General features: G+C 33.0%; 53 protein-coding genes, 1 riboswitch and 1 other annotated feature (1 of these 55 running past the window's edge). Of the genes, 49 read left to right on the top strand and 4 right to left on the bottom strand.

Going from position 1 to position 57,671, the window contains the following annotated elements:
• Window positions 1-245: 245 nt before the first annotated feature.
• The 6 genes from DW006_RS04445 to rsmI all read left to right on the top strand — a co-directional run bounded on the left by DW006_RS04445 (window position 246) and on the right by rsmI (window position 6,546).
• Window positions 246-1,949, top strand: a complete 1,704-nt coding sequence (locus DW006_RS04445; protein WP_158561070.1) for an aminotransferase class I/II-fold pyridoxal phosphate-dependent enzyme — start codon at window positions 246-248, stop codon at window positions 1,947-1,949.
• Between the two features lie 224 nt (window positions 1,950-2,173).
• On the top strand, window positions 2,174-2,758 hold the full coding sequence (locus DW006_RS04450) for a hypothetical protein (RefSeq protein WP_022164748.1): 585 nt from the start codon (window positions 2,174-2,176) through the stop codon (window positions 2,756-2,758).
• Between the two features lie 285 nt (window positions 2,759-3,043).
• Complete coding sequence (locus DW006_RS04455) at window positions 3,044-4,054, top strand: DNA polymerase III subunit delta' C-terminal domain-containing protein (protein WP_117999228.1); 1,011 nt, start codon at window positions 3,044-3,046, stop codon at window positions 4,052-4,054.
• Window positions 4,032-4,925 carry a stage 0 sporulation family protein gene (locus DW006_RS04460; RefSeq protein ID WP_117999229.1) on the top strand — a complete coding sequence of 298 codons (894 nt, stop codon included), beginning with the start codon at window positions 4,032-4,034 and terminating at the stop codon, window positions 4,923-4,925. Before DW006_RS04455 ends, DW006_RS04460 begins: the two co-directional genes overlap by 23 nt.
• Window positions 4,926-4,944: 19 nt before the next feature.
• The gene (locus DW006_RS04465) at window positions 4,945-5,703 is read left to right on the top strand and encodes a tRNA1(Val) (adenine(37)-N6)-methyltransferase (protein ID WP_117999230.1); all 759 of its coding nucleotides are present in this window, start codon (window positions 4,945-4,947) and stop codon (window positions 5,701-5,703) included.
• A 3-nt stretch (window positions 5,704-5,706) separates the two neighbouring features.
• The gene (gene rsmI, locus DW006_RS04470; protein WP_117999231.1) at window positions 5,707-6,546 is read left to right on the top strand and encodes a 16S rRNA (cytidine(1402)-2'-O)-methyltransferase; all 840 of its coding nucleotides are present in this window, start codon (window positions 5,707-5,709) and stop codon (window positions 6,544-6,546) included.
• 301 nt (window positions 6,547-6,847) lie between these two features.
• On the opposite strand, the gene DW006_RS04475 is transcribed toward rsmI, so the two are convergent.
• Window positions 6,848-7,078 carry a hypothetical protein gene (locus tag DW006_RS04475; protein ID WP_022164743.1) on the bottom strand — a complete coding sequence of 77 codons (231 nt, stop codon included), beginning with the start codon at window positions 7,076-7,078 and terminating at the stop codon, window positions 6,848-6,850.
• A gap of 341 nt (window positions 7,079-7,419) precedes the next feature.
• Between DW006_RS04475 and DW006_RS04480 the strand changes: the two genes are divergently transcribed.
• From DW006_RS04480 to pfkB, 11 genes are all read left to right on the top strand, one after another.
• Window positions 7,420-8,022 carry a nucleoside recognition domain-containing protein gene (locus tag DW006_RS04480; RefSeq protein ID WP_117999232.1) on the top strand — a complete coding sequence of 201 codons (603 nt, stop codon included), beginning with the start codon at window positions 7,420-7,422 and terminating at the stop codon, window positions 8,020-8,022.
• Between the two features lie 122 nt (window positions 8,023-8,144).
• A riboswitch (cobalamin riboswitch) is annotated at window positions 8,145-8,325 on the top strand.
• Between the two features lie 138 nt (window positions 8,326-8,463).
• On the top strand, window positions 8,464-9,537 hold the full coding sequence (locus DW006_RS04485; RefSeq protein ID WP_117999233.1) for a DUF4430 domain-containing protein: 1,074 nt from the start codon (window positions 8,464-8,466) through the stop codon (window positions 9,535-9,537).
• Between the two features lie 221 nt (window positions 9,538-9,758).
• Window positions 9,759-11,702 carry a DUF4430 domain-containing protein gene (locus DW006_RS04490; RefSeq protein ID WP_117999234.1) on the top strand — a complete coding sequence of 648 codons (1,944 nt, stop codon included), beginning with the start codon at window positions 9,759-9,761 and terminating at the stop codon, window positions 11,700-11,702.
• Window positions 11,702-12,733, top strand: a complete 1,032-nt coding sequence (locus DW006_RS04495) for an energy-coupling factor transporter transmembrane component T (RefSeq protein ID WP_117999235.1) — start codon at window positions 11,702-11,704, stop codon at window positions 12,731-12,733. Before DW006_RS04490 ends, DW006_RS04495 begins: the two co-directional genes overlap by 1 nt.
• Window positions 12,706-14,394 carry an ABC transporter ATP-binding protein gene (locus tag DW006_RS04500; protein ID WP_117999236.1) on the top strand — a complete coding sequence of 563 codons (1,689 nt, stop codon included), beginning with the start codon at window positions 12,706-12,708 and terminating at the stop codon, window positions 14,392-14,394. The genes DW006_RS04495 and DW006_RS04500 overlap by 28 nt, the downstream gene beginning before the upstream one ends.
• Entirely contained in the window at window positions 14,391-15,011 is a 621-nt protein-coding gene (locus DW006_RS04505) for an ECF transporter S component (protein ID WP_117999237.1), read from the top strand. The genes DW006_RS04500 and DW006_RS04505 overlap by 4 nt, the downstream gene beginning before the upstream one ends.
• Before the next feature lie 112 nt (window positions 15,012-15,123).
• Window positions 15,124-15,858, top strand: coding sequence for an ATP-binding cassette domain-containing protein (locus tag DW006_RS04510; RefSeq protein WP_117999238.1), 735 nt, complete (start codon window positions 15,124-15,126; stop codon window positions 15,856-15,858).
• Window positions 15,828-16,784 carry a SufD family Fe-S cluster assembly protein gene (locus DW006_RS04515; RefSeq protein ID WP_347475056.1) on the top strand — a complete coding sequence of 319 codons (957 nt, stop codon included), beginning with the start codon at window positions 15,828-15,830 and terminating at the stop codon, window positions 16,782-16,784. The genes DW006_RS04510 and DW006_RS04515 overlap by 31 nt, the downstream gene beginning before the upstream one ends.
• Window positions 16,785-17,018: 234 nt before the next feature.
• A complete protein-coding gene (locus DW006_RS04520) occupies window positions 17,019-18,353 on the top strand; it encodes a cation:proton antiporter (RefSeq protein ID WP_117999240.1) in 1,335 nt (444 codons plus the stop codon).
• A 118-nt stretch (window positions 18,354-18,471) separates the two neighbouring features.
• Window positions 18,472-18,996 carry a nucleoside recognition domain-containing protein gene (locus tag DW006_RS04525; RefSeq protein ID WP_117999425.1) on the top strand — a complete coding sequence of 175 codons (525 nt, stop codon included), beginning with the start codon at window positions 18,472-18,474 and terminating at the stop codon, window positions 18,994-18,996.
• A gap of 57 nt (window positions 18,997-19,053) precedes the next feature.
• On the top strand, window positions 19,054-19,965 hold the full coding sequence (gene pfkB / locus DW006_RS04530; protein ID WP_117999241.1) for a 1-phosphofructokinase: 912 nt from the start codon (window positions 19,054-19,056) through the stop codon (window positions 19,963-19,965).
• 221 nt (window positions 19,966-20,186) lie between these two features.
• Here the strand turns inward: pfkB and DW006_RS04535 are convergent, their stop codons facing one another.
• The gene (locus DW006_RS04535) at window positions 20,187-22,007 is read right to left on the bottom strand and encodes a DUF885 domain-containing protein (RefSeq protein WP_117999242.1); all 1,821 of its coding nucleotides are present in this window, start codon (window positions 22,005-22,007) and stop codon (window positions 20,187-20,189) included.
• Between the two features lie 114 nt (window positions 22,008-22,121).
• On the opposite strand from DW006_RS04535, the gene manA reads away from it, so the two are divergent.
• From manA to DW006_RS04595, 12 genes are all read left to right on the top strand, one after another.
• Window positions 22,122-23,048, top strand: coding sequence for a mannose-6-phosphate isomerase, class I (manA, locus tag DW006_RS04540; RefSeq protein ID WP_117999243.1), 927 nt, complete (start codon window positions 22,122-22,124; stop codon window positions 23,046-23,048).
• Window positions 23,049-23,072: 24 nt separating this feature from the next.
• Window positions 23,073-25,034, top strand: a complete 1,962-nt coding sequence (locus DW006_RS04545; RefSeq protein ID WP_117999244.1) for a PTS sugar transporter subunit IIA — start codon at window positions 23,073-23,075, stop codon at window positions 25,032-25,034.
• Between the two features lie 170 nt (window positions 25,035-25,204).
• The gene (locus tag DW006_RS04550; protein WP_022165982.1) at window positions 25,205-25,648 is read left to right on the top strand and encodes a PTS sugar transporter subunit IIA; all 444 of its coding nucleotides are present in this window, start codon (window positions 25,205-25,207) and stop codon (window positions 25,646-25,648) included.
• 40 nt (window positions 25,649-25,688) lie between these two features.
• Window positions 25,689-26,825: a fructose-specific PTS transporter subunit EIIC gene (locus DW006_RS04555; RefSeq protein ID WP_117999245.1), complete on the top strand. Its 1,137-nt coding sequence runs from the start codon at window positions 25,689-25,691 to the stop codon at window positions 26,823-26,825.
• A 104-nt stretch (window positions 26,826-26,929) separates the two neighbouring features.
• Entirely contained in the window at window positions 26,930-27,241 is a 312-nt protein-coding gene (locus tag DW006_RS04560) for a PTS fructose-like transporter subunit IIB (protein ID WP_022165980.1), read from the top strand.
• A 256-nt stretch (window positions 27,242-27,497) separates the two neighbouring features.
• A complete protein-coding gene (locus tag DW006_RS04565; RefSeq protein WP_022165979.1) occupies window positions 27,498-27,761 on the top strand; it encodes an HPr family phosphocarrier protein in 264 nt (87 codons plus the stop codon).
• 11 nt (window positions 27,762-27,772) lie between these two features.
• Window positions 27,773-29,467 (top strand): phosphoenolpyruvate--protein phosphotransferase, encoded by a 1,695-nt coding sequence (ptsP, locus tag DW006_RS04570; RefSeq protein ID WP_117999246.1) that lies wholly within the window; start codon window positions 27,773-27,775, stop codon window positions 29,465-29,467.
• Between the two features lie 261 nt (window positions 29,468-29,728).
• Window positions 29,729-30,562, top strand: coding sequence for an HAD family hydrolase (locus tag DW006_RS04575; protein WP_117999247.1), 834 nt, complete (start codon window positions 29,729-29,731; stop codon window positions 30,560-30,562).
• Window positions 30,563-30,597: 35 nt separating this feature from the next.
• Complete coding sequence (locus DW006_RS04580) at window positions 30,598-31,362, top strand: DeoR/GlpR family DNA-binding transcription regulator (protein WP_117999248.1); 765 nt, start codon at window positions 30,598-30,600, stop codon at window positions 31,360-31,362.
• Window positions 31,363-31,699: 337 nt separating this feature from the next.
• Window positions 31,700-34,054 carry a formate C-acetyltransferase/glycerol dehydratase family glycyl radical enzyme gene (locus DW006_RS04585; RefSeq protein ID WP_117999249.1) on the top strand — a complete coding sequence of 785 codons (2,355 nt, stop codon included), beginning with the start codon at window positions 31,700-31,702 and terminating at the stop codon, window positions 34,052-34,054.
• A 62-nt stretch (window positions 34,055-34,116) separates the two neighbouring features.
• Window positions 34,117-35,028, top strand: a complete 912-nt coding sequence (locus DW006_RS04590; RefSeq protein ID WP_117999250.1) for a glycyl-radical enzyme activating protein — start codon at window positions 34,117-34,119, stop codon at window positions 35,026-35,028.
• 139 nt (window positions 35,029-35,167) lie between these two features.
• Window positions 35,168-35,845 carry a transaldolase family protein gene (locus DW006_RS04595; protein ID WP_022165973.1) on the top strand — a complete coding sequence of 226 codons (678 nt, stop codon included), beginning with the start codon at window positions 35,168-35,170 and terminating at the stop codon, window positions 35,843-35,845.
• A gap of 151 nt (window positions 35,846-35,996) precedes the next feature.
• Here DW006_RS04595 and DW006_RS04600 read toward each other — a convergent pair whose 3' ends face one another.
• A complete protein-coding gene (locus tag DW006_RS04600) occupies window positions 35,997-36,971 on the bottom strand; it encodes a Yip1 family protein (protein ID WP_117999251.1) in 975 nt (324 codons plus the stop codon).
• A 310-nt stretch (window positions 36,972-37,281) separates the two neighbouring features.
• On the opposite strand from DW006_RS04600, the gene DW006_RS04605 reads away from it, so the two are divergent.
• The 16 genes from DW006_RS04605 to DW006_RS04685 all read left to right on the top strand — a co-directional run bounded on the left by DW006_RS04605 (window position 37,282) and on the right by DW006_RS04685 (window position 52,168).
• Window positions 37,282-38,004, top strand: a complete 723-nt coding sequence (locus tag DW006_RS04605; protein ID WP_117999252.1) for a LytTR family DNA-binding domain-containing protein — start codon at window positions 37,282-37,284, stop codon at window positions 38,002-38,004.
• Complete coding sequence (locus tag DW006_RS04610) at window positions 38,004-39,260, top strand: sensor histidine kinase (RefSeq protein ID WP_117999253.1); 1,257 nt, start codon at window positions 38,004-38,006, stop codon at window positions 39,258-39,260. Before DW006_RS04605 ends, DW006_RS04610 begins: the two co-directional genes overlap by 1 nt.
• Window positions 39,261-39,472: 212 nt before the next feature.
• Window positions 39,473-40,693 (top strand): helveticin J family class III bacteriocin, encoded by a 1,221-nt coding sequence (locus DW006_RS04615; RefSeq protein WP_117999254.1) that lies wholly within the window; start codon window positions 39,473-39,475, stop codon window positions 40,691-40,693.
• 49 nt (window positions 40,694-40,742) lie between these two features.
• A complete protein-coding gene (locus DW006_RS04620) occupies window positions 40,743-41,720 on the top strand; it encodes a leucine-rich repeat domain-containing protein (RefSeq protein WP_117999255.1) in 978 nt (325 codons plus the stop codon).
• Between the two features lie 240 nt (window positions 41,721-41,960).
• A complete protein-coding gene (locus DW006_RS04625; RefSeq protein WP_117999256.1) occupies window positions 41,961-42,113 on the top strand; it encodes a cyclic lactone autoinducer peptide in 153 nt (50 codons plus the stop codon).
• Between the two features lie 45 nt (window positions 42,114-42,158).
• The gene (locus DW006_RS04630) at window positions 42,159-42,749 is read left to right on the top strand and encodes an accessory gene regulator B family protein (RefSeq protein WP_117999257.1); all 591 of its coding nucleotides are present in this window, start codon (window positions 42,159-42,161) and stop codon (window positions 42,747-42,749) included.
• Window positions 42,750-42,988: 239 nt separating this feature from the next.
• Window positions 42,989-43,441, top strand: coding sequence for a hypothetical protein (locus DW006_RS04635; RefSeq protein ID WP_117999258.1), 453 nt, complete (start codon window positions 42,989-42,991; stop codon window positions 43,439-43,441).
• A 135-nt stretch (window positions 43,442-43,576) separates the two neighbouring features.
• Window positions 43,577-43,851 (top strand) — a binding site (T-box leader).
• Window positions 43,852-43,936: 85 nt separating this feature from the next.
• Window positions 43,937-45,919: a methionine--tRNA ligase gene (gene metG, locus DW006_RS04645; RefSeq protein WP_117999260.1), complete on the top strand. Its 1,983-nt coding sequence runs from the start codon at window positions 43,937-43,939 to the stop codon at window positions 45,917-45,919.
• Window positions 45,920-45,993: 74 nt separating this feature from the next.
• Window positions 45,994-46,770: a TatD family hydrolase gene (locus tag DW006_RS04650; protein WP_022165963.1), complete on the top strand. Its 777-nt coding sequence runs from the start codon at window positions 45,994-45,996 to the stop codon at window positions 46,768-46,770.
• A gap of 79 nt (window positions 46,771-46,849) precedes the next feature.
• Window positions 46,850-47,725 carry a 16S rRNA (adenine(1518)-N(6)/adenine(1519)-N(6))-dimethyltransferase RsmA gene (gene rsmA, locus DW006_RS04655; protein ID WP_117999261.1) on the top strand — a complete coding sequence of 292 codons (876 nt, stop codon included), beginning with the start codon at window positions 46,850-46,852 and terminating at the stop codon, window positions 47,723-47,725.
• A gap of 320 nt (window positions 47,726-48,045) precedes the next feature.
• Window positions 48,046-48,744 (top strand): N-acetylmuramoyl-L-alanine amidase, encoded by a 699-nt coding sequence (locus tag DW006_RS04660; RefSeq protein ID WP_158561071.1) that lies wholly within the window; start codon window positions 48,046-48,048, stop codon window positions 48,742-48,744.
• 96 nt (window positions 48,745-48,840) lie between these two features.
• A complete protein-coding gene (locus DW006_RS04665; RefSeq protein ID WP_022165960.1) occupies window positions 48,841-49,908 on the top strand; it encodes an L-threonylcarbamoyladenylate synthase in 1,068 nt (355 codons plus the stop codon).
• A gap of 15 nt (window positions 49,909-49,923) precedes the next feature.
• Window positions 49,924-50,376, top strand: coding sequence for a hypothetical protein (locus DW006_RS04670; protein WP_117999263.1), 453 nt, complete (start codon window positions 49,924-49,926; stop codon window positions 50,374-50,376).
• 19 nt (window positions 50,377-50,395) lie between these two features.
• A complete protein-coding gene (gene upp, locus DW006_RS04675; RefSeq protein WP_117999264.1) occupies window positions 50,396-51,025 on the top strand; it encodes a uracil phosphoribosyltransferase in 630 nt (209 codons plus the stop codon).
• A gap of 105 nt (window positions 51,026-51,130) precedes the next feature.
• The gene (locus DW006_RS04680; protein WP_117999265.1) at window positions 51,131-51,619 is read left to right on the top strand and encodes a dCMP deaminase family protein; all 489 of its coding nucleotides are present in this window, start codon (window positions 51,131-51,133) and stop codon (window positions 51,617-51,619) included.
• Window positions 51,620-51,778: 159 nt separating this feature from the next.
• Entirely contained in the window at window positions 51,779-52,168 is a 390-nt protein-coding gene (locus tag DW006_RS04685; protein ID WP_117999266.1) for a hypothetical protein, read from the top strand.
• Between the two features lie 240 nt (window positions 52,169-52,408).
• Here the strand turns inward: DW006_RS04685 and DW006_RS04695 are convergent, their stop codons facing one another.
• On the bottom strand, window positions 52,409-53,083 hold the full coding sequence (locus tag DW006_RS04695) for a hemolysin III family protein (RefSeq protein ID WP_117999268.1): 675 nt from the start codon (window positions 53,081-53,083) through the stop codon (window positions 52,409-52,411).
• A 347-nt stretch (window positions 53,084-53,430) separates the two neighbouring features.
• On the opposite strand from DW006_RS04695, the gene DW006_RS04700 reads away from it, so the two are divergent.
• The 4 genes in view from DW006_RS04700 to DW006_RS04715 are tightly spaced (at most 13 nt apart) and all read left to right on the top strand, a layout consistent with a single transcriptional unit that may run on beyond the window.
• The gene (locus DW006_RS04700) at window positions 53,431-54,438 is read left to right on the top strand and encodes a hypothetical protein (protein ID WP_117999269.1); all 1,008 of its coding nucleotides are present in this window, start codon (window positions 53,431-53,433) and stop codon (window positions 54,436-54,438) included.
• Complete coding sequence (locus DW006_RS04705; RefSeq protein WP_347475063.1) at window positions 54,422-55,621, top strand: CpaF family protein; 1,200 nt, start codon at window positions 54,422-54,424, stop codon at window positions 55,619-55,621. Before DW006_RS04700 ends, DW006_RS04705 begins: the two co-directional genes overlap by 17 nt.
• A 13-nt stretch (window positions 55,622-55,634) precedes the next feature.
• Window positions 55,635-56,363, top strand: a complete 729-nt coding sequence (locus DW006_RS04710) for a hypothetical protein (protein WP_117999270.1) — start codon at window positions 55,635-55,637, stop codon at window positions 56,361-56,363.
• Between the two features lie 5 nt (window positions 56,364-56,368).
• Window positions 56,369-57,671: the 5' portion of an immunoglobulin-like domain-containing protein gene (locus DW006_RS04715; RefSeq protein ID WP_117999271.1), read on the top strand. 131 nt of this gene lie beyond the right edge of the window; only the first 1,303 of its 1,434 coding nucleotides appear in the window; its start codon is at window positions 56,369-56,371; its stop codon lies beyond the right edge, outside the window.

Here is a 57,671-nt window from a genome sequence, read left to right on the forward strand (position 1 = left end):
TTGTTATGTGAAACTGTAGATGTTACCCGGTAATGTCTACAGTTTTTTCTTTTATCATTTTTATTGTTTTAGAAATGTTTAGAAAAATTAGTTTATATGTTTTGGGGATGTTGTTAATGTATTTTTTGCATATTTTACTTTGCTAGTTACTTATTAGCATTTATGTTATAATCAAAGTTATGAGTAAAGAGAGTTTATATAGTAAATTAATTGAATATAGCAAAAATGGAAGATATCCATTGCATATGCCAGGACACAAGCGACAGAGAAAATTATTTGATTTTAATAAAGCGTTTGTCGGTGATGAAGATTCTTTTAATAAGTTAGTTAATAAGCCATTTGATAACTCGGTTAACGAGTTAAATGAAGATAAAGAAATAAGTGTATATGTTAATAACCAATATGATCCCTTTGATATAGACATAACAGAAATAAATGGTTTTGATGATTTGCATCATCCTGAGGGAATAATAAAAGCTGCTATGGAAAATGCTTCAGATTTTTTTGGAACAAGGGCTACATTTTTTCTTGTTAATGGAAGTTCATGTGGAATTTTATCTGCAATTACCGCGGTTACAAATATAGGCGATACTATTATTTTAGGGAGAAACTGTCACAAATCAGCTTATAATGCTGTTCAGCTAAGAAATTTGAATGTTGAATATGTGTATCCTGAAATAGTTGAAGGGTTTAATATAAGTGGTGGTTATAAACCGGAAGAAATTGAACAAAAATTTGTCGAAGCAGAAAAGAAAAATATAAAAGTTAAAGCTGTTGTAATAACAAGTCCAACTTATGAGGGTATAGTTTCTGATATTAAAAAAATTGCAGAAATTGTTCACGGACACAATAGCATTCTTATTGTTGATGAAGCACATGGTGCTCATATGATTTTAAGTGATGAGTTTCCTACTTCGGCTTATAAATTAGGGGCTGATATTGTTATAGAAAGTGCACACAAAACGCTTCCTGCAATGACACAGACAGCCTTTTTACATGTGCAGGGGGACAAAGTTTCAGTAAAAGATGTTCAGAGGATGTTATCGGTTTATCAGTCAAGTAGTCCATCTTATGTACTTATGTCCAGCCTTGACAAATGTATAAGAGAGTTATCAACAAAAGGGCAAAAAGATGCTAACGAAATGTTAATAACTCTAAAGAAATTCCATAATAGAGTTAAAAATTTTAAAGTATTAAAAGTGTTAGATCGTAGTATTATAGGAAAAAACAGTGTGTATGATTTTGATATTTCTAAAATTGTTATTTTTCTTAATATGAAGTTGAGGAGTATAGAAAAAGATAATGTAGAATTAAATATTACAAAACTAAATAATACCGTATCAAGCAATACCGTATTAAGTGATACTGTATTAAACAATACCGTATTAAGTGATACAGTATCAGATAAAGCAGAAATAAATAATGCTAAATTAGATAATGCCAAAACAAACAATACTGAATTAAGTACCGATAAAATAAATGAAACTTATGATGGAAAATATCTTGAGAGCATTTTAAGAGAAAAATATAATTTCGAAATAGAAATGTGTTCCAAAGATTATGTAATCGGTATGACTTCTATATGTGATAATATGGATGAGATATTAAGACTAGCTGATAATTTAGTGGAAATAGATAATTATATAGCTGATAAAATTAAAGATAAAAGTTTGTTAGAGCAAACAAATACTGAAATTTTATTAGAAAAAACGGAGCAGGTAATGACAATATATGAGGCATTATTATGCAAAAAAGAAAAAATAGATGTTTGTAATGCTGTAGGTCGGGTAAGTGCAGGATATGTGTATGTTTATCCGCCTGAGATACCAATTATTGTACCAGGGGATTTAATTACAAATCAAATGTTGAAAAAAATAATGGAATATAAAATGTCTAATTTAAATATAAAGGGAATTGATAATGAAAAAATTATTGTTATCAAAAGATAAATTTTTTATATTTACATTAATTATTAATTTATGTAAATATTTGATTATCTATTATAAATATTTAATTAATCATTATGAATAATTGATTAGTTACTGTAAATGATTAATTACTTATTATGAACATATAGTAGATATTAAAGGTTAGATAATGAATGTCAAAAATTCTATTATTATAATTATTAGGAATGGTATGGATTATAGTATGCCTGTAAGTTGGAGGAGATATGTCAAAAATATTTTTTGTATTGGGAAAAAGTTGTAGTGGAAAAGATACAATTTTTAGATATTTGAAAAATAATAAGGAATTAAATTTAAAAACAATTGTTGGTTACACAACAAGACCAATGAGAGAAGGGGAACAGGAGGGTGTGGAATATCATTTTGTTAGTAGGGAAAAACTTGCTGAATATAGAAAACAGGGAAAAATTATTGAGTGCAGAGATTATGATACTGTGTACGGAGTGTGGAGTTATTTCACATTAGATGACGGTCAAATTAATTTGGGTGCAGATAATTACATTTATATAGGAACTTTGGAGTCTTACAATGCCATGGTTAAGTATTATGGAAAAGATGTGGTGGTACCTATATATGTAGAAGTAGAAAATGGTGAAAGGTTAGAGCGTGCCATAAAAAGAGAGCGCTTGGAGAAAGAGCCAAAATACGCTGAACTTTGTAGAAGATTTCTTGCAGATGAGGAAGATTTTAAGGAAGAAAACATCAAAAATGCCGGTATTGAAAGAAGATACATGAATGATGATTTAGACAGATGTATTGCCGAGATTGTGGAAACAATTAATAAATTATGATATGATAAAAGTTAGGTTTGTGAATAATAAAGTCTTTGTTTGTAAGTTAAAGATTTTAGAGTTTATGTGAAAGAAAGACCGTAATCTGTAAGTTAAAGAATTTTAAAGTTTACGGAAAAAAAGACCGTAATCTGTAAGTTAAAGAATTTTAAAGTTTACGGAAAAAAAGACCGTAATCTGTAAGTTAAAGGATTTTAGAGTTTACAGGAAAAAAAGACTGTAATTTGCAGGTTAAAAGATTAGTAGTTTATAAATTATTAAATTTTGTTGGATATAAAGGATAGTATGGAGTCAGGAAGAATTTTAGGACAAAACCATATAGTAAAACACTTCGAAAATGCCATAAAGATAGGAAAGATTTCTCATGCTTACATTATTAATGGGGAAAAAGGCACAGGTAAGATGCAGCTTGCAGTGGATTTTGCAAAAGCATTGCAATGTGAGGAGTTTAATGGCAAAGCATGTGGGCATTGTAAGTCGTGTAAGCAGACAGATTCCAAGAATCAGCCGGACATAAAGTATGTTACTTATGAGAAATCCGGAATTGGTGTTGACGAAATAAGAGAACAAATTAATGATGATATAGATATTAAGCCATATAGTAGCAGGTACAAAATATATATTGTTGATGAAAGTGAAAAAATGACTGTGCAGGCACAGAATGCATTGCTTAAAACAATAGAGGAGCCGCCGGAATATGCAATAATAATTTTGTTGACTACAAATGCAGACACATTTTTGCCAACAATTTTGTCAAGATGTGTAGTTCTGAATATTAGACCGGTGAAAGAGGAATTAATTAAAAACAAGTTAATGTCGGAATATGGCATTGGTGCTTATGAGGCATCGATGGCAGCAGTTTTTAGTGGAGGTAACCCTGGAAAGGCAGTTGAACTGGCAACATCAGAAGATTTTAAGGATTTGAAAAATCATGTTGTTGGGGCATTGTTGTCGCTGGAAAAAGGTGGCATGGATATAATATCAAATAATGTAAAGGAAGCAGCATCTTTTAAGAAGCAGATTGATGAATATTTCAGTCTAATTAGAATATGGTTCAGAGATGTTTTATTATATAAGGCTTCAAAAAGTGATGATAAACTGGTATTTCAGGATGACTATAAGTTAATAGAAGAAATGTCAGAAAAAATAGATTATTATGGTATAAATATTATTTTACAACAGTTAGATAAGGCTCAGAGTAGAATAAAATCAAATGTTAATTTTGATGTAACAATGGAAGTCTTATTTTTAGCAATAAAAGAAAGGATGAATGATGGTAAAGGTAATAGGAGTTAGATTTAGACAGGCGGGAAAAATTTATAATTTTGATCCGCTGGATTTTAAAATAGAAGTTGGCAATCATGTAATTGTTGAGACAGCAAGAGGTATTGAATACGGAAAAGTTGTACAGAGTGTGCAGGAAAAAAACGAAGAAGACGTTATTATGCCTCTTAAACCTGTCATAAGAGTGGCAACTGAGGAAGATGACAAGATTGCCAAGCAAAATAAAGATAAGGAAAAGAAGGCCTTCTTTATTTGTAAAGAGAAGATTAAAAAACATGGTCTTGAAATGAAATTAATAGATACAGAATATACTTTTGATAATAATAAAGTATTGTTTTATTTTACTGCTGATGGACGAATTGACTTTAGAGAATTGGTTAAGGATTTAGCATCAGTGTTCAAAACAAGAATTGAACTTAGACAGGTTGGTGTAAGAGATGAGACAAAAATGCTTGGTGGTATTGGAATTTGTGGAAGACCACTTTGCTGTAGCACATATTTGTCAGAATTTATTCCGGTGTCAATAAAAATGGCGAAGGAACAGAATTTATCTCTTAATCCTACCAAAATATCAGGAATATGTGGAAGACTGATGTGTTGCCTAAAAAATGAGCAGGAAGCATACGAGTATTTGAATTCTAACTTACCAAATGTAGGTGAAACAGTTAAAACTTTTGATGGTTTAAAAGGAGAAGTTAAGAGTGTTAATGTTTTACGTCAGAAAGTTAAAATTGTTATTGAGCAAAATGACGAAAGAGAAGAACGTGAATATTCTGTTAATGAATTGAAATTTAAGCCAAAGAAAAAGAAATTTGAGTTAGCTTCTGATGAGTTAAAAGAATTAAAAGGTTTAGAAGATATGGAAGCTTCAAAGTTAGATTAGAAAAATCAAAAGGATAATTATGAATTTAGAAAAAGAAAATAATCTGTTTTTAAAAGAAGGGGAAAGGATAGATGACCTGGAGAGAAACGGATATAAAATAATTCAGGACAGAAAGCGCTTTTGTTTTGGCATGGATGCAGTTCTTTTGTCAGGCTTTGCCCAGGTTAAAGAAAACGAAAAAGTTTTGGATATGGGAACAGGCACAGGAATTATCCCAATATTGCTTGAGGCAAAAACTGTGGGTGAAGATTTTTATGCTTTGGAAATCCAGCAGGACAGTGCTGATATGGCAAAGAGAAGTGTAATTCTTAATCATTTAGAAGAAAAAGTACACATTGTTCAGGGTGACATAAAAGAGGCGTCGGTTATATTTAAGCCGGCTTCTTTTGATGTAGTAACATGCAATCCGCCTTATATGACAGAAAATCATGGGATTGAGAATTTTGAAGAGCCTAAGGCAATTGCAAGACATGAAATTAAATGTACTCTTGATGATGTTATAAGAGAGGCTGCCAAGGTTTTAAAACCCGGTGGAAGATTTTATATGGTTCACAGACCAAGACGTTTGGTAGAAATTATGAATCTTATGAGTGTGTACAAAATCGAACCTAAACGACTTAGAATGGTACATCCTTTTAAGGATAAAGACGCAAACATGCTTTTAATTGAAGGACATAGAGGACGCAAGTCCATGATGAAAGTGGAAGCACCACTAATTGTCTACAAAGAACAGGGTGTGTATACAGACGAAATTTTAGAAATATATGGAAAAAGGTAAATTATGGCAGGAAAGTTATTTTTATGTGCGACACCAATAGGAAATCTGGAAGATATTACTTATAGAGTAGTTAGAACACTAAAAGAGGTTGATTTAATTGGTGCAGAGGATACAAGAAACAGTATAAAATTGTTAAATCATTTTGATATAAAAACGCCAATGACAAGTTATCATGAATTTAATAAATATGATAAAGCAAAGGTGTTGGTTCAGGATATGTTACAGGGAAAAAACATTGCATTAATAACTGATGCAGGAACTCCGGGAATATCTGATCCTGGGGAAGAACTTGTAAGACAGTGCTATGAAGCAGGAATAGAAGTAACTTCTCTTCCAGGAGCTGCAGCATGCATAACAGCACTTACCATGTCAGGTCAGAAAACAAGACGTTTTGTTTTTGAGGCATTTTTGCCAAAGGATAAAAAAGAAAAGCAACAGGTACTTGAAAGTTTAAAAAATGAAGTGCGAACTACTATTATTTACGAAGCACCTCATCGTTTAGTTAAAACTTTAAAGGAACTGGAAAAAACAATAGGCAACAGACCGCTGACTATTTGTAGAGAGTTGACAAAGAAATACGAGGAAGCTTTTCAGACAACTATCAGTGAGGCAATTGAATATTATGACAGCAAGGAGCCAAAAGGAGAGTATGTTTTAGTAATTGCAGGAAAGCCAATGGAAGAAATTCAGGCTGAAAAAAGAGAACAGTGGGAATTAATGACTATTGAGGAACACGTTCAATTCTATATGAATCAGGATATGGACAAAAAGACTGCAATGAAAATGGTTGCAAAGGACAGGGGCGTTTCAAAAAGAGACATTTATAATGAGCTTATTAAATAATAAAAATTTATTAAGCGACGAAAGTTTGTGGAGAAGATGGATCTGACTGATTTATATTCCCATTAAAAAGTGCGTAAATTTTAAACTTTTAAAACAGATTAACAAACCTCTATGGGGGCTTTATTTAAGTGCACCTTTTTTCTGAAGACAAAAGAAAAAAGGCGCACTATTATTTTGGGGAAAACAATAAAATATGGTCAAAAAAGGTACTGTGCCCTAACGATTATAAATGGTTAGAGCGACAGCCCCTTTTTTTGGGGGGGGTGTGCGACCTGTTGTCGCTATATGAATTGATTTCTAATTAACAAAGATAATTTTTTAATGATTTTGTGATTTCATCACAATTGTCGTTAGCATGAATGTTAAGTTGTAAAGGTTTTGACAAATCAAAGGCGAATATCCCCATAATTGATTTTGCATCAACATAATTGCGTCCTGATACCAAGTCAAAATCATTTTCATACTTAACAATATCATTAACGAAAGACTTAACTTTCTCGATTGAGTTCAAGTTAACTGTAACTGTTTTCATTGCAAATACCTCCTTTAAAAACTGTCACTACTTGAATGGCACAGTTTCATCCCTCATTCGACATACAATACTAATGCCTAAAACAAATTAAGTCAAGAAAAAGAAAAGGGCAAAAATAACCAAAGTTTATACATTAATATATGAAAAAAATATCGTATTTTTATAGAAAAATCGGAAAGGTTTCCAATAATCTGTAAAAAAATTAGACAAAGTAATTTAATCGTTTTTATAAAATAGCAAAATGTACTATATTTTAGGCAAAAATCACTGTTGAAAAAAAATTCGTTCATATAAGAACAAAATCCTTAATATTATGTGTAAATAGGCAAAAAGAGCGGAAAATGTTAAATTATATTTGGACTTTTATGATTATAGTTGGTGTGGTTTATGGTGTGATAACAGGTAATATTGATAAGGTTGGCAACGGAGCAGTAATGTGGGCTGAGGAAGCTGTGAAAATATCAATAACAATGTTGGGGATAATGAGCATGTGGATGGGCTTTATGAATATAGCTGAGAAATCAGGCTTAGTCAAAAAATGTGAAAAAGCAATTAATCCACTTATAAATTGGTTGTTTCCCAATTTGCCATGTAACCATAGTGCAAGACCACACATAATTACAAATATAATTGCAAATGTTTTAGGTTTGGGCTGGGCGGCAACACCGGCTGGCTTAAAAGCTATGGAAGAATTAGCAAAAAATCCAATACCACAAAAGGGAAAAATAATAGAAAGTCATATTTCCACCAACGAGATGTGTACATTTTTAGTATTAAATATCTCATCATTACAATTAATTCCTGTTAGTATGATAGCATACAGAAGCCAGTATAATTCTCACAACCCAGGAGCTATTGTTGCACCAGCAATTATTGCAACCACAATAAGTACCCTGGCAGGAGTGAGTTTTTGCAAAATTATGTGCAGGAGAGTAAGAAAATAAAATAAATAATATTAGTGTTTGACACTGTAAAGCCATTAGTATAGAATGAGTGTGTCAATAAAATAAAAATAGTTATGGTCTGGATATATTTTAATTAATTACAATTAAAAAAAATTACATAAATTTAATGGTTGTATGTGAATATTAAAATTATTTAGTTTAAGGGAAGTCCGGTGAGAATCCGGCACAGTCTTTCTCTACTGTATAAGGGACGAAATAAGCATTATGTCACGGATGATTTCTGGAAGGCGCTTAGAATAGGATGAACTTGAGTCAGGATACGTCAACATAACCAGCTGGAAATCGTAAGCAAGGCGAGTAGGAGTATATATGGCCCATAAGGGTTTTTTTGTCTTGCTTTTTAAGCAGGACTTTTTCTAATTTTAGAGAAATTTTATACTTGATTTCTGAATAAATTTATATTGACAAAAGGAGGATAAAATGAACAAAGTAACAAAGAAGATTTTAACTTTGTTAATGGCAGTAACATTAGTTGTTGGTATGTTTACTACAACATATGCCAATGAAACAAAGAAAATTAACGTAACATTTGCTATTGAAAGATTTACAATTGGACAGGGCTTTTTAGTTGAACCGGTTACAGTTCAGGTAAACGAAGGGGCAGCAGCTAAGGATGTTTTAGAAGAAGTTGCCAAGGAAAAGAATTTAACAATTAATTTATCATCTTATGGATATTACATTGATTCAATCAGTTATGCAGATACAGGCGTTATTAATATTCCTGAAAGTATTCAGAAGATGCCAAGTATTGATGTTGACTATGGTTATGGAAATCAGCATTATGATGCTCCAACAAATACAAGTACAAATGCGTTATTTACAGATGACCAGAAGTTAGGTTCAGGTTCATATAGTAGTTTAGCAGGTTGGATGTATACAGTTAATAATGTTGCACCTGATGTGGCAATGGATTCACAGCCTGTAAAAGATGGAGATGTTATCAGACTTCAGTTTAGCGTTTATGCAGGTGGAGCTGATTTAGGTTTTGTAAGTTACTATGAAAATATCGAAAGTGCGAAACTTCCAAATAAAGATGCACTTACTAAATTAGTAGCTAATACACCAGACAACCCTCAGGTAGTAGCAAAGGCAGAAGCTATTAAGGTTCTTGCAAATTATGATGCAACTCAGGAAGATGTAGATGCTGCATACACAAACTTAGAAAAAGTGCAGGTAACTACAGCAGAACCTACAACAACACAAAAGACAACTTTAAAAAAAGCAAGTATTAAGTCTTTAAAGAATGTTAAGGGTAAAAAGGTTAAAATTAAAATTAATAAGGTAACAGGTGCAAAAGGTTATCAGATTAAATATGCAACAAATAAAAAATTCAAAAACTGTAAATACAAAAACACAAAGAAAACAACATATACACTTACTAAGCTAAAGAAAAAATCAAAATGCTATGTAAAGGTTAGAGCTTACAAGAAGTCAGGAAACCAGAAAGTATATGGTAAATGGAGTAGTCCAAAATCAGTTAAGATAAAAAAATAGCAGGAAGATTGTCGCAGTAGATTTTTTATAAATTTGCTGCGATAATTTTTAATGTAATAATAAATTCTTTCAGAATTTCTTATTACATTAAAACGTTTCACTAGGAATGCACCCTGGCGCGAAAGGAAAAATGTTGCGCGGCAACACGCACTCGGTGCGAAGAATGCCGCAAGTAACATTCTTTTATAATAGAAATCTCAACAAAGATAAAGGTGTAGAAGATGAGAGAAAAAGTTTTAAGTACAATAAAAAAATTAATATTTATGTTTTTAATAATGTTGTGTGTTGTATCACAATCTACTTCTACACAATGTAAAACAGTATTAAATAAGAAACAAACGGAAAGCTATTTACAGAAAATTTCCAAATATGAAATGTCTACAATTCAAAATCCCCAGTACGGAAGTATAGGTGGCGAATGGTTGATGATTGGATTGGCACGTTTTGAAAAAGTTCCGTCATCTTATGTAGAAATTTATTTAAACAATTTAAAAGAATATGTGAAAAAGTGCGATGGAGTTTTATCAACAAGAAAATACACAGAGTATTCGAGAGTTGTTTTAGCTTTAACTTCATTAGGTATTGATCCTGAAAATTTTGAAGGCTATGACTTATTAAAATCTTTGGCAGAATTTGATAATGTAAACAAGCTTGGAATCAATGGACCAACTTATGCATTAATAGCTTTAGACAGTGGAGATTATGCAATTCCTGAACCGGCAAAAAGTTATGATGGAAAAGTTACAACAAGAGAAAAATTGGTTGGTTTACTTGTAAATGCACAAAACGACGATGGCGGTTGGTCATATATGGGTGGCAAGTCAGATGTTGATGTGACAGCCATGGCAATGCAGGCGTTGGCAAATTATAAGAAACAAAGTAAGGTGGAAAAAGCATTAGAAAAAGGAATTGAATACCTGTCCAAAAAGCAGAATAAAACAGGGGCTTATTCCACATCTAATAGTGAAAACTGTGAAAGTACAGCACAGGTTTTAACAGCAATGTCAATGCTTAATATTAGCGTAAAAGACAGTAGATTTATAAAAAATAGAAATACAGTATTAGACGGTTTGTTGCAATTTTATTCAAATGGTGCCTTTAAGCACACTAAGGATACTTTTGTAAATCAAATGGCAACAGAACAGGGCATGTATGGACTTGTTGCGTACTACAGGAATTTAGCTGACGACAGTAATCTGTATGATATGGGTGATGCCAAAAAGAATAATAATTATGGCACAGATAAGAAAACTAATAAAAAATCTTATGAAAAAAAGGGCAGTAAAACATCAGAAAATAAAAAGAAAAATAGCCTAGGTAATACTACAGACAATAGCACAGGTAGCAAGTCAAATAATAATAGTGTAAGTTCCGGAAATAGCAAAAAATCAAATGCATCAGTGAATTCAAATAAGAATATTTCAGGCACAAATAGTGATACGAAAAACAAGTCAAAAAATAGTAAAAGCAAAAAAAGTAACAACAATAAAGATAACAATAACAAAATTAGTAATATAGAAGATTCAGGAAATACAGCAGAATCCGTAAATGTATCAGAGAATGAAGCCCACAAAGCTATAAATCAGAAACAGAAAGAAAAATCCGTAAAAAATTGTATAATACTAATTTTAATAATTGCTGCATTAGCGACAGCTACAGGTATAGGAATTTTTGTAAGAAAGAAAAAGAAAACTACTAAGCTAACAATGGTTGCATTAGTTTTGTTAGTTACAGTAACAATGTCAGGTTGTGGTAAAAGTAATGCACCACAAAAGGAAGCCGGAAACTGCACCATTTTGGTAGAGTGTTCAACAATTTATGACAACTTAAAAGATTTAGACAAAGGGTTGAAAAATCATATACCAAAAGACGGCATTATATTAAAAAGTCAGAAAGTAAAATTTTATGAAAAAGATACTGTTTACGATGTTCTTAAAAGACAGCTTGATAAAAACAGCATTCTTATGGAGGCATCTTTTACGGGAAAAAGTGCGTATGTAGAGGGCATTGATAATATTTATGAGTTCTCCTGCGGGAAGAAATCAGGTTGGATGTACAGTGTAAATGACAAATATCCACAGGTAAGTTGTAGTGAGTACACTGTAAAAGATGGCGATGTAATAAAGTGGCGATACACATGTGATTTAGGCGAGGATGTAAAATAGTGACAGATGAATTTTCAAGATACCACCCAGTTGTAAATTTAATATTTTATTTACTTGTATTAGGAACAACAATGTTTCAAATGAGTGTAGGGTTAGTTTTTATTTCTCTTTTTTCGGCAGTAGTCTATTATTTTATGCTGAAAAAAACAGAGGGATTAAAGTATTGCGCAGTAGTTGTAGGTATAATTATTGTCTCTGCAATTATAAACCCATTGTTTTCTCATAAAGGTGGAACGTTGTTGTTTTATCTGTTTACGGGAAATCCTGTAACTTTGGAATCTATTATTTACGGATTAATATCTGCAATTATAATAGGGGCAATGTTGTTGTGGTTTTCAACTTTTAATCAGGTAATGGGCGTGGAAAGAATCTTAGGTGCAATAGGAAAAGTGCTACCAAACGTGTCTCTTTTAATAACCATGATAATGAGATTTATACCCCAGTATACAAGGCACCAACGTAAAGTTTCAATGGTAAATAAAGTCAATAAAAGAAATTATGACGAGAAAATAAATCTTTTAAATAGAGAAAAAACTGAAAAAGAAAATGTTATAGAAGCACGCAAAAGACAAAAAAAGAAAAGTGGTATAGAAGCACATATAGGACAAAAAAAGAAAAATTATATAGAGGCATGCAAAAAACAAAAAAAGAAAAATGGTATAGATAAGATAATTGATAGCATAAAAGAAGGCAGCAGAACTTTCTCAATAACCACCACCTGGGCGTTGGAAAATTCAATTTACACAGCGGACTCCATGAAAGCAAGGGGGTTTGGAACAGGAAGAAGAACAAATTACAGCAATTATAAATTTCAAAAAAGAGATTATTTGCTAATGGGCTGGCTGGTAATTTTATGGTTGGTTGTTGTTTTTTCATTAGAGAGAGAAAAAGTTTACACTTACTATTATCCTTTTATACAAGTAAAGAATAATATGGTTGTGTATTTGATGTACGGTTTGTTGTGCTTGACACCTGTATTAATTAACGTAAAGGAGGAAATAAGATGGCTCATATTGAAATCAAGAATTTAAGTTTTAAATACAAGACCTCAGAAAAAAATAGTTTGTCAGATGTTTCCTTTACAATTAATAAGGGGGATTTTGTTGTATTATGTGGAAAATCAGGTTGTGGAAAAACAACATTGCTTAAATGTTTAAAGCCTAATATTATGCCGGCTGGAAAAACTGAAGGCGAAATATTGTTAGAGAGTAGAAACATAGAAAGTTTAACTGACAGAGAGCAGGCAAAAAAAATAGGTTTTGTAATGCAAAATCCTGAATATCAGATTGTCACAGACAAAGTTTGGCATGAACTGGCATTTGGCTTGGAGAGTATGGGTGAAAAGAACGAAATTATAAGAAGTAAAGTGGCAGAAATTGCTGAATATTTTGACATAACTGATTTGTATAATGAGAATACAGACAACCTTTCAGGGGGTCAGAAGCAGCTTGTAAACCTTGCAGCTGTAATGATAATGAATCCTGAAATTTTGGTGTTGGATGAACCGACATCTCAATTAGATCCAATTGCAGCAGAACGGTTTATGGATATTGTAAGCAAAATTAACGAAGATTTTGGAATTACAGTTATTATTTCAGAACATAGACTGGATTATCTTCTTAAATATGCAAACAAATTAGTTGTTATGGAAGAGGGCAAGTTAGTACAGTGCGGTTGTCCACAGGAGGTTTTAAGGGAAGCGTTGAATATGGAAGTAAGTCCTTTAATGCCAATACCAAGTAGGATTTTTAATGGGCATAACGGCGCAGGTCAAATTCCTATATCCACGAAAGAGGGAAGAAGCTGGCTTATAAATTATATAAGTGACAGTAAAGATGAGTCATTTTTTTCAAAAAGAAATTTTGCTGAAAAAAAATCCAGTGAATATAAATCTTACAAAAAAGATGAAAATTTGAGTGAATGTAAATCTTATAAAAAAGATGAAGATTTAAATGAAAGGAAATCTTTAAATTTGGGATTCCCTACATCATATAACAATGAAAAGAATATGAGTGTAGTTAACGTGAAAGACGTGTGGTTTAGATACGAAAAAATGAGCAGAGATATTATAAAAGGTCTAAATCTGCATATAAATAAAGGAGAAATATTCTCAGTTATTGGTGGTAACGGAACAGGAAAAACAACTACAACAATGTTGCTTAGTGGTATTCTTAAACCTTACAGGGGCAAAATCAAGGTGAGGGGTAAAATAGGATTCTTGCCACAGGACGTGCAAATTCTCTTTGAACAGGAATCTGTAATGGAAGAATTGAAAAAAGTGGACAAGTCATTGATTGAAAAAATGAACTTGCAAAAGCTTCTAAATATGCACCCTTATGATTTAAGTGGTGGGGAGCAGCAGAAGGTTGCCTTGGCTAAAGTCCTTGGAGAAAAGCCGGCTGTTTTGTTATTGGATGAGCCTACAAAGGGAATCGACAATATTTACAAAGAACAACTGGGAATTCTATTAAGGGATTTGGCTGAAAATGGAAAAACAATTATTTTAGTAAGCCACGATTTAGATTTTTGTGGAGAGTATTCAGACAGATGTGGCTTGTTTGCTCAGGGAAGTTTAATTAGTGAGGACACTGCCAGAGAATTTTTTCTGAACAATAGATTTTATACTACTACAATTGCAAAATTAGCAAGGGGGATTATTGATGGTGCATACAAAATGGAGGACATGTTATGATAAGACATTATTACATAGTATCCATACTTATAATTGTGGCGGCAATTGGAATTTTTGTGTGGTCATTTGAAAAAAGAAAACCCAAAACAAGAGAAATAGTAACCCTTGGTGTTCTAACAGGCATGGCGATTGTGGGTAGGGTTATATTTTTTATGACACCACAATTTAAACCATGCGCAGCCATAATAATAATTACAGGAATTATGCTGGGTAAACAATCAGGATTTTTATGTGGCTGTTTAACTGCGTTTATTTCAGACTTCTTTTTCGGTCAGGGACCATGGACCCCTTGGCAGATGATTGCTTTTGGTTTAATAGGTGTACTTTCGGCAATTGTATTTAGTGGAAAAAGACAAAAGCATGCAGAAAAAAGAGTTCTAATTAGTATATATGGTTTTTTTGTAACATTTGTGCTGTACGGACTAATTCTTGATACGGCCACAGTTGTTATGTACACAGACAAGCCAAGGTTGTCTACGTTTCTGGCAACTTACGGTGCAGGTATATTTTTTAACTTTGTACATGGTTTATCCACTTTTGTTTTCCTAATGATTTTGTCTCAGGAAATGTTTAGAAAAATAAAAAGAATAAAAGTTAAATTCGATATGTTTAGTTAGGTAGTATATAAAAATATTTTAAATTGGCAACTTAAATAAAAGTTTAATTTAACATATATGATAAATATGTTATAATGAGCTGTAAAAAATAATAAGAAGAGAGGTATAAATTGTGCTTAAAGCAGAAAATTTATCACTTTATGTAGATGATGAAGGGGAAGAAAAGTGTCTCCTTAATGATATTTCATTTCAGGTTGATGATGGGGAAATGCTTGTTATTACAGGTCCAAACGGAGGTGGAAAGTCCACTTTAGCCAAAACATTAATGGGTATTAACCATTTGAATAGTGGAAAAATTATATTAGACGGTGAGGATATAACAGATTTTGACATTAATCATAGGGCAAATGCAGGAATCGGCTATGCATTTCAGCAACCACCAAGATTTAAAGGTATGACAGTTTTAAGACTTTTAAAACTTGCGTCAGGAGAAAATCTTTCAGATGAAGAATGTTGTAATCTATTGAAAGCCGTTGGCCTTTGTGCAAAGGATTATATTCACAGACAGATAGACGGAACACTTTCAGGTGGAGAGATGAAGAGAATTGAGATTGCATCTGTGCTGGCTAAGGAACACTCACTTTGCATTTTCGATGAACCGGAGGCAGGAATTGATTTGTGGAGTTTCTCAATGCTTATACACAAGTTTGAAGAAATCCATACAGAGAAAAAACAAAGTCTTATTGTAATTTCACATCAGGAAAAAATTATCAATATGGCAGATAAAATTATGATTATTGATAATGGAAAGATTAAAAAAATAGGCACTAAAGATGAGCTTCTACCATATCTTACCGGTGTGCAGGAATGTCATAAATGTGCAGAAGAATTGGAGGGAAGAGCGTAATGGTGAAGCTTAACAATGTAACTGAAGAAGTTTTAAATGTTATTAACGATAATGAATTTAGCCAAAGCGGTGCCTTCAATCTTAGAGAAAATGGCGTATCCATTTGTCATGGAGACAGTGAACATATTAAGATTAGAAAAAAAGAAGACAATCCGGGAATAAACATTTATATTGACGGAAAAACAAACGGTGAATCAGTATATATACCGGTGGTTGTTAGTGTTTCAGGTATGATTGATCTTGTTTATAATGATTTTTACATTGAAGATGGGGCAAACGTAAACATAATTGCCGGCTGTGGAATTCATAATAGTGGTTGCAATGAAAGCAGACATGATGGTGTTCATACTTTTCACGTTGGAAAAAATGCAAATGTACGATACGTGGAGAAACACTATGGCGAAGGTAATGGAACAGGCGCAAGAGTTTTAAATCCTGTTACAAATATCATTGTGGGAGATAATTCTGTTTTTACTTTGGATACAGCGCAGATTGAGGGTGTAGATTCAACTGTTAGAGAGACAAATGTTGAACTTGGAAAAGAAGCCAAGCTATATGTAACTGAGCGTCTTATGACAAGTGGCGAGCAGAAGGCAGAGTCAAATATTGAAGTTCAGCTTAACGGCGAAAACAGTTCGGCACAGATAGTTTCAAGATCCGTTGGAAAAGGAAATTCAGTACAGACATTCCATCCAAATGCCATTGGAAATAACAAATGTCAGGCCCATATACAGTGTGATTCAATTATTATGGACAAGGCTGAGGTTGGTTCAATACCGGAAATTAGAGCAAAAAACATAGATGCGGCAATTATTCATGAAGCTGCAATAGGAAGAATTAATGATGAACAGCTTCTTAAGTTAAGAACATTAGGTTTAACAGAGGAAGAGGCTGAAGCAGTTATTATACAAAACTTTTTAAATTAAAAAATATAGTGTCCAAAGGTCATAACCCAAATTGTGTAAAAACAGGTGGAGTTATGACCTTTTAATGTTGTAGTTTTGATTACAGAGATTGTTATGTGTTACGCACTTTTATAAACCCACAAAAATCTTAAATTTATTAGTTGAATTTACTAAAATAAGGTGTTATTATGATTCAGGTTGTAAAATAAATTTTACATAACTATATTCTAAATACATAGAAAAGAGGTCGTGAAAATGGAAGAATATGGATATCTATGGCAACTTGCTTTAATATTAGCAAGCACTAAACTTTTTGGTTTGGTAACAAAGAGATTCAAAATGCCACAAGTAGTAGGCGCGTTATTAGCAGGACTTATTTTAGGACCGGCAATTTTAGGTAACTTGTTAAATGGTGTTATGGTTGGGGGACACGATTTAGGTGCTTTAACATTATATCAAACACCATTTATTGATCATATGGCAGAAATAGGCGTAATCGTTCTTATGTTCTGTGCAGGTCTTGAAACTGATATTAACGAATTAAAGAAATGCGGTTTAGCATCATTTGTAATAGCAGTTTTAGGCGTAATCGTACCATTAATTGGTGGTGGATTATTTACTTATTGGTTCTTAGAAGCAGGATGGATTGAACCTGCAAAGGCATCATCATTATTTATGCAGGCTGTTTTCGTAGGTGTAATTCTTACTGCAACATCAGTTAGTATTACAGTTGAAACATTGCAGGAAATGGGCAAGTTAAAAACAGCTTCAGGTAATGCAATTTTAGGTGCAGCTATTATTGATGATATTTTAGGTATCATTGCACTTACAATTGTAATCAGTTTAGGTGGAAAAAGTGGAAAAGGTGCAGAAACAACACCACTTGGAATCGTATTGTTAAAAATAGTATTATTCTTTGTATTTGTTGCTGTATTTGGATTTATTATTTACAAATTATACAAGAAATGGTGTGAACATGACGGAAAAGGAATGCACAGACATGCTATCATGGCATTTGTAATCTGTCTTCTTATGTCATTTGCAGCAGAATATTTCTTTGGCGTTGCAGATATTACAGGAGCTTTCTTTGCAGGTGTAATTATCTCAATGACACAGAAGGACCAGTTCATTGCATCAAAATTTGATGTTGTAGCATATATGCTTTTAAGCCCAATATTCTTTGCAAGTATCGGTCTTAAGGTAGATGGTAAGGCAGTTGCAAGCATGGGAATTTTAATTGTTGTATATGCAATTGTGTTAACAATTATTGCCATTATTACAAAAATTATGGGTTGCGGACTTGGTGCAAAAGTATGTGGATACAAGAACTACCAGTGTTTAAGAATTGGTGTTGGTATGGTATCCAGAGGTGAAGTTGCATTAATCGTTGCAAACAAAGGTATTGAGGCAGGACTTATGAGTTCTGAGTTAGTAGCACCGGTAATTATCGTGGTTATTGCTACAACAATTATTACACCTATTGTACTTAAACCTGTATTCTTAAAGACAGGTCAGGATGTTGTAACTGAAAGTAAGTTAGTTGAAAACATTGAAAACAGAGATAAGTACAACAGACCAATAGAAGGTTAAAAAATTTAATAAATACAAGTTATATACCTCTTTATCGGATGCCCGGTAAAGAGGTTTTCCTTTTTTGTTCTCGAATAAAATTTCTATGCATAGATTTATAAAAAAGACAGGGTTTCGTATGGAGATTTTAGTTAAACTATCTTCTTTTATAATTCCGGGAGTAATGCTTTTTATTACAATATACGGAATTAAAAGTAAGAGAAATATATATGATGATTTTGTTTCGGGAGCAGCAGATGGGTTAAAAACAGTGGTAAAAGTTTTGCCAACGTTAATTGGACTTATGGTTGCTGTAGGTGTTTTAAGTGAATCCGGTTTTATGGAATTTTTAGGAAAATGGTTGGGAAAAATAACTAATCCTTTAGGTTTTCCGGGAGAACTTATGCCGGTTACAATTGTAAAAATATTCTCTTCCTCGGCAGCAACGGGTATGGTGCTTGATATTTTTAAAAGATATGGCCCTGATTCATATCTTGGAATAGTAACTTCGTTAATGATGAGTTGTACGGAAACTATATTTTATACAATGTCTGTATATTACATAACTGCAAAAGTAACGAAAACAAGATGGACTTTGCCTGGTGCAATTTTGGCAACAATTGCTGGAACAATTGCCAGTGTAATACTTGCAAATTTAATGTAAATACTATATATTTTGATTAGATATTTGTCAGAAAAATAAAATATATAGGAGGCAAAAATGATTTATACAGTTACATTTAACCCATCTATTGACTACATTGTTTCAGTAGATGATTTAAAGTTAGGCTTGGTAAATAGAACATCGGAAGAGCTTATGTTCCCAGGTGGAAAGGGAATTAATGTATCAATGGTTTTAAGTAATCTTGGATTTGAAAATACAGCTCTTGGATTTTTAGCCGGATTTACAGGTGAAGCTATTGAAAGCATGTTAAAGAGCAATGGAGTAAATGCTGATTTTATACAGGTTGCAGAAGGCATTACAAGAATTAACGTTAAGATTCGTGCTCAGCAGGAAAGCGAAATTAACGGTATGGGACCTGCAATTAAGAAAGAAAACATTGACGAATTATATAAGAAATTAGATCAGTTGCAGGATGGTGATATTTTAGTTTTAGCGGGAAGTATCCCAAGTGTTATGCCGGAAACAATGTACAGTAACATTATGGAATATTTACAGAACAAGGATGTTAAGATTGTTGTTGATGCAACTAAGGATTTATTACTTAACGTTCTTAAATATAAACCATTCTTTGTTAAGCCAAACAATCATGAATTAGGTGAAATTTATGGTGTTGAATTAAAGACAAGAGAAGATGTTGTTCCGTATGCAAAGAAGATGCAGGAAGAAGGCGCAAGAAACGTTCTTGTATCAATGGCTGGCGAAGGTGCTGTATTAGTTGCTGAAGATGGACAGGTTTATAAGAGTCCATGTCCAAAGGGCAAGGTTAAAAATTCTGTAGGTGCAGGAGACTCAATGGTAGCCGGATTTATTGCAGGTTATTTAGAAACAGGCGACTATAAGGAAGCACTTAGAAAAGGTTTATTAACAGGTAGTGCAAGTGCATTTAGTGATAATTTAGCAACTAAGGAAGAAGTTGAAGAATTAGGCAAGACTTTCCAGTTAGACTAAGTATTAAACAGAATTAGAGAGTCTGATTAATAAAATAATTAATTAATAAATAAAATCACTCTGAAGTATAATATTTTAGTTTATGGGTGAAATTTAATTAAACTAAAGCTTGGTAAAATTTAATATATTAATTTATAAAATGAGCAGAAACTCTAATTAGAAGTTGGGTGTGTTGACATTCAACTCTAATTTAGAATTTCTGCTTATTTGCTTATGTAATGTTAATAATAATATTCTAACCACTTCTCAACTACATCAAAGCTTGTAGGTCCAATAGTTAGAAAACTATTATGAAATCTTTTTGTATCGAATTCTGCTCCAAATTTTTTCGTGAATTTATTCTTTAGATTAATAATTTCTAAATAGCCAACATAGTATTGCAAATAATTTGCAGGCTCTTCAATTACAGCCTCGTAAATTGAATTACAGGCATTGTCATCAAAAATACTATAAGTTGACAGAAACTTTTTTGTGTCCTTACGGTTCCAACCTTCATAGTTAATTCCAATATCACAAAGAGAATAGAGAGCCAATGAGTATGAAGTGTTACAACTTAAAGCTCTGGCAACAATAGAGTCTTTGTATTGATATTTATACGAAAAAATTTCCGTATAAGTTGCCCAACCTTCGGAATAGCCACCAAAATTTAATATGTGCCTAATGGGAGAAGGATTAGTTGAGGCAAAAAAATTGTTTTGATACATATGTCCAGGTATTCCTTCGTGTGCTAAAGTGGCATAAAGATTTTGCCCTTTATTCTTTTTTGAATTATTAATATAAATATTGTTTTTGTTCTTACTGTCAATTGCCGGTGACAAATAAAAAGCAGGACTTAAGTGTTTTTCTAAGGTTTTATCAACATACTTAATATTAAAAGAGTAATTTTGTTTTATCTGAAAATCCCCGGAACTTTTTTTCGTAAGTTCTTTTAAAATATCTTTTGGAGATTTAGCCACTGACAAACGTTCAGCAGCGTCCAACTTCTTATCTAATGAAGGACTTATGTTGTACAAAGAATAGAGACTTTTCATATCCTTTGTTATCTGTTCCTGAATCATTGCTTTTATCTCTAATATGTTTCTGTTACTACCGGTATAGGTTTTAACCAGATACTCGTAATAATTTTTGCCGTTTGGCAAATTACATAGACCACCTTGGTTTTTACAATAGCCCTGCTTCATTAGAGAGGAGAGAGTACTAATAATGAGATTGTAACCTGAGATTACACTGTTTTGTAAATATTTTTTATTTTGTGCAATAAAAGCCTGTTTTTGTGACCCACTTAAAAAAGAACATTCATTGATTTTTTGTACAAAAGATTTGTGTAGAAGGTTATTTTCAGGGACTTTGTCACCAACAAAATCCTGACATTGATTAATTATGTTTTGGCAACAAAATGAGCTAATAAACACATTTTCCTTTGCTTTCAGTTTTTGAAAATCACAAATGTCCTTAAAATAGTCGTAAACCTGAGACAAAAGCTTTAAATATGTGGTAATGTCCTGCTTGTTTTTAAAAGTATATTCAGAAAAAAGTATGGGAAGTTGGGACTGAAGACCTGTTGTGGGACTTAATATTTCTGAGCATAAGCATAAATCAGCAAAATCAAGCTGATTATTAAAATAACCGGCTAAGGTATCGTATGTTATTTTCTGTTTAACCGATAATTGATTATAATTGAATTTTTTTAAAATATTAATTTGGTTTATGTAGAATTTCTGACTATCCATCATGGATTGATAACTGTATTCTCCGAGAGTTGGTTCTTTCACATTAATATTCCATTTTTCCGGGTGTTCCAAATAAAAATGCAAACTTAAGTAATCATTAGACAGATTAATTTTAAAAAGCTGATTACTATACAAGTCAAAATTATACTGATCCTGATTTTGGTAATGGGGTGTTGAATCCGCATAATCGTTACTTGGGGAATGATTATAAAAAGCTGCAAAAAAGTAAGTTATGAAGATAAAAGTAACTAAGCCAATAATAAAAACAGCTAAAAATTTTTTTGATTTTAACATTGAGTTTATATTTTTCATTTGAGGCTCACCGAAAAACTAATTATTATAGAATATGGAAAGTCGCGTAAAATTATGATATTTTAGAATAGTATGATAAAATATCATTTAGTAAAGGGAAGAAAGAGGTGGATTATGTCAATTTTAATGTTACATCCAGTATTTAAGGATGCCATTTGGGGCGGAAAACTATTAAAAAACTTTGGATACGAAGAAGCCGGGGATAATGCAGGCGAGTGTTGGGGAATCAGTGCCCATCAAAACGGAGACTGCACAGTTGCAAATGGAGAATTTGCAGGCAAAAAGCTTTCATGGTGTTATGAAAATCATAGAGAATTGTTTGGAAACATAAAAGAAGATGTTTTTCCTTTATTAATTAAAATAATTGGAGCAGAGGATGATTTAAGTATACAGGTTCATCCTAACAACGAATATGCAGCAGAACATGAAAACGGTGCATTAGGAAAAACAGAATGTTGGTATATTTTAGATTGCAAAGAAGATGCTACTATTGTTATTGGTCACAATGCCAAGGACAAAGCAGAGTTAGAAGACATGATTAGAAACAAAAAATGGAACGACTTAATCCGAGTTATTCCAATTAAGAAGGGAGATTTCTTCCAGATTAATCCGGGATGTCTTCATGCTATAAAAGGTGGAACTTTATTAATAGAAACACAGCAAAGCAGTGATGTTACTTACAGAGTTTATGACTATGACAGACTTCAGAATGGTAAGCCAAGGGAGCTTCACGTTCAGCAGAGTATTGACTGCATTACTGCACCACATGTTGACTATAACGAAGAAAAAGTTGTAGAAAAACATGATGGTATGACTAGCGAAAAATTAGTTATATGCCCATATTACACATTGGAAAAATGGGACGTTGATGGAGAATATGAATTCAAGATGGACAAGCCATTTTTAAACGTAAGTGTAATTGACGGTAAGGGAGAAGCTGACGGAATTAAAGTTAAGAAGGGGGATCACTTTATAGTTCCTGCGACAATGGATAGTTGCGGTTTTTCAGGAAAAATGACAGTAATGGTATCTTACTGCTAAAGAAAAAAGAAAGTTGGGGAATATATGTTATCAGAAAGAGGACTTCAGATAATTGAAAAGTTAATAGATAACAATCGTGTGCCGATTACATCAAAGACTCTTGCATTATATCTAGGGGTGTCAGAAAGAAGTGTAAAAACTTACATTAAGGAAGTGTCTGATTTTTGCGAAGAACACAAGATGATATTAGAAAGAAAGCCGGGCATAGGTTTTGTTGCTAATTTTACAGACGAGCAAATCAGTCAGATTAATGAATTAAAGAGAGACAAGAAAATCGTAATGTCTAAACGTCAGAGAATGGGATATATTATGTATATTCTTTTAAGTGGCTGGGACACATATACGTTATCATTATTTTCAGAGGAATTAAATGTCAGCAAAAAAATGATTGGTGACGACATTAATTCCATATCAAAAGAATTAAAAAAATACGGAATCAAAATTAACAGAGTGGCAGGACATGGTGTTTTTATAACAGGAGATGAATTTTCCATTAGAAAAGCCATGAAAACATGCTGCACATACGCAATCGGAAGCAAGGTAATAGAGGAAACTTACGATTACCGAATGAACATAGAAGAAGAGGAACTTTGGATAAATAACTTTGGAAAAGATAATTTTGAAAAATCAATAGAAGTTATTCATGCGGTAGAAGAAAAGTTTGACGTGGCATATACGGACTATAGTTTTAGAATGTTGGCAGAATATTTGTCTATTCAGTTGTTCAGAACAAGAATGGGAAATGTAATAACTGAGGACATTTATATTCCTGAAACATTTAATAGAAATGAGAGTCTTGTAAATATGGTTGTGGAATATTTTGAACAGCTAGGAAAAGTAAATCTAAACGAATATGAGAAGCAGTATATTGATATTTTATTTGCTTCAGCAGCAGTGCAAACTGTGGAAAATGCAAATAAAGTCCATATGATTTCAGAATTTGAAGAAAAAAATAAAGAAATCTGCGAGGAAATGCTGGAATATCTTTCAGAAATTTTGAATATAAATCTTTTAGACAATGAATTATTAAGGACAAGTTTGGAAGGTTTTATACCGGCATCAATTGTTAGAACAGCTTATGGAATCGAAGTTAAGAATCCGTTCTTATCAGATATAAGGGAAATGTATTCGGGAATTTTCGCCACATGTTTTACATTAGGAAAATTCTATGAGGAATACAGTAAATCCATACCTACAGATCATGAAATATCATTTATTGCCTTATATTTAGGTGGTGCTTTGCACAGAAATGTTAAAAATGTGAAAGCTGTTTTAATTGGAACAAGCGGTATTGCAGCAGCAAATATTGTCGCCAGGAAAATAGAAAGTAAAATATCTGATATTAAGATTGTAGCCATACTTTCATCAGGCAAAATAGATTGTATTGACGATTATGAGTTTGATATTGTATTATCAATGCTTCCAAACTTCAAATACAATGACAAAGTTGTTTATATTTCACCAATTGTAAGTAAAACTGACGAGAAAAATATAAAGGATGCTTGCTTTGAGACTCTGTCACATCCGAAGCTTGAAAAAGATAATTTTACGGATATGATAGACAAAGATCATATTCTTTACGTTGAGGAGAAGGTCGATAGAGATTTTGTCTTAAAAGCAGCCTGTAAACAATTAGTAAACGAGGGATATGTTACTAAAGAGTTTTACAATGATGTTCTAAAAAGAGAAAACATTGAGCCTACTGCAATTGGTAACGGCGTAGCAATTCCTCATGGAATACCGGAAAATGTTGTTAAGCCAAAAGTATATGTTATTAGTTTAAAGCATCCACTTAATTGGGGTGGGAAAATGGTAAACGTTATGTTTTTACTTGCATTAAACTTCAATAACATAAAAACAACAAAGGCATTTTTCTCAGATTTTGCAAGAATTGTCGGTTCGGAAGAGAAACTTGAGAAGTTCAAAAAATTAGACAATGTTCAAAAAATGGAGCAAAATCTTAAAGAAGAATTGCATTGGGAGTAAAAAATATAAGAAAATTAAAAATGTTTCAATCCCAGTGGATAAAAAGCTTATTGAAAATTGCACTAACTTTAGTGCAATTTTCTTTTTTTGCGACAATTGAAAAAAAATAAATATGTAGCTAGAATAAAATCACACAGAGGTGATAACTTAAAGAGAAGGAGGACAAAATTTTGGCTAAAGAACTTATGAACGAAGCAATCGTAATGTTCGATGTTGAAGCTAATAGTGCTGAAGAGGTAATCAGACTTATAGCTGATGCAATGGACAAGGATGACAGACTTATTGACAAGGAAGGATATGTAGCGGACGTTTTGGCTAGAGAGGCAAGCTCAAGCACAGCAGTAGGTTTCTCAGTTGCTACACCTCATTCAAAGTCAGTACATGTTAAGGAACCATCACTTGCATTTGTTCGTCTTGCTAAACCAATGAAGTGGGATGATTCAGAAGAAGTTGATATGGTATTCCAGATAGGTGTTCCATCACCAGGACAGGGTGACAGACATCTTGAAATTTTAGCTGGTTTGTTTAGAAAAGTTATGCATGATGACTTTAGAGAACAGCTTGCTAATGCAAAAACAGCCGATGAGGTTATTAATCTTATAGGTGCAGTTTAAAACCTAAATAGGTAAAAGATTACATGATAGGAGAAAAGTTATGAAAGAATTAGTTGATATTTTAAAACACACTAAAACACATCTTATGAATGGTGTATCTTACATGATACCAGTTGTTGTTGGTGGTGGTATTTTAATGGCTATTGCCGTTTTATTAACAGGTGAAGGAGCAGCTCCAGGATGGGGTTCAGGAATTCCTTACTGGTTATGGACAATCGGAGTTGATGCTCTTGGATTAATGTGTCCTGTATTTGCAGCATACATTGCATTTTCAATCGCTGACAGACCTGGTATTGCAGTTGGTATGGCAGGTGGATTTATGGCATTAAACATTCCTACAGGTTTTGCTGATGGCGCTGTTACAACAGCTTCAGCAGGATTTATCGGAGCAGCTATTGCTGGTTTACTTGGTGGTATTATTGCTCATTACTTAAAGAAGATTCCACTTCCTAAGTCAATGCAGTCGCTTAAGTCAATTATCATCATTCCAGTAATTGGTGTATTGGCAGTTGGTATTATAATGTTTGCATTCGGAACACCTATTGCAGCATTCATGACATGGTTAGAAGATGTTATGAGAAACATGGCTCACGGAGATCATGGAAACTTAGCACTTGCAGGTATCAGTGCATTAGCATCACTTATGATTGCAACAGACCTTGGTGGTCCTGTAAATAAAGTTGCTTACTCAATCTTAATGGTAGCATTTGTAGGTACAGGCATCTATACATTTGCAGCTCCAGTTGGTATTGCTATTTGTGTACCTCCAATTGGATGTGGTGTTGCATCATTACTTTTAAAGAAGAAGTTCTCAAAAGAAGAACAGAATGCAGGTATCGGTGCTATAGCAATGGGCTTCTGTGGTATCACAGAAGGTGCTATTTCATATACAGCAGCAGATCCTGCAAGAATGATTCCTATTAACATGATTTCATCAGCAATTGCCGGTGGTATCGCAGGATTCCTTGGAGTTGGTGCTAAGATGTCAGCTTGCTGGGGTGGTTTGATCGTAGCTCCTGTTATTCAGGGTGAAAGCTTCTTAGCTGGTTGGCCACTTTACATTATTTGTATCTTAATTGGTGTTGCAGTTTATGTACTTCTTTGTGCATTACTTAAGAAAGATTATGTAGCTCCAGAACCAGAAGATATGGGAGATGTTGATATCTCATTCGAATAAGATAAAGTTTTTGAATTACAAATGAATACTAAATGAGAACCACTTTTTAGTGGTTCTCATAAATTAAAAAAATTAAATTATTGTATGAAAGAGAGTGATTAGATATGAAATTTTTAGCAGTTACAGCTTGCCCATCAGGGGTAGCACATACTTATATGGCAGCTGAAGCAATTCAGCAGGCATGTGAAAAAGCAGGAGTTGAATGCAAGGTTGAAACACAGGGTTCAATCGGAATTGAAAATCAGATTACAAAGGCAGATGTAGAATCAGCAGATGCTGTTATTCTTACAACAGATATGCCTATTAAGAACGTTGAAAGATTTGACAACCTTAAGAAAGTAAAAATTGGAATCAGCCCAGCAATTAAGCAGGCAGATGCTATTGTAGCTAAAATGATTTCAATGCTTAATGCATAAATAAAGTTTATAAAGGATTAGCCAAAACCCTGCTTCTATGAAGCGTTATTACTTGATCGATTATAGGCATTTATAATCATAGAAATGATATAAGGCAGGTAGTTATTGCCTGCCTTATAAAATATAAAGCACATGAAAGACTTTAATAATGATATAGGAACGATTAATTAAAGTAGAAAATTATTGCATAAGCAATTAACATATATGAATTATTAAAGAAAAAAGAGAGAGATTTTTAAATTAGGAGGAAATGAAAATGGTAAGTAGAACATTAACAGTAAACAATCCGGAAGGATTACACATGAGACCAGCAGGAGTTGTAGCAAAGGAAATGGGAAAATTCGCATGTGATGTTACAATCGTATTTGGAGATAAGAGAATCAACGCAAAGAGTCTTATTAATATTATTTCAGCTTGCATTAAGAAAGGTGCAGAAGTAACTTTCGAATGTGATGGAGCTGACGAAGAAGAAGCAATGGCAAAAGTTGTTGAATTAGAAAGCCAGAATTTTGGTGAATGAGAGGTAAGATTATGTACAAGGGTATTGCAGGTTCTGAGGGAATCGGAATCGGAAAAGTTGTTATAATTGAAGAACATGAAATTAACATTGAAAATAAGAAAGTAACAGATACTGATAACGAAATTAAACGTCTTCAGGATGCCATTGAGAAGTTTGTAGAAATTACAAATCAGATGGCAGAAAAAATGGATGTTACAGTTGGCAAAAAAGATGCAGATATTCTTAGAGGACATATCCAGATGCTTCGGGATCCTATGATTGAGGAGCAGATTTCTACTCTTTTAGTAGCTGAAAAGATTACAGCAGAAATGGCTGTAGACCAGGTTTTAGAGCAGACAGCAGAAATGTTTGCACAGATTCCTGATGAATTACTTCAGCAAAGAGCAACAGATTTTAGAGACATTAAAACAAGAATGATCAAAATTCTTCTAGGTATTGAAGAAGTCGATATATCACAGGTACCAGCAAATACTGTTTTGGTTGCCAGAGATTTAACACCATCAATGACAGCAGGAATTAACCCTGATAATATTGCAGGAATTTTAACAGAAGTAGGTGGTAGAACGTCACATTCAGCAATTCTTGCAAGAGCAATGGAAATTCCAGCCGTACTTAGTATCGAAGGTATTTGCAGTATTGTTAAAAATGGTGACGTAGTTGCGATAGACGGTACAAGTGGAGAAGCAATTGTAAATCCTGATGAGGATACTGTAAAAGAATATGAACAGAAATTAGCTGATTACAAGAAAGAAAAAGCTTTACTTGCAGAGTATGCCGGAAAACCATCAGTAACAAAGGATGGTACAAAGGTTGAATTAGTTTGCAACATTGGAAAACCAGAAGATGCAAAGAAAGCTGTTGAATGTGATGGCGAAGGAATTGGTTTATTCAGAACTGAATTCTTATTTATGGATAGAGACAGCGTTCCAACAGAAGAGGAACAGTTTGAAGCTTACAAGTCAGTAGCTGAAACAATGAAGGGTAAACCGGTAATCATCAGAACGTTAGATATTGGTGGTGACAAGGCTATTCCTTATTTAGGATTAGAAGAAGAGGAAAATCCATTTTTAGGATTTAGAGCTATTCGTTATTGTTTACAGAGAACTGATTTATATAAGGCACAGCTTAGAGCTTTAGTAAGAGCAAGTGCATTTGGAAAGATTAAAATAATGGTTCCATTAGTAACTTGTGTGGACGAGCTTCGTAGCGTTAAGGCAATGGTTGCTGATATTATGAAAGAACTTGATGGTGAAGGAATTGCATATAACAAGAATCTTGAGATTGGTGTTATGATGGAAACTTCAGCAGCATGTATGATTGCTGATATCTTAGCAAAAGAAGCAGCATTCTTTAGTATTGGAACTAATGATTTAACAGGTTATACAATGGCAGTTGACAGAGGAAATGCTAAGGTTGCATATCTTTACTCAACATACCAGCCAGCTGTACTTCGTTCAATTAAGAGAATCATTGAATGTGGTAAGAAGGAAGGCATTATGGTAGGTATGTGTGGTGAAGCAGCAGCAGATCCTAAGTTAATTCCATTACTACTTGCATTTGGTCTTGATGAGTTTAGTGTAAGCGCAACAAGCGTATTAAAGACAAGAAAGACGATTTCAAATTGTACAGTAGAAGAATGCAAGGCATTAGCTGACAAGGTAATGCAGTGCAATACTGAAGAAGAGGTTTTAGATATTTTAAAATAAAGTTAGCATAGCATAAACTCCCCCGGCGCGTGTACCAGATAGTTAATTGAAGGTGCATGCGCTTTGGAGGATTTTTGTATTTATAAGGTAAATATGCTAATATGAGTAATGGTTCATAACTGCAGGAAGTTATTTTTTATACTATGAAATTACGTGCTAAATTAATGTGTGCTTTGTGTTAGGAGTAGCATAAACTACATGTTACATTAAATAACCAACATTGCAGGATATGATAATATACACAATAGGCAGGAGGATAAGATGGACATTAAACTTATTGCAACAGATGTAGATGGAACTTTAGTAGGGGCAGACCATATGGTAATTCCAAAGGTAAACATAGAAGCAATGAATATGGCCAAGGAAAAAGGAATTATTAACGTTATCAGTACAGGTCGTTCACTAAGTTTGGCAGCAGGTGAAATCGAAAAATTAGGTTGTATTGACTATGCTGTAATTTCAAATGGTGCGGCAGTTGTAGATTTAAAAGACAACAGTGTGATGACAAGCTGCTATTTAGATAAGGAAAAAGTAGAAGAAATTGTAAATATTTTTAATAAATATCCATTAGTATATGAAATTTATGCTGATAAAAAGGGGTTTATAAGCCAATATACATATGATAATTTCAGAAAATGTTCATTACCAAATGAATTCATGGATTATTATAAAACAAAAATGGAAATGTATGATGATCCAATGGATGTTGTTAGAAACACTAATGTTGAAAAGTTTAATGTGGATTACACACCCGAAGAATGTATTGAAGATTTATATAAGGATTTAGAAAAAGTAACAGATATAGTTATAACAGCCGGCTTTAAGGGAAATGTTGAAATTACAGCAGTTGGTGCAGACAAGGGAAAAGCACTTAAGTTCCTTTGTGACGAGATTGGTGTAGACATGAAGAATGTAATGGCATTCGGTGATTCAGGAAATGATGTAACAATGTTGACAGAAGCCGAAGAGTCCTACGCTATGGTATCAGGAAACGAACTTGCAAAAGAAGCGGCAAAGCATGTAACAAAACTTTCTAATGAAGATGGTGGTGTTGGAGAAACAATAAAAGAGTATTTGACAAATACTGAAAAATAAATGAAAATAGAGCTATCAATACTAAGGAGGAAATTATGCTAGCTAGGGAAAGACAAAATAAAATTGTAGAGATGGTGAATGCTAATGGTTCTGTCTTAGTAAAAGAATTAAGTGAAATGTTCGAAGTCACTGAAGATAGTATTAGAAAAGATTTATCATTATTAGAAAAGAAAGAACTGCTTAAGAAAACATACGGTGGAGCAGTAAGAAACAGAGTCAATACTCATGAACTCTATGTTTCTCAACGTAAAGGAAAAAACGTTGAGGAAAAAAAGAAAATTGCAAAAAAAGCATTTGAGTTAATAGAAGAAGGAGATTTTATTTTCTTAGATATCTCAACTATTAATATAGAGTTGATTAAGTTAATTGTTGAAGCTAACCTTGATGTTACTGTTGCAACTAACATGATTGATGTAATGCTTAGTTTTACAGCATCTTTAGATACCAATTTAGTTTTCGTAGGTGGTAAAATGAACAGGGGACGTGATGGCTTTATTGGTTCATATACTAATAAACAAATTGGCGAATTCAGTTTTGACAAGGCATTCATGGGAGTTGTAGGTGTAGACATTAAGAGAAACAAAGTTTACACATATACAACAGACGATGCATTAACCAAAAAAGTCATTATGGAAAATAGTGAGAAATGCTATATGCTGATGGAAAACACTAAGTTTGCAAGAGAAGGTAATTACAGATATTCTTCAATAGATGAATTTGAAGGAATTATTTTAGATGAAGAACCAAGTGAAGAAGTACAAAAGCATTTGGCAGACAAGAAAGTAACAGTTTTGTATTAGGAAAACTACAACTACAAATTAAGATAAGACGTTGCATTAATGAATTTGATTTAGTGAAAAAATCAGATTAATTAATGTGGCGTTTTTCTTTTAAAACAATGTAGATTTTTGTATAATATTGACTATAAGATAAGAGCGGAAAAAAATAAAAATAAAAAAGTATATGATGGAAAAAAATACATATTTTCCATACAAAACATAATAAATGTATAAAAAATGGGACTTTTTTCAACTAGAAACAATAAAAAACAATAAAAAGTAATAAAAAACAATAAAAAATCGTTGACTTAGGTTAAACAGGGATGTACAATTAAATTATCAAATAGGAGGTGGAACTATGAGTGATTTAATCAAAACAGATAGAATTGAAACATTGAAGAATAGAATGTTATCTCTTCCTAGATATGCTTCAATAGAGCAGGCAAAAATTATTACAGACACATACAAAGAGCATGAGGGAGAACCAAGAATTATGCAGAGAGCATATTCACTTAAGAATGCTCTTGAGAAAATAAACATAAGCGTTGAACCAGAAGAATTAATTGTTGGAAATAGAACAGCAGGAGTTAGATATGGAGTAGTATTCCCAGAGAGCGGTAGCACATGGGTAGATAAGGAATTCGAAACTCTTCCAACAAGACCACAGGACAAATTTAACGTAAATGAAGATGACATTAAATATTTTAGAGATGTTATTTATCCATATTGGCAGGGGAAATCATTAGAGGATGTTCTCAGATCAAGATATGGTGAAGAAATTGATGAAATTGCAAAGGTTGTTAAGATTAACCAGAAAGACCATGCACAGGGACATATTAACCCTGACTGTGAAGGTTGGTTAAAGAAAGGGCCGGCTGGATTAAAGGCTGAGGCTGAAGAACATTATGCAAAGGAAACAGACGAAGATAAGAAACTTTTCTATAAGAGTGTTGTAACTGTTATGGAAGGAACAATTAATTTTATACAGAGATATCGTGACCTTTTAAACGAGCAGGCTGATGAAAATCCTGAATGGGCTGATAACATGAGAAGTGTTGCAAAGATTTGCGATAACATTTCAAAGAGACCGGCAGAAACATTTCATGAAGCAGCTCAGGCGTTATGGTTCTTATTCGTTATTTTACAGATGGAATCAAATGCATCATCTTTCTCACCGGGAAGAGCCGATACTTTTATGTATCCATATTATAAGCATGATATTGATGCAGGAATCGCGGACAATCAGTCAATACTTGAAATTATCGAAAGCTTATGGCTTAAGTTCAATGAGATTGTTTATATGAGAAATAAAAACAGTGCCAAGTTCTTCGCAGGCTTCCCAATTGGATTTAATATTGCAGTTGGTGGTCAGGATGAAAACGGAGAAGCTTTTGAAAATGAATTATCATATTTATTCTTAAAGGCACAGGAGCACATTGGTCTTCCACAACCTAACCTTTCAGTAAGATTGTGTGAAAAGACAAGTGATAAATTATTGAAACAGGCAATTAAAGTTGTTTCTTTAGGAAGTGGTATGCCACAGTTCTTTAATGACAAGGCTATCGTTCCAGCAATGATTGAAAATTTAGGCGTTGAAGAAAAGGATGCCAGAAATTATGCAATTGTTGGTTGTGTAGAACTTACAACACAGGGAGATAACTTAGGCTGGTCTGACGCAGCAATGTTTAACTTAAACAAGGCATTAGAACTTACATTAAATAATGGTAAGTGCTTAATAACAGGAAAACAGTTAGCACCTGACAGAGGTAACTTAACAACATTTGATACATTTGAAGATTTAGAGAAAGCGTTCAAGGAGAACATCGATTACTTTATGGATAAGATGATTCTCGCATGTGAACAGGTTGAACAGGCTCACATGGATCTTCTTCCAACACCTTTCTTATCATCAGTAATCAAAAACTGTATGGATAAGGGAATGGATGTAACAAAAGGTGGAGCAAAATACAACTTATCAGGCATTCAGATGATTCAGATTGCAAACCTTGCAGATAGTTTTGCAGCAATTAAACAGTTAGTATATGATGAAGGAAAAGTTAGCAAGGAAAGATTGTTAAAAGCTCTTCAGACAAACTATAAAGACGATGAAATCCTTAGAACAATGCTTCTTAACAAAGTTCCAAAATACGGAAATGACGTAGAATGGGTTGATGAATTAGGAGCAAAATGGGCAGGATATTTCAGAGAAAGAATTGGGAATTTCAAAAACTATCGTGGTGGAAAATATCATACAGGAATGTATACAGTTTCTGCGCATGTACCTATGGGTGAAAATGTTGGTGCATCTCCTGATGGAAGATATTCAGGAACACCATTAGCAGATGGTGGTATGTCACCGGTATATGGTCGTGACGAACATGGCCCTACAGCAGTTCTTAAATCAGTATCAAGACTTGATAAGAATTGGACAACAAACGGTGGACTTCTTAATATGAAGTTTTTACCTGAATTCTTTAAGACAGAGAACGGAATTGATAAGTTTGCTAAGATGCTTAGAACATTTGTAGATTTAGAAATTCCACATATTCAGTTCAACGTAGTTAATAAAGAAGACTTGTTAGCAGCTAAGAAGAATCCTGAACAGTATAGAAACTTAACAGTTCGTGTTGCAGGTTATACAGCATATTTCGTAGAACTTGCAGGAGAATTACAGGACGAAATTATTGCAAGAACAAGTTATAACGATATCTAAAAAAAACTCCGGTGGTTGAACCACCGGAGATAACATAAAAGTGTTTGGAAGGAATGAGTCATATGAAAGGATATGTTTTTGATTTTAAAAGATTTTCAACACATGATGGTAATGGAATACGAACTACAATTTTTTTAAAAGGGTGTACTCTTAATTGTGTATGGTGTCAGAATCCGGAAGGCATTTCCATAAAGCAAAGACCACTATATTTTCCAAACAAGTGTATTCATTGTAAGACTTGTGTTCACCTGTCAGAAAATGGTGGTGTAACAGAAGAAGATGGCAAGATTAAGTTAGATGTTTCTAAGGAAGAAGATTGGGAACATATAATTGATAGTTGTCCGGCAGTTGCATTGACAATGGATTCAAGGAAAATGACAGTAGAGGAAGTTGTAGAAGAGGCCAGCAAAGATGCACCATTTTTTAAGTACGGTGGCGGAGTTACTCTTTCAGGCGGTGAACCTTTATACCAGCATGAGTTTGCAATTGAAGTTTTAAAAGAATTAAAGAAAAAGAACATTGCTACAACAATTGAAACTGCTTCTCATATACCAACAAGAATATATCAGGAAGCAATGAAGTATATTGATTATGTTTTTGCTGATTTGAAAATTATTGATTCAGCAGACCATAAGAAATATACCGGTGTGGACAATGAACTTATAAAACAGAATTTAGAATGGTTGTTATCCTCAAAGAAAGCGAAGGATGTAATTATAAGAACACCTTTGATTCCTGGAATGACTACCAGTGAAGAAAACATTGCAGGAATTGCAAGATTCATATCAGATATTTATCCTGATGTTAAGTACGAGATACTTAATTACAATCCATTAGCGCAGGCGAAATATGATATGGTTGACAAGCAGTTCTGTTTTGAAGATAACCCACCGTTATATAGCGATGAACAAATGAGAGCATTTGGAAAAATTGCTACAGATAATGGAGTAAAAAATCTTATTTTAGAAATATAGTGTAAGTGCAGAAGACAAAGGTCACAATATCTAAAATAAATTACAGATAAAAATTGAAATTAAAGATTAATATGTACCTAATTAACATAGTGTTAATTTAAATAAACAATAAAGAAAGAGAAAATTTGGAGGTATCAAAATGAAATTTATTATTGATGATGCAAACATAGCTAAGGTTAAGGAAATTTGGGATTTATATCCATGTGATGGTGTAACAACTAACCCATCAATTCTTGCAAAAAGCGGAAGAAATCCTTACGAAGTTTTATCAGAACTTAGAGAAATCGTTGGAAAAGATGGCGAGCTTCACGTACAGGTAGTATCAAAAGATGCTGAAGGAATGATTAAAGAAGCTGGCGTTATTAGAGAAAAATTAGGAGAAAATACATTTGTAAAGATTCCTACAACTCCACAGGGCTTAAAGGCTATGAAGACTTTAGCACCACAGGGAGTAAATATTACAGCTACTGCTATTTACACACCAATGCAGGCATTCTTAGCTGCAAAGGCTGGAGCTAAATACACAGCACCTTACATTAACAGAATAGATAACTTTGGATATAATGGCGTACAGGTTGCTATGGATATCCAGGATATTTTTGAAAATAACAATCTTCCATGTGAAGTTCTTGCAGCAAGCTTTAAGAACTCACAGCAGGTACTTGAACTTACAAAATACGGAATTGGTGCAGCAACAATTGGTTGCGAAGTTATTGAAAACCTTATTAAGAATAAGGCAATTGATGCAGCAATCGATGTATTCAATTCAGATTTTGCTTCAATTACAGGCGAAGGGAAGACAATGGCTGATTGCTAATTCACAATCTCTTTCTAATAGGCGGGTTTCACCTACGGGTGGCCCGCTGTTTTTTTTATATAATAAGAAATTCCTTTAGAATTTCTTATTATATAAAAAACGTTCCACTAGGGAAGCACACTCGTGCGAAAGGAAAAATGTTCCTTTCCAATTAAAAATCCCAGTCACTATAATTATCATAGCTACTATATCCGCCTAAACTATTAGAAATAGATGAACCTACCATTGATGCAGCCATTGAAGCTACAATCGCAACGGCAACAATAGTTAAAACAAAAGAAATTAATAAAGCATATCCTTTTTTGTCAGAGCTAATATCAGCTAAATCAATATAGCTAATTATAAACATTAAGGATGCATATATCATTCCGACATATAAAACTAACATTCCCAAAAGCGGAATAATCATCATTAATATAACTGAAACCACAAGTACGATAATATTAATAAAAGCATTAACACCTACTAATGAAACAGCATCGCTGAATTTCATCGAACCTTTAAAGAATGTACTTGTTGTTAAAACGAGTAAACCAGCCAATGCAAAATAGTAAGCTGCAAATATTAAAGCAAACATAAGTGAGACTGAAAAAGCAGAATTACTTATAAGCGAACCCAAAATAGGTATACGGTATAAAGCTGTTGCACTTGCACTAATAAGTATAAAAAACATAAGAAATGTTACGATTATATTTGTGCAAATCATTAAGATGCCGTAGGTAGAATCTTTCTTATCTGCGAATTCTTTTGCAATACCTGTTGGTGATTTAAAGAAACTTGTGAATTTTGAAAAGATGAATTTAAACTTTTCAAAAACAGCATTTGCTTTACCAGCTTCGAAAGTTGCTTTAGTATCTGAGGAGTTACTGTTTGCATTTTCATTAGTTGCTGACTGTGAATTGCTATTCTGATTTTTATCTTCATTGCTTGAAGAATTATTATTTTCAGAAGCAATGGAGTTCTCTGCAATTACAGAATTAATGTCAGATTCTGGGTTGCAAGTGTTTGGGTTTGTAGTTTCATTATTAGAGTTTTGTGCATTTGGATTAGTTGTTACATTATCCTGGCAGTTGCACACTTCGCCGTCTTCTAGCGGTTTACCGCAGTGGATACAAAATTTTGCCATTGTTATCCCCCTCCTAAATTATTATTAAAATATATTTAAACAGATTATTATATGAAAAGAATTATAAGAATCTGATTAAACGTTACATAAACTTAGATAATTGTACAAAAAAAAGGAGTAATATGTCAAATTATGCAAAAAGCTCATAGGATAAATACAAAAAAATAGTGTAGATAGTCAATAAACATTTTAAAATATTAGAAAAATAAGGTCGAAAAGATTCATAAATAATGATAAAATGAAGATAATATGAAAAATTGTACAGACAAAAGGATAAATGTAAAAAAGTGTTCAGGAGAAAGGAATCTGTATGCATATAGTAGTGTGTGATGACGATAAAGGTTGTTGTACAAAAATAGAAAAATGGGTGAAGGAATATAAAACTATAGAAAGTGTCGATATAACAGTGGACGTTTTTTATAGTGCAGAGACTTTAATTGAAAAAATGAAAACAGGATATTTTTTCGACATGATATTTCTAGATATAGAATTACCGAAAAAAACAGGAATTGATTTAGGAAAAATTATTGTAGAAAAATATGATGAACGCTTAGTAAGTATAGTATTTATTTCAGGTAAAAATATTTATTGCGAAAAGCTATTTGATTTGGAACCGCAGAATTTTCACTTGAAACCTATAGAAAAAGAAATGGTTTTCAATGATTTGAAAAAATATGTGGATAGAAATAGAAACAATAGAGCAATTTTAAAGTACAATGAAAACGGTGTGAAGAAGGGTATATACATTGGAGATATAATTTATATTGAGGCTTGTGAGAAAAATCTGGATGTATATACTAATGATGGAAAGATGACACAAATTCGAGGAAGCATCAAGAACATAGAAGATGAATTTGGCAAGTATTACATAGTTAAGTGTCATAAATCCTATGCAGTAAATGCAAAGTATATAGAACGTTATGTTAATAAAAATCTTATATTGAGTAATGGAAAAACTATAGCTGTTGGCAGAAAATATGTACAAAAAATAAAAGAAATATGGTCTAAGTACGAGGAGGATTCGTTTAGATAATGGAAACTATAATTTTTTTAGCAACAGGAATTTTGCAGGTATATGAAATAGATATATTATGTAAAGGTTTTTTCAAAGAACAGAGAACTAACAGGCTACAATCTTATGTGGCATATTTTATAACATATTGTCTCATATCTTTTCCATATTTACTATTTAATATTCCGGTATTAAATACAGTATGCTCTTTTTTAGGAATTATCGTAACGGCTATTACATATAAAGGAACAGTTAAGAAACAAATAGCATCTGTATTTCTATTTATGGCGACAATGAGTTTGTCTGAAGGTATAGTGTCAGTTGGCGTAGGCGTTTTTACACCGGAATTGTTCCAGCAGAACGAGTATTATTCATTAACAGGAACAGTGTGTCTTCCAATCGTTCAGCTTGTTGTAGTATTGTTGTTGAGAAACTTTAGCAACATACGTGACGGAGAACACATTTCAGCAGTATATTGGATAATATCAATATTCCTACCAATATCATCAATAGTAATGTTTTATCTATTTTGTAGAAATATAACACACAATGATGTTGCAATTATAACTTGTGTAATTATTTTGATTGTTATAAATGTTTTCGTTTTCTACTTATATGATGAGGTGGCGAAAAATTACAAGTTAGAAAGTAAAAGTAGAGAGCTGGAGTTACAAACAAAATATCAGGAACAACAGTTGAAAACAATGAATGATTCTGTTGAAAAAATCAGAGCATTAAAACATGAATTCAAGAAACATTTTTCCATGCTGGAAACTTTAAGTGAAAGTAAAAATTATGAGGAACTTAACAAGTATTTGCAGGAAATTAATGCAGGCTTTAATCAGGCAAACAAATATATAGAGTCCGGAAATATAGTAATTGACAGCATACTAAATTACAAACTTCAGGAAATGTATGAAAAGGACATAAAAGTAGACACAGAAATTGTACTGCTGGAAAAACTGGACATATCATTTTATGATTTCAATATTATTCTGGGAAATCTCCTTGATAACAGCATTGAGGCAGCAGAACAAACAGAAGAAAAGTACATAAAAATTTATATAACCTATAGAAAACACAAATTAAACATTGAGATACATAATACCACAAACAATAAAGTGGATATGAACAACGTAAAGACAACAAAAAAAGATACAGTAAATCATGGGTATGGAATCAAAAACATAAAAGAAATTTTGAATAAATACGAAAGTGTATATGATGCAGAGCAGGACGGAAATATGTTCAAAACAAAAATGTGCATTTTCATGTAAAAAGATAACCTTAAAAGTTTTTATTTTGAAAAGCTACTTAAATTTTATTGTTAGGAAATTTAAGCAGCTTTTTTGGGTTACAAAACAATAAAATGCAGAAAAAAGTGTCGTTCATTCCAAAAAAACTACCGTTTATCGCAAAAGTGAATTTTTAGAGTAAAAGTGTGCTAGAATAAAAGTGTGTTTATTATAAGTTTTTAAGGAGGTATGAAATGAGAAAAAAACTAAAGAAAATTACAAAGATACTTGGTGCATTGGGAATGAGTTTGGCTGTATTAGTCACAAGTAGCGTAGCAGGGTATGCATCAGAGCAACAATTAACAGAAGAAAAAATAGCTAGAATAAAGGAAATGGCTAAAGAGAATGATTATTTAAGAGATGTTGATGACTTTGAAAGTGAAGAAGCATATAAAAAATACTTAGAGTTTCAAGGTATATCATGTAAAGACTCAAATAATGCAATTGCAACATATTCATCAGTAAAAAAAGTTGAAGCAAAACTTGGAATTAAATTGAAAGGATTAAAGCCAGATGCCAACAAACCTGAGATTGAGCAAGCAATGTCTCTTCCTATACAAACTTTTTATATGGGATCTTCATATGTGTATATTGTGCAGAAATCAGGCTCTACAGTATATTTATCTAGAATGGAATATTCTACGGACAAAAAAGAGGCAACATTTAAAGACAAAATGATTTTAAAAAAATTTGGTCATTGCCAAACTTTGCAATATTTTGAATGGAAAAATAAACCCTATTTTTTGATGACATGTAAAGATGATGGTGGTGCACATACAAATGAGGATGGTAGAGCTTACTATTGGGCGACAGAGCTTGCAAGAGTACAATACGAACCTAAAAAAACATATGATTATATGCATTTTAAACGTCTATGTCAACTATCGAAAGCAAATACAGAAGGAACAGCTATAGGCACAGCAAAAAGATGTGACGGAGCTTTATCAAGTGATAAAAAAACATTATTAGTTTGGTGTAAAACTACTCAAAATAAAATGCAATTCGCAAGATATAATTTAAATGACGTAAATAAAGCGTTAGATAATAGTGATAAGATGTATGTATCTTGTGGCTCGTTGAAAGAAAAGTGTTTGGCATCGTATACGCCATCTGCGAATGAAGTATTTGGAAATGTAGAGTCATCTTCGATGCAAGGATTGGAATTAAATGATGCGAACAATACATATATTGCAAATGGAGCAAATAGCAAAAATAAATATATTATAAAACTTGGTAAAACAGCTAAATTTTCAAGTGCGATTGGAATATCAAATAGCAATTTGGTCGCAAAGACAAATACAGAAATAGAAGGACTCCAATTAAAAGGGGACAATGTATATTTTGGAATTTGTAATCATAATGAAAAAGGGCAGGGGATACAATATATTTATTATGTAAGTAAAAATGTATTTTAAAATGTAAAAATAGTATAAGAAGTTATGGTTAAAGTGAAAGGAGTATATTATGAAGAATTTAAATAAATTAGTTATATTTGCTATGACAATAATGTTAATGGTAACGTCTAGTTTAAATGTTAACGCGGAAAGTGTTAGTTTAAAAGATAAAAATTTTGAATATTCTATAGATAAGAATACAGAGGGCACTAAAGGAATATTTATAACAAAATATATTGGAAGCGATAAAAAAGTTACGATTCCAGATGCAATTGATGGAAAGAAAGTTATTGAAATTGGAGAACGTGCTTTTTCCAATAATAAGAATATAGAAGAGATATCAATGCCTAATGGAGTTGTACGAATTTGTGAGATGGCTTTTAGTGACTGCACAAATTTAAAAAGTGTAAACTTAAGTAAAAGTCTAAAATATATTGATGATAGTGCATTTGCTGATACTGCAATGAAAAAAATCAAGTTTCCTAAAAAATTGATTACCATAGGAGTGGGAGCGTTCCAAAATACGAAACTTGAAACTATAAAATTGCCGGAAAATTTAAAATACATTAATTCATTTGCATTTGAAGGAAACAGTGTTACCGGAAAGATAAAGGTTCCAGATTCTGTTTTGAAAGTGGGAAAGGACGCATTTGGTAGCAATTTTAATTATAAAAAAGTTGTAATGCCATCATATTTAAAGATAACATCTTTTAAAAAGAATTATGTGGCAATGGCAACTGTAACAAGCAAAAAGAAAACAAAAGATTACGAAGCTATATATATAAAGAAAATAAAAGCAAAAACTAAAAAAATTACTTTAAAAAAGAAGTCCAAGAAATTACAGACAATAGCTTATGTTAAAGGTTTGAAAAGTAGTATGACAGGGATATTAAAAAATAATATCTTAAAATATAGTTCATCAAATCCTAAGGTTGTAAAAGTAACTTCAAAAGGAATACTTAAACCAGTGAAAAAAGGAACTGCAAAAGTAAAAGTTACTTTACGAACAACAAAAGCAAGTTTTAAAGTAAAAGTAGTTGTAAAATAGAAAAAGAGTTGCTTAAATTTTATTTTATCTAAAATTTAAGCAGCTTTTTCTATATGATAGGAAGTCCTTTTATGCTACTTATAAATCCACAAATTTCGAGAAAAAACAAGAAAAATTTCTTAAATTGCAAGAAAAAAGTGTCGTTCATTCCAAAAAAACTACCGTTTATCGCAAAAGTGAACTTTTGGGGCAAAAATGTGCTATCGTATAAGGCATAAAAAGGAAAGGAGGAAAAACATTATGAAAAAGGAAAAATTCATAAAAGGCTTTGCAAATGTTTTAGCTGCTGTAGCTGTTACAGTAACATCTGGTGTTGCAACAACAGGTTGTTTTACTTTTTTACATCAGCCGGAACTTCCAAAGGGAGCAGAAAAACTTAGAAAATTTAAATAGGAAAATTTAAATTGGTAAGATTTAAAAATTACCATGAAGTAACAAATGAAAAGAACTACAAAGGAAATAGATAAAATGACAAACATGCTAACTAATTTTATTATTCAGCATAGCGATGCTAAAAGGGAAGACGCAGACATAATCGCATTCGGCGTAAAATATGGATTAATTACATTGGCAGAAATATTGGGAATGGTTGTTATATCTTTTCTTATGAGAGAATTTATTCCGGGAGCGGTTATATTAATCGCTTTTATTTCTATTAGAGTTTATGCAGGTGGCTACCATGCGAAAACTTTACTAAGATGTGTCGTAATGTCCACCATTTTGTTTACATTGATAATTCTTGGTTACAAAATGTTATACTTGCCGATAATTGTTAAGGGACTAATTGCATTATTTTTGGGAGTATTAATATTGATATTTAGTCCGGTTGAAAATGATAATAGAAGATTATCTAAAAACGAGAAAAAAGTATTTAAAAACAGAGCGCTTCTTTTCTATAGCATAAGCTTGATAATTTTTATGTTAATCAAAAAATTATCCAACATATTAGTGTGGGCGTATTTGATGATTCTTGTAGTGTTAATTGGGGGCATTGTAAAAGAGAGAATGAAAATGACTAGCGAGCGCTAGGTTGAAAATGAAGAACAAAAGAAAGGAATCAACAGGCAGAGGATGGCGGCTTTGGCGCTTTGAATAAACACTGGCAGTTGATTTTGAGAAAAGCTTCAAAAAATCTAGGAAGATAGGTTTTTTGAGGCTTTTTTGATAAAATAAGAAAAAAGAAGAATAACAGAAAAATAGCAAATATAATCCGGATAGAGAGTGGGATAATATTTTTTAAATAACATTACACAGGAAAGGGGCATTTTATGTCTAAGAAAAGAATGTTTATAGGTATAATAATTTTATGCCTAATGACAGTGGCAATATTTTGTATAAATGACTATAGACATCAGGAATGCTATCACGACATTGAAAAAATAGTATCAGAATGTATAAAGGGAAATATAGATAGTAATGCTATAGACAGTGAGGCTGGTAAGAAATTATATGATTATGTACAAGATATGTATAAGGAATATGATGGCTTAGACGTAAAAGAAGCTGAAGGTTTATGGGATGAAGCAGACTGGAATAAAAAGACAGTTTGGATTAATGAAACTTTTAGTGGAAAGTTAAAGAATTCCTCAAAATCAGAAAAGACTGAGAATGCAGAGAGTTTTAAGATATTTTTTATTATAAAAAACGGCAATGTGTATATCAAAAAAGCAGGTGTATCTGTTAGCGAGGAAGGTGAATATATTTCTGATTTGGATAAATAGGTTCGTTTAATACAAACATGAAGATATAATAAAATTTATACAGGAAAGATTGGTATAAATTCAGCTAAAATTCCACGATTTTACTAAATACATAATTGACAAACTACCTATAAAATAATAGAATTAGTGGGTATGACAAACGCGTTGAAAGGAAGAGTAGACTCTAACAAAGCTAACAGAGAGTTCTGGTTGGTGAAAAGGAACAGTGGAGTGAAAGTTGAAGATGGCCCTGGAGCGGTGAAGGTGAGTATAGTATATGAGCCGTCAACGGTTACACCCGTTATAGTGTTAATGAGGTCTGAAAGTTTAACATATTTCATTGAAGATATTTTGATGATTGATTATGAATAGATAATGAAATTTCAGATAAAGTAAAGTGGTACCACGAAGTCAACCCTCTCGTCTTTACAAGAAGACGGGAGGGATTTTTTTCATATAAAAGGAAATTCTATTAGATAAATTTCACAGTTAGACTGTAGAGAGTGTAGAAATGAAATGGGATTTCAGAAAAATAGTAGAAGGAGAAGTAAAATGAGCAAAACATATTATTTAACAACAGCAATTGCTTACACATCAGGTAAGCCACATATTGGAAATACTTATGAAGCAATTTTGGCAGACAGTATTGTACGTTTTAAAAGACAGCAGGGATATGACGTAAGATTCCAGACAGGAACAGATGAACATGGACAGAAAATCGAAATAAAGGCAGCAGAAGCAGGAGTAACACCAAAGGAATTTGTTGACAAAACAGCAGGTGTTATTAAAGAAATCTGGGATCAGATGAACACATCATACGACAGATTTATTAGAACAACTGATCCTGACCATGAAAAACAGGTTCAGAAGATTTTTAAGAAATTATATGACCAGGGTGATATTTACAAGGGTTACTATGAAGGTATGTACTGTACACCTTGTGAATCATTTTTTACAGAATCACAGTTAGTTGATGGAAAATGTCCTGATTGTGGTAGAGAAGTAACTCCGGCAAAGGAAGAGGCTTACTTCTTTAGAATGAGCAAATATGCAGACAGATTAATTGAACACATTAACACACATCCTGAATTTATACAGCCTGAATCAAGAAAGAATGAAATGATGAACAACTTCCTTCTTCCGGGACTTCAGGATTTATGCGTTTCAAGAACATCATTCAAATGGGGAATTCCTGTAGACTTTGATCCTGACCACGTAGTTTATGTATGGATTGACGCATTATCAAACTATATTACAGGATTAGGATTTGACCTTGATGGAAACAGTGATCCAATGTTTGAAAAATATTGGCCTGCAGACCTTCATTTAATTGGAAAAGATATTTTAAGATTCCATACAATTTATTGGCCAATTATGCTTATGGCACTTGATCTTCCACTTCCAAAGCAGGTATTTGGACATCCTTGGTTATTACAGGGTGATGGTAAGATGAGTAAGTCAAAGGGTAATGTGATTTATGCTGATGATTTAGCAAGTATTTTTGGCGTAGATGCAGTTAGATACTTTGTACTTCATGAAATGCCATTTGAAAATGATGGAACTATTACATGGGATTTAATGGTTGAGAGAATGAACTCAGACCTTGCAAATACATTAGGAAACCTTGTAAACAGAACAATTTCAATGTCAAATAAATATTTTGGTGGCGTTGTTGAAAACAAGGGTGTAGAAGGTGACGTTGATGTAGACTTTAAGAAAGTTGTATTAGAAGCGCCTGTTAAAGCAGCAGAAAAAATGGATAAATTACGTGTTGCAGATGCAATTACAGAAATTTTTGCATTATTTAAGAGAAGCAACAAATATATTGATGAAACAATGCCTTGGGCTTTGGCAAAGGACGAAGCACAGCAGGACAGACTTGCAACAGTTCTTTACAATTTAATTGAAGCAATTAATATTGGTGCAAGCTTACTTGAGCCATTTATGCCTGAAACATCAGCAAAGATTTTGGCACAGATTAACGGTGCACCAAGAGCTTTTGATGATATGACTGAATTTGGTAAATACCAGTCAGGAAACAAGGTTGTAGAAAAGCCTGAAATTCTTTTTGCCAGAATGGACCAGAAGGAAGTAATGGAAAAAGTTAAGGAAATCGAGGAAGCACAGAAGGCAGAAGTTCAGGGAGAAAAATATCCTGAAGTTGAAAAGAAGCCTGAAATTACAATTGATGACTTTGACAAAATCCAGATTCAGGTTGGTGAAGTTATTAAGTGCGAGCCTGTTAAGAAGGCAAAGAAACTTTTAGTTTCACAGATTAAGATTGGCGCAGAAACAAGACAGATTGTTTCCGGTATTGCAAAATACTATAAGCCTGAAGAAATGGTTGGAAAGAAAGTGGCTGTTATTACTAACTTAAAACCATGTAAACTTTGTGGTGTTGAATCACAGGGTATGATTCTTGCAGCAGGAGATGATGAAGGAAATCTTTCTGTTGTAACAGTTGATAAGGATATTGTAGCAGGAAGTGAAATCTGCTAAAGTTATATGTAGGTTCGGGGCTTTGTCCCTGAACCCATTAAAGCAATAGTGCTTTAGCATCAGGAGGAAATAAAATGATTTTTGATACACATGCTCACTATGATGACGAGGCTTTTGATGACGACAGAGAGCAACTTTTAGAGAGAATGAGAAACAGAGGAGTTGAGTATATTGTTAATGTTGGAGCTTCAATGGCATCATGTAAAAGCACAATAGGTTTAATTAGAAGATTTCCATATGTATACGGAGCGTTGGGAGTACATCCTGACGAAGTGGCTGAGCTAACTGACGATGATTATAATTGGTTAGCTAAGAGCGTGTATAAACCGAAGATTGTAGCTGTTGGTGAAATTGGATTGGATTATCATTGGAATGACAATAGGGAGCAGCAGATTGCAGCTTTTGAAAGACAGATGGACATTGCAAGAAAAGCAGAACTTCCAATTATTATTCACAGTAGAGATGCTGCAAAAGATACATATGATGTAATGAAGTCAAATAAGGCAGATGAAATTGGCGGAGTTATTCATTGTTTCTCATATACTAAAGAAATGGCAAAGCAGTTTTTAGATATGGGATTTTATCTTGGAATTGGCGGCGTTGTTACTTTTAATAATGCAAAAAAACTTCAGGAAGTTGTGGAGTATATGCCTATGGACAGAATGGTTATAGAAACAGATTGTCCATATCTTGCACCTGTTCCAAACAGAGGTAAGAGAAATGATTCCTTTAATCTCCCTTATGTTGTAAGTAAAATTGCTGAAATTAAAGGTATAAGTTCCGACGAGGTAATTGATATAACAAGCGAAAATGCAAAGAAGTTATACGGAATTGTACAAAATCAAATATAAATTTGATTAGTGAATTAAAGCAAATTAAAGTTTTAAATTAATTTTATATTAATTATAGAAGTAATTAGTGAGGTATTATATGGCATATTTAGGTTCGCCTAGTGCAACTAAAGAAATTATTAATAAATACAGTTTTGCTTTTCAAAAAAAATTTGGACAAAACTTTTTAATTGATTCTAATATATTAGAGAGCATTGTAAGTGCGGCTGATATTACAAAGGATGATTTCGTCCTTGAAATTGGACCTGGAATAGGAACAATGACACAGTATTTATGTGAGGCAGCGCGTCAGGTAGTGGCTGTTGAAATTGATAAAATGCTTATTCCAATTTTAAAAGATACATTGTCTGAATATGATAATGTAGAAGTGATTAATCAGGATGTTTTAAAACTGGATATTAAAGCTCTTGCACAGGAAAAGAACAATGGAAAGCCAATTAAGGTTGTAGCTAATTTGCCATATTATATTACAACACCAATTATTATGGGCTTGTTTGAAAGCAAGGTTCCTATTGAAAGTATTACCATTATGGTACAAAAGGAAGTTGCCGACAGAATGCAGACAGGTCCCGGTTCAAAAGATTATGGTGCTTTATCTCTTGCGGTTCAGTATTACGCAGATGCTAAGGTGCAGTTAAATGTATCAGCGTCATGTTTTATGCCAAGACCTAATGTGGATTCTGCAGTAATCAAATTAACTGCTCATGAAAAGCCAGTGGTTGATGTTGACGAAACATTAATGTTTAAAGTAATTAGAGCAAGCTTCAATCAGAGAAGAAAAACGTTAGTAAATGGTTTGAAAAATTCTTCCGAATTGGACTACACAAAGGAAGAAATAGTTCAGGCAATTAAAGCAATTGGCAAAGAAGAAAACATCCGCGGAGAAAAGTTGACTTTAGAAGAATTTGCTGCATTAAGTAATAGCTTGAAGGTGGTAAGAAAGATGAATCAATGATGCATTGAAAACTACTTCACGTCCAGATGTTAGTAATGATTTGTTTAATGAGGTTGAGACGGAACTGTTAGAGGATGGTTTTAAACCAATTGATGTGCCGGAAAACGATTTAAAATTATTAAATTCGTTAATAAATTAATCGATAATATAAAAAAAATTTTAACGGAGTTGTATTGTGATATCAGTATAGCTTCTTTTTTTATACAATAAGTGTAACACGAATTTTTGATGTTTCAAAAACATATAATTTACAAAAATAGGAACTGCTCTATTGGTAAAACATGATATCAGTAAAAAGTTATAAAAAAATGGAAATTTTCATGGCGATTATTCTGCTTGTTTCCGTAACTGCAATTGCCTGTAACATGGAAAAAGTAGTGAAAGAGCCGACAAAAGAAAAAGGCGAAGTAGTAACCACAAAAAAATTTAATGGAAAAACTGTTGTAATTGATCCGGGGCATGGTGGAGATGATCCGGGAAAAATTGGTGTAAATAAAGAGAAAGAAAAAGATGTGAATTTGGCTATTAGTAAGAAACTTTTTCAGGTACTAAATGAACAGGGGTATAAGGTTGTACTAACCAGAAGCGAAGATGTTGTTTTGGGGGATGGAGATAAGTTTTCTAAAATAAGCGATTTAAATAAACGCTGTGAAATAATAAACAACGCCTATGAAGAAAATAATAAATGTATTATGGTTAGTATTCACCAAAACAGCTTTACGCAGACTTCAGTTCATGGAGCACAAAGTTTTTATTTTCAAAGGTCAGAGCAAAGCAAGCTGCTAGGTGAAACTTTGCAGAAAATCCTAAATGAAAAGGTAAATGATAAAGAAAAAAAGGCAAAGCCAAATGACAGTTACTATATTTTAATAAATTCAAAATGTCCGGGAATAATTGTAGAGTGTGGTTTTTTAAGCAATAGCGATGAGGCAACAAAATTGACAAATGAAACATATCAAAAAGAGCTGGCAGAAATCTTGAGTGAAGGTATTTCTACATACTTTAATATGCAGCGATAAATGGCGATTCCTGGTGAAAAGATAAAGGCGTCTAACGTTGTATTTTAGATGTAATTATGATAAAATAAAACGGATATAGGTCAGGTGAGGCGAGAAATGAACACGAAGATAATTAACATTGATAAAGACAATATAGATGGGGAAGCATTAAAGGAAGCAGGGCAGATTATTCGAGATGGAGGCCTTGTTGCATTTCCAACAGAAACGGTTTATGGATTGGGTGCAAATGCACTTGACGCCCAGGCAGCTATGAAGGTTTATGCTGCGAAAGGACGCCCATCAGACAACCCATTAATTGCACATATTTGTGACATAGAAATGCTGAAACCATTGGTAAAGAAAATACCACCGGTGGCAGAAAAATTAATGGATGCTTTTTGGCCGGGACCACTTACTTTAATTTTTGAGAAAAGCGATATTGTTCCAAAAGGAACAACAGGTGGCTTGGATACTGTGGCTATCAGATTTCCAAATCATCCTATTGCAAGCAGATTAATTAAAGAAGCCGGAACAAGCATTGCGGCACCAAGTGCCAACTTATCAGGTAAGCCAAGTCCAACACTTGGTGAGCATGTAATCGATGATTTGGACGGTCGCATTGATATGATTATTGATGGTGGCATGGTAGGAATGGGATTGGAGTCTACAATTATAGATGTAACAGTAGATCCACCTCTTGTTTTACGACCAGGATTTATAACATACGAAATGGCAAAGAAGGTTGTTAGCAACCTTGAGATAGATCAGGCCATTTTGAAGAAACCGGTAGAAGGTTTGAAACCAAAAGCTCCGGGTATGAAATACAGACATTATGCACCGGCAGCAGATTTTCGTATTTTTAAAGGTGATGCGAATAAAGTTGCTCAGCACATAATTGATTCAGCTAATGCAAAAGCTGAAGAAGGAAAGAAGACAGGAATAATAACAGCTAACCAGCATTTAGGATTGTACCAGGGAAAAATAAATGAGAACATTAAGGTAGTATCTCTGGGCGATTTGGACAAGCCGGAAACAATAGCAAACATGTTGTTTAAAGCGCTTCGCGATTTTGACAAAGAGGGAACTGAATTCATTTTTGGGGAAGCTTTTTCAGAGGACAACATTGGATGGGCTATTATGAACAGGCTTACAAAGGCAGCTGGTTATAACATAATGGATGTGTAGCAGTTCGGAGGAAAAATGTTAGAATATTCAAAAGTAATATTTGTAACTGATACAGACACTTCGTTAGGACCATTGGCGGCAGCTCTACTTAAGCATTATTTACCACAGGAGAGAGCTACTATTGAGTCTAAGGGACTAGCAGTGTTATTTCCGGAACCTATGAACCCAAAGACCGTTGCCATTGCAGCGTCAAAGGGGATTGAAATTGACAGAAGTTCAGTCCAATTAACAGGTGAAGATTTTGGAAAAGATGTATTGGTACTTGTATTAGACGAAACAAAGAAGCAGGGCATTTATGATGACTTTGCTGAAGCAGTGAATGTCTATACACTTAAAGAGTATATTAATGAGCAAGGAAGTATAACTAACCCGGATGGTGGGGAACTTGCTGATTATGCGAAACTTTATGAAACGGTTGATGAAGTGATTATAAAGTTAGCGAATAAGTTAAAACATAATAAGATATAATATGTACGGAGGAAGAAACATGGCAAAGATAATGATAATGGATCATCCATTGATTCAGCACAAGATTGGAATTATCAGACAGACAACTACAGGAACAAAGGATTTCAGACAGTTAATAAGCGAAATTGCAATGCTTATTACTTATGAAGCAACAAGAGATTTAGAGCTTGAAGATGTAGAAATTGAAACACCTATTTGTAAAACAATAATTAAGCAGTTAGGTGGAAAGAAACTTGCAATCGTTCCAATTCTTAGAGCTGGTTTAGGTATGGTTGATGGTATGCTTGCACTTATTCCATCAGCAAAGGTTGGACATATTGGTCTTTACAGGGATCCAGTAACAGCAGAACCTCACGAGTATTATTGCAAGCTTCCTGAAGATTGCGATAAGAGAGAAGTTTTTGTGGTAGATCCAATGCTTGCAACAGGTGGTTCAGCTATTGCAGCAATCCAGATGTTAAAGGACAAGGGCGTTAAGAACATTAGACTTATGTGTATTATTGCAGCACCTGAAGGAATTGAAGCTTTTGAAAAGGCTCATCCGGACGTAGATGTTTACATTGGTGCAAAAGACGAAAAATTAAACGAACACAAATATATTGTTCCAGGTCTTGGCGATGCAGGAGACAGAATTTTCGGAACAAAATAGTAACTAGAAATGAAGAAAGACTTTTCTTAAGGAGAAGGATTTCTTCATTTTTAATATAAGAAGGATTTTAAATATGAGGGCAAAACATGATTGGAGGACGAGACAATGAGTAACAAAAGAAAAGACTATATTTCATGGAACGAATATTTTATGGGCGTGGCATCGTTAGCTGCGTTGCGCTCAAAGGATCCAAATACTCAGGTGGGAGCCTGTATTGTAAGTGAAGATAACAAGATTTTGTCAATGGGATATAACGGACTTCCAATTGGCTGTAGTGACGATGAATTTCCTTGGAATAGGGAAAGCGACGATCCTTATGACAACAAATATTTTTATACAACTCATAGCGAACTAAATGCAATATTAAATTATCGCGGCGGTAGTTTAGAAGGGGCAAAAATATATGTAACTTTATTCCCTTGCAATGAATGTGCCAAGGCGATTATTCAATGTGGCATAAAGGAAGTTATTTACGGAGACGACAAATATGGTGACACTTCATCTGTGAAAGCTTCTAAAAGAATGATGGAAGCAGCGGGAGTTAAATACACATCATATGAAAAGTCAGGAAAGGAAATAAAAATAAAGTTGTAGAAGTTTTATATTTTATGCGGTAAACCTGTAACTAGGGTGCGGTATAAATTATAATTTAGTTGATTTATAATTGTAAAAATAAAAGTAAAAGGTATATATTTGTAGTAACAAATAATTGAAATCTGAATAGTATAAAATGATAAACTATTAGGATTGATTATGGACTATAAATATATACCTTTTTACGTTCAGGGAAATGCAATAAATGGATTTTATTATGGACAATGGAATCAAATGTCAGACAGAGATATTGATTATGTTAAGGAAATGTACCCGATAGCTTTTATGACAATTCAGGATTGGGTCGAAAGAGAGTGTGACAAACAGGAGTTTGCAGGAAGTCTAATGTTTGATGAATATCCCGATAAATTAGGTGTTTTGCAAATGGTAAACAACATATTCAGGCGGGTTAAGGAAGAGGAAGAACAGTGTGGCGACGGAGAAAACTGTATTAAATATCCGGATGATCAGTGGCTTAAAGATATAATTATGGTTTTGCTGTTAAATGAAATGTACAGAAGAAGGCAAAACAGAAGAAGATATTATTGAAAAATCGTAAAATAGAAGAATATATTATTAGAAAGATATTGTTGGAAAAGAGCAAAATGGAAAGAAATTACCCTATTTTATTTTCGAAAATGTGTAATTATTTTCATTTTTGTGCAAATAAAAATTTTATTACACAAAAAAATCTGGAAGAAATAACACTCTTCCAGATTTTATCTTTTTAGATCGTTAAACTTTTATAGAAAAGTTTGAAGACTTATAAGTTTATCGAAAATTATAAGGTTATAGAGCATAAAGAATAATTGCAAAGAAATGCAAAATGCTGCCTGCAAGAATGAATATATGGAAAATAGAATGCATCCATTTTTTAGTTTTGCCAAGTCCGTAAAGGATAGAGCCTACAGTGTAGGCAACACCTCCGGCAACAAGGAAAATTACTCCTCCCAGCGACATGACTTCGTAAGTCTGCTTTATGAAAAATATAATTGTCCAGCCCATTGCAAGGTAGCAAATCATGGAGAAAACACTGTATTTCTTTAAATCAATGGCTGTAAGTGCACAAGCAATAATTGCGCAGCCCCAAACAATTCCAAATAAAACCCAAGCAAGTGCAGGATATTTAGGTCGCATAGCAACTAATAAAATCGGTGTATAGCTGCCGGCAATTAGAAAATAAATGGTGCAATGGTCTAAAACCTGCATTACTTTTTTGGCCATACCCGGTCGTAAACCATGATAAACACTGGACATTGTATATAAAGTAATGAGGGTTACTCCATAAATACAACTGGAAACAACTCCGATGACACTACCTGCTTTGGCAGCTGTAATAACACAAAGTACAAGTGCTGCAATACCGAGAGCTCCGCCTACAATGTGAGAAACCATATTGAAAATCTCTTCGCCCTTTGAGTAGGTAGGCAATGTTCTGTCTGATAATTTAGTTCTTTTACTCATATATTTTCCTCCATATAATTGTTCTGCTTTGAAAAAATAAAACATCATTATTAGTATAATGACACGAAAAAAATAAAAATATGTATTATAACCATAACATCTAGTTATGAATACTACATAGAAGTATACCACTATATATTTATGTGTCAAGTGCACAAAAAATGAAAAAAACACACATTCTTTAAAATATATATAAAATCACAAAAAGGGTATAGACAAAGTGGGAGAAAGGTGTTTATAATGTGAAAACAGCATTACCTGAGACAAAAAATGCAGGCTGGTGTTGAAGAAAATTATGAAGTACCAGATGGTAAAAATTAGAATTAAGAAGAAAGGGGAAAAGAAAGATGACGGCAACTTTGGCAATTTATGATTTAGATGAAGTATATGCAAATAGTTTAATGAAATACATTAATCAAAAACAAAACATGCCATTTAAGGCAACGGCTTTTACAAATAAAGAGGCACTGGAAGAATATTTACAGGACAACCATATTGATATTCTATTGGTGGATTACAATTTATATGATGAATATTTGGAACTTGAAGATGTAAGTAAAATAATATTTTTAGTGGAAGATGATTGTCAGCAGTTCAAGGATTATTCTTATATTTATAAATTCCAATCATCTGAAAATATCATTAGAAAAATTTTGGATTATTTTGCCGAGCTGAATATAAGTAAAACAGGTTCAATAGTGAAAAGAAATGGAACAAAGATTGTTGGAGTTTATTCCCCTATAAAGAAGCCTGAACAAACTGTTTTTGCTTTTACTGTGGGGCAGGTGTTGGCTGAAAGCGGAAGTACCCTATACATAAACATGGATGAGTTTACGGCATTCGATAAAATCTACCATCAAAATTATCAGGGTGATTTGTCCGATTTAATGTATTATTTTAAACAAAATAAAGATACAGTTGCCATTAAGCTGAAAGCTATCGTAAATACAGTTAATACATTAGATTATGTGCCACCACTTAAATATTCAAGGGACTTGAGAACTATGGAAACAACAAAGTGGATAGAATTGCTGGAAACCATAATGGCTACAGGTATGTATGAAAATATTGTAATTGATATTGGAAATGTAGTGGAAGATATAACTTCGTTAATTGAATTTTGCGATAAAATCTATGTTCCTATGGAAAACAGTTATATGTACAAGATGAAAGTTGGGGAGTTTGAAGAGTTTTTGCTACGTAGCGAAGCTTTAGAGTTGATAGATAAAATTGAGCAGGTTACGCCACCTATAGATTTAGTTGACATAGAGGATGACAATTTCTTAGAAAGACAGTTGTGGAGTAATTTGGGAGATTACTCAAGACAGGTAGTAGGAGGTGGGGGCAATAGGTGAAAAAATTAGTAAAGAAACCATAAGAGAGAAAGTTATCTCAACTATTGATATGACCAGGGAACCTCAGGAGAAGGAACTTCACGAAATAATTGACCGTATTATGGAAGAGGAATTAAAAGAAAAATATTTGACTATTAAAGAAAGAATAAAAATTCATAAAGAAGTTTTTAATTCCATAAAGGGGCTGGGGATACTTGAAGATTTGCTGGAGATGGATGAAGTGACGGAAATTATGATAAACGGTAGGAATCATATTTTTATTGAAAAAGCGGGTAGAATCATACCTTATGATGATTCCATAGAGTCAGAGGAAAGACTTCAGGACATAATTCAACAGATAGTTGCAAAAACAAATAGAAGAGTAAATGAGTCTAATCCAATTGTTGACACAAGATTGGAGGACGGCTCCAGAGTGAACGTGGTTTTGCCACCAGTTGCTTTAGATGGCGCTGTTATAACTATTAGAAAATTTGCTAAAGAAAAAATTACCATTAATCAGTTAATTAAATGGGGGACTCTTACCAGAGAAGTAAGCGACTTGTTGGAAAAATTGGTTGTTGCAGGATACAACATTTTTGTAAGTGGTGGGACAGGCTCAGGGAAGACAACATTTTTAAATGTGTTGTCTAATTTTATCCCTAATGACCAAAGAGTTGTAACCATAGAAGATTCTGCAGAATTGCAGTTAAAGAGTGTGGATAATATTGTTCGTCTGGAGGCAAGACAGGCTAACAGTCAGGGAGAAAATGAAATTACTATAAGAGATTTAATAAAAACGTCTCTTCGAATGCGACCTGACAGAATTATTGTTGGGGAGGTTAGAGGCGCAGAAGCTCTTGACATGGTCCAAAGTTTAAATACGGGTCACGACGGCTCGATGAGCACAGGACATGGGAATTCTCCAAAAGACATGCTCGCCAGATTAGAAACTATGGTTTTAATGGGGGCAGATATACCACTAAATGCTATAAGGTCACAGTTAGCAGCAGGTATTGATATTATGGTTCATTTGGCACGAATGCCAGATAAGACAAGGAAAGTTATAGAGATTAATGAAATTCAGGAATTTAAGGACAATCATATTATTTTAAATAAGCTATATTGTATGGAAAATGGCAAATTGAAAAAAGTAGGAACATTGAAAAACATATTTAAGTTACAAAGCTATGGGCTAAGTGTATAAAGAAGGGACAAAAATGAAATTATCTAAAAATGAAATCATAATAAATATTGCAGCAATACAGTTAATAGTTTTTGTTATTGGAAAATTATTTTATGGAAATTATGCATTTGGAATACTCTTAATCCCATTTACAGTAGCAATTTACAAGCAAAGAAAGAAAAGTCTTATAAACAAGAAAATTGCTTACGGAGAGCTGCAGTTTAAAGACATGCTAATAGCAATTTCTGATGGATTAAAAACAGGCTACTCAGTAGAGAATGCCATTAAATCAAGTTATAAAGATTTAAAGAACATATACGGAAAAGAATGTTTTGTGTGCAAAGAGTTGGAGATAGCAATATCACAGCTAAAATTAAATATATCAACAGAAAAAGTGTTAAAAGACATGGCAGAGAGAATGGAACTAAAAAATGCTATTTTGTTCTCGCAAATTTTTAGTGTGGCGAAAAGAACCGGCGGCAATATGCCTGAAATAATCAAAAATGTAACAGATGATATTGTAATGAAGGAAAATGTCAGAGAGGAAATTAATACATCAATAACAGAAAAAAGATTAGAGCAAAAGGTAATGACACTGATTCCAGGATTTATAATTATATACATTTCTGTAAGTTCTCCTGAATTTTTAAAGATAATGTATGAAAGTATAGTAGGCAAAATTGTTATGACAATATGTTTAATTCTATATTTATTAGCATATATATGGGGCGAAAGAATTGTGGACAGCATTATGGAGGAATAGGTGAAATGACAAAATTTATTATTGTGGTGTTTCTTGTTTTGAGTGCGTTTATTGTATTTACAATTCCTTATAGACACAGATATAAGAGGAAGTTAAGTAAGAAAAAACATAAATTATGGGGCTTATATGGAGTTGGCATGCTCATTGTGGATAGGTTACCCAAAAAGATTTTTCAAAATACAGGGGTTAATAATGACTTAAAGAAAATTACTGTTAAGGAGCATATAATAAAAGAGCAATATTTTTATTATGTAGAAAAAGTTTGTATTGTAGTTGGAGTTATCTGGCTAACGCTTGGAGTTTCAATTGCAGTTTTATATTCTGAATCTAAAACAGACAGGCAAATTAGTAAAGTAGAGCGAAGTGTAAAAAGTTCAAATAATTATAATGTGAGAATTATAGATGATGTTGGAGAAGAGACGGTTAAGTTAAATGTTGCAAAAAAGCAGTATACAGAGAGTGAAAAACAGAAGGTGTTGGAAAAAAACAAGAAAGTCCTTTTAAAAGAAGTTTTAGGTAAGAATAAAAGTCAGAACAAAGTAAACAGTAAACTGAATTTGGTTTCTGAAATAGGAAAAGAAAAAGTTAATGTATACTGGAAAATCAGTGATAAAAACATAATAAATTACAACGGAGAGATTTCTTCTAATGTGAAAAAACAGGGAGAAGTTGTAACACTTACGGCGACTATGACATTTAAAAAGAAAACCATAGATTATAGTTTTGGAGTGAATGTATACCCAAGCAGTGACAAAAAATCAAAAGGAAATTATGTGCAGGAATATGTGGATGAAAATGACAAATATAGTAATCAGGTCAAACTGCCGCAACAAATAAATGGGAAAAAAGTGACTTACAGAGAAACAAAGGACACAGTAGGAAAATATATACCAATAATAGGAATTATAGTAGGAATTACATTGTTCTTTCTGAAGGATAAAGATTTAAAAAAAGAAGTAGAAAAACGAAACAGGCAGTTACTAAATGACTATCCGGAAATAGTAAGTAAGATTTTGCTTTATTACGGAGCAGGACTATCAATTAAGTCGGCAATAGAGAGAATGGTCGCAGAGTATAACGTGGAAAAGAAAAAGAATAGTAAAGCATTCAGGTATGCATTTGAGGAACTTTCGATGTGCTCAGTGAAGATGAAGAGTGGTGTTCCTGAAACTGTGGCAATAAGTGAATATGGTAACAGATGCAACATTCATTGTTATATAAAACTGGCAGGTTTAATTGAACAGAATCTTAAGCGAGGAACAAAAGAATTAACGCTGGTGCTAAAGAGTGAATTAAAGGATGCAATGA

The organism is Eubacterium sp. AF36-5BH, from assembly GCF_003460505.1.
Lineage (GTDB): Bacteria > Bacillota > Clostridia > Lachnospirales > Lachnospiraceae > Eubacterium_G.

Bases quoted from the DNA above. Each gene is read 5' to 3' on its own strand.
- DW006_RS04580 (WP_117999248.1), top strand. From the start codon at position 30,598: ATGCTAGCTAGGGAAAGACAAAATAAAATTGTAGAGATGGTGAATGCT.
- upp (WP_117999264.1), top strand. From the start codon at position 50,396: ATGGCAAAGATAATGATAATGGATCATCCATTGATTCAGCACAAGATT.
- DW006_RS04615 (WP_117999254.1), top strand. From the start codon at position 39,473: ATGAGAAAAAAACTAAAGAAAATTACAAAGATACTTGGTGCATTGGGA.
- DW006_RS04605 (WP_117999252.1), top strand. From the start codon at position 37,282: ATGCATATAGTAGTGTGTGATGACGATAAAGGTTGTTGTACAAAAATA.
- DW006_RS04525 (WP_117999425.1), top strand. From the start codon at position 18,472: ATGGAGATTTTAGTTAAACTATCTTCTTTTATAATTCCGGGAGTAATG.
- DW006_RS04505 (WP_117999237.1), top strand. From the start codon at position 14,391: ATGATAAGACATTATTACATAGTATCCATACTTATAATTGTGGCGGCA.
- DW006_RS04560 (WP_022165980.1), top strand. From the start codon at position 26,930: ATGAAATTTTTAGCAGTTACAGCTTGCCCATCAGGGGTAGCACATACT.
- DW006_RS04490 (WP_117999234.1), top strand. From the start codon at position 9,759: ATGAGAGAAAAAGTTTTAAGTACAATAAAAAAATTAATATTTATGTTT.
- rsmA (WP_117999261.1), top strand. From the start codon at position 46,850: ATGGCATATTTAGGTTCGCCTAGTGCAACTAAAGAAATTATTAATAAA.
- DW006_RS04535 (WP_117999242.1), bottom strand. From the start codon at position 22,007: ATGAAAAATATAAACTCAATGTTAAAATCAAAAAAATTTTTAGCTGTT.
- DW006_RS04460 (WP_117999229.1), top strand. From the start codon at position 4,032: ATGGTAAAGGTAATAGGAGTTAGATTTAGACAGGCGGGAAAAATTTAT.
- DW006_RS04700 (WP_117999269.1), top strand. From the start codon at position 53,431: ATGACGGCAACTTTGGCAATTTATGATTTAGATGAAGTATATGCAAAT.
- DW006_RS04600 (WP_117999251.1), bottom strand. From the start codon at position 36,971: ATGGCAAAATTTTGTATCCACTGCGGTAAACCGCTAGAAGACGGCGAA.
- DW006_RS04450 (WP_022164748.1), top strand. From the start codon at position 2,174: ATGTCAAAAATATTTTTTGTATTGGGAAAAAGTTGTAGTGGAAAAGAT.
- DW006_RS04590 (WP_117999250.1), top strand. From the start codon at position 34,117: ATGAAAGGATATGTTTTTGATTTTAAAAGATTTTCAACACATGATGGT.
- DW006_RS04650 (WP_022165963.1), top strand. From the start codon at position 45,994: ATGATTTTTGATACACATGCTCACTATGATGACGAGGCTTTTGATGAC.
- DW006_RS04670 (WP_117999263.1), top strand. From the start codon at position 49,924: ATGTTAGAATATTCAAAAGTAATATTTGTAACTGATACAGACACTTCG.
- DW006_RS04635 (WP_117999258.1), top strand. From the start codon at position 42,989: ATGTCTAAGAAAAGAATGTTTATAGGTATAATAATTTTATGCCTAATG.
- manA (WP_117999243.1), top strand. From the start codon at position 22,122: ATGTCAATTTTAATGTTACATCCAGTATTTAAGGATGCCATTTGGGGC.
- DW006_RS04695 (WP_117999268.1), bottom strand. From the start codon at position 53,083: ATGAGTAAAAGAACTAAATTATCAGACAGAACATTGCCTACCTACTCA.
- DW006_RS04480 (WP_117999232.1), top strand. From the start codon at position 7,420: ATGTTAAATTATATTTGGACTTTTATGATTATAGTTGGTGTGGTTTAT.
- metG (WP_117999260.1), top strand. From the start codon at position 43,937: ATGGGATTTCAGAAAAATAGTAGAAGGAGAAGTAAAATGAGCAAAACA.
- ptsP (WP_117999246.1), top strand. From the start codon at position 27,773: ATGTACAAGGGTATTGCAGGTTCTGAGGGAATCGGAATCGGAAAAGTT.
- DW006_RS04585 (WP_117999249.1), top strand. From the start codon at position 31,700: ATGAGTGATTTAATCAAAACAGATAGAATTGAAACATTGAAGAATAGA.
- DW006_RS04515 (WP_347475056.1), top strand. From the start codon at position 15,828: ATGTGCAGAAGAATTGGAGGGAAGAGCGTAATGGTGAAGCTTAACAAT.
- DW006_RS04545 (WP_117999244.1), top strand. From the start codon at position 23,073: ATGTTATCAGAAAGAGGACTTCAGATAATTGAAAAGTTAATAGATAAC.
- DW006_RS04555 (WP_117999245.1), top strand. From the start codon at position 25,689: ATGAAAGAATTAGTTGATATTTTAAAACACACTAAAACACATCTTATG.
- DW006_RS04520 (WP_117999240.1), top strand. From the start codon at position 17,019: ATGGAAGAATATGGATATCTATGGCAACTTGCTTTAATATTAGCAAGC.
- DW006_RS04630 (WP_117999257.1), top strand. From the start codon at position 42,159: ATGAAAAGAACTACAAAGGAAATAGATAAAATGACAAACATGCTAACT.
- DW006_RS04625 (WP_117999256.1), top strand. From the start codon at position 41,961: ATGAAAAAGGAAAAATTCATAAAAGGCTTTGCAAATGTTTTAGCTGCT.
- DW006_RS04565 (WP_022165979.1), top strand. From the start codon at position 27,498: ATGGTAAGTAGAACATTAACAGTAAACAATCCGGAAGGATTACACATG.
- DW006_RS04660 (WP_158561071.1), top strand. From the start codon at position 48,046: ATGGCGATTATTCTGCTTGTTTCCGTAACTGCAATTGCCTGTAACATG.
- DW006_RS04455 (WP_117999228.1), top strand. From the start codon at position 3,044: ATGGAGTCAGGAAGAATTTTAGGACAAAACCATATAGTAAAACACTTC.
- DW006_RS04710 (WP_117999270.1), top strand. From the start codon at position 55,635: ATGAAATTATCTAAAAATGAAATCATAATAAATATTGCAGCAATACAG.
- DW006_RS04685 (WP_117999266.1), top strand. From the start codon at position 51,779: ATGGACTATAAATATATACCTTTTTACGTTCAGGGAAATGCAATAAAT.
- DW006_RS04620 (WP_117999255.1), top strand. From the start codon at position 40,743: ATGAAGAATTTAAATAAATTAGTTATATTTGCTATGACAATAATGTTA.
- DW006_RS04485 (WP_117999233.1), top strand. From the start codon at position 8,464: ATGAACAAAGTAACAAAGAAGATTTTAACTTTGTTAATGGCAGTAACA.
- DW006_RS04665 (WP_022165960.1), top strand. From the start codon at position 48,841: ATGAACACGAAGATAATTAACATTGATAAAGACAATATAGATGGGGAA.
- DW006_RS04465 (WP_117999230.1), top strand. From the start codon at position 4,945: ATGAATTTAGAAAAAGAAAATAATCTGTTTTTAAAAGAAGGGGAAAGG.
- DW006_RS04475 (WP_022164743.1), bottom strand. From the start codon at position 7,078: ATGAAAACAGTTACAGTTAACTTGAACTCAATCGAGAAAGTTAAGTCT.
- rsmI (WP_117999231.1), top strand. From the start codon at position 5,707: ATGGCAGGAAAGTTATTTTTATGTGCGACACCAATAGGAAATCTGGAA.
- DW006_RS04595 (WP_022165973.1), top strand. From the start codon at position 35,168: ATGAAATTTATTATTGATGATGCAAACATAGCTAAGGTTAAGGAAATT.
- DW006_RS04575 (WP_117999247.1), top strand. From the start codon at position 29,729: ATGGACATTAAACTTATTGCAACAGATGTAGATGGAACTTTAGTAGGG.
- DW006_RS04500 (WP_117999236.1), top strand. From the start codon at position 12,706: ATGGCTCATATTGAAATCAAGAATTTAAGTTTTAAATACAAGACCTCA.
- DW006_RS04610 (WP_117999253.1), top strand. From the start codon at position 38,004: ATGGAAACTATAATTTTTTTAGCAACAGGAATTTTGCAGGTATATGAA.
- DW006_RS04445 (WP_158561070.1), top strand. From the start codon at position 246: ATGCCAGGACACAAGCGACAGAGAAAATTATTTGATTTTAATAAAGCG.
- pfkB (WP_117999241.1), top strand. From the start codon at position 19,054: ATGATTTATACAGTTACATTTAACCCATCTATTGACTACATTGTTTCA.
- DW006_RS04680 (WP_117999265.1), top strand. From the start codon at position 51,131: ATGAGTAACAAAAGAAAAGACTATATTTCATGGAACGAATATTTTATG.